Consider the following 56,789-nt stretch of genomic DNA (forward strand, 5'->3'; position numbering starts at 1 on the left):
ATCCGCCGCTACATCATCTGGCGAAACCGCCATGCCGACGACCGGCGCCTACGCGCGGTCGTCGACAGGGCCAACGTTGCTTGATGCGGCACTAGCGCACGCGTGCGTGCCGGTGCGTGCCGGTGCCCGAAGTCCTCGTGAATCGTTGGTCGAATGGGTTGGCCACAGGCGACCCACTGCCTAACATCGATCACCGCAAGACTTTGTGCACCGTCGCACAATCTCCTCGGGAGGCTCCCTTGCACCGCCGCCGTCGCACCGCGCTCGTCCTCACCGCCGTGATCGCCGCCGCGGCCCCCGCCCTGACCGCCTGCGGAAGCGAGGCGCATCCCGGCGCGGCTGCCGTCGTCGGCGGGCAGCGCATCACCGTCGCGCAGTTGCAGAGCCGGGTCGACGAGGTGCGCGTGGCACAGCGGGCGGCCGTCCAGGACCAGGCACAGTACGTGCGGGCCATCGCCACCACCGGCGGCCTCACCCGCGAGACGCTCTACGGCATGGTCTTCGGCCAGGTCGTGCACCGCGCCGCCCAGGACGCCGACGTCACCGTCACCCGCAAGGACATCCAGGACATGCGGGCCGCCCTCGCCCAGCAGGCGGGCGGCTCCAAGGCCCTGGAGGCGACCTGGCTCGCGCAGTACGGCGTCCCGCCGCAGCGTCTCGACGAGAACCTCCGCCTCCAGGTCGAGGGCCGCAAACTCGCCGCGAAGCTCGGCACCGACACCAGCCGGCCCGCCTTCTGGAAGGCCCTCTCGACGGCCTCCAAGGAACTCCACGTAGACCTCAACCCGCGCTACGGCACCTGGGACGTGGAGAAGAGCAGCCGGGTCGACGCCAAGACACCGTGGGTGCGCGAGGTGACGGCGGCGCAGACGCAGGAGTCGGCGTAACGGTACGGCGGACACGGCATCTGCGGGGCTGCCCACTGGCCTGTGGACAACTCGTGGGGCTGTCGGTGACGTGGGTTACGTTCGGTGTGTGAACGAAACCAGCCCCGGTCCCGAGAGCACCCCCGCTCCTGGCCGCATCGTCCTGCTCACCACCAGCCACCGTGTCGCCCCCGGCCTGCTGTCCTGGCCCGCCTGGGAGGCGCTGCGCGCCGCCGACCGCGTGCTGTGCGCGGACGCTGCGCATCCGCAGCTGCCGTATCTGAGCGAGGCCGGCATAACGGTCGTCGAGGCGTCCCCGACCGCCGAGGAACTGGTCGCCGCCTGCGCGGGCGGCCACACCGTCGTCATCGTGGCCACGGGCGAGGGCGAACCGGCGCTGACGGACGGCCTGGCCCGCCTCGCCGGCTCCGGCCGTGTCCAGATGCCCGAGCTGGAACTCCTCCCCGCCTCCTACGACCTCCCGGGCGCCCGCCTCCTCGACCTCGTCCAGGTCATGGACCGCATCCGCGTCGAGTGCCCGTGGTCCTCCCAGCAGACCCACAAGGGCCTGGCGAAGTACGGCATCGAGGAGGCGTACGAACTCGTCGAGGCGATCGAGGAGGGCGACCGCGACGAACTGCGCGAGGAACTGGGCGACGTCCTCCTCCAGGTCGTCTTCCACGCCCGCATCGCCGAGGAGGACCCCGACACCCCCTTCTCGATCGACGACGTGGCCGGCGGCATCGTCACCAAGCTGATCCACCGCCACCCGCACGTCTTCGGCGACGAGACCGCGTCGACTCCCGAGGAGGTCAAGGCACATTGGCTGCGCACGAAGGCGGAGGAGAAGCGCCGTACCTCTATTACTGAGGGCATCCCGATGGGCCAGCCCGGTCTGGCGCTCGCGGCGAAGCTGGCATCGCGCGTGCGTACGGCGGGACTTGAGGTGCGGTTGCCTCTGCCGGAGGGGGGCGACGGCATCGGTTACGAGTTGCTCGCGTTGGCGGTGCGTGCGGAGGCGGAGGGTGTGGATCCGGAGGCTGCGTTGCGGGCGGCGGGGCGGGCTTATCGGGATGCGATCAGGGGGGTTGAGGAGAGCGGCGGCGGGGCGTGATGTAGCGGGTTGGGCGGGGGAGGGGGCTTGGGCTCAGTACCGTTGGCTCAGGGACGGTTTCGGGTGTGGGGGAGCGCGTGGACGACGGGGAGTTGGAGCGGCTGGCCGATGAGGCGGTCGACGTGTTGGTGTGGGGTCTGGGATCGCCCGACTGGACGGACTGGGTGGCGGTCCGGGCCGAATTCGTCGTCTGGCTCGGACGGCGTGGGCTGGATGCGTATGCGCAGGACCTCGGCACCGTCAACGGGGGGAGGGGAACGGCCCCCAGTATGGGGCAGATGGCGCTGTGGCGTCGTCAACTGCTTGAGGGATTCCGGCGGTCGTCCAACCCCATGGCGACCGACGAACTCCGCTCCCTCATCGGTCGGTTCGGCCCGAACGCGCTGCGCCCACCCAAGGACGGAGCGCTACTCGACAAAGGCCAACCGACGAGCCCGCCTCCACTTCCTGAGCCCACCGACCGAGACCACATCGACTTCCGCAGTGCCACCTTCAACGGACAGGTCATCGGCGTCCAGCACGTGCGCAACGCGTACACCGGCCCGCCCCCGGACGACGCCCAACACGTTCCACTGGACTGGCCGTTGGCGAAAGACATCGAGCCGCGCACACACGGGGTCCGGCCGACCCGCCGAGTGAAGGGGCTGCCCGCGCTGCCGCCGTATGTGCGCAGGGACCAGGACGGGACGGTCGACTCGGCGTTGGAACAGGCGAGTTCGGAGGGCGGGTTGGTGGTCGTCCTCGGGCCCGCGTACGCGGGCAAGTCGCGCACCGCGCTGGCCGCGATGGCTCAAGTGCTCCCTGACCGCCCGGTGTTCGTGCCCACCCAGCACGAGGAACTGCGGAAGCTGCCCGCGCTGCTGCGGGGCCGGGCGGAGCGGTGTGTCGTCTGGCTCGACGACCTCGATGACCATCTGGGGCCTGGTGGTCTGGAGCCGCGGTTGTTGGCCCAACTGACCGACCTGGAGGCGGTCGTACTGGCGACGATGCGGGAGGAGGCGTACGAGAAGTATGTCGGGACGTCCGCGAAGGGGCGGTTGCTGAGCCTGGCGCAGCTTGTTGAACTTCCCCGTGCTTGGGGGACCGCCGACCTGGAGCGCGCGGTGGCTGAGGATGATCCCCGGCTCACCGAGGCGGCTCGCGAGTGCGGCACGGTGGGCGTCGCCACCTACCTCGCCGTCGGGCCTCGCCTCTGGAACGACTGGCAACTCGCCCCGAATCGCGAGCGGCACCCTCGCGGGTACGCACTGGTGCGCGCGGCCGTTGATCTGGCCCGGTGCGGGCTGAAGGGGCCTTTGTCGCAGGACCTATTGGTGACCGTGCATGAGGGGTACGGCACTGCGGGGCTGGACCGGGAGTCTTTGGACGACGCCTGGGAGTGGGCCGCGCGGAAACGGTACGGGGTGCTGCGCACGCTGAGATGCGGTGAAGGGGAGGAGGGACCGTTCGCGGACGTGCTGCCGTATTTCGTGCACACGGCGGAACAGGACGAGACGTTCCCGCCCGTCGCCGAATGGGTGTGGGGCTGCGCGCTGGAGGCGGCACGGGCGAACCCGGCGGCGTACGACGTCGAGCGCGTTGGCGCCGGGGCACGGGAGGCGTATCTGCGCCAGGCCGAGGCGGGGGACGCGTCGGCGATGCATGCCCTCGGCCTGCTTGAAGAGAGCCTTGGGGAGGGGGAGAAGGCCGAGTCCTGGCTCCGGCGGGCCGCGAAAGTGGGACGGGCCGAGGCTGCGGGGCACCTTGGGAGGCTGCTGGCGGAGCGCGGCGAGCCCAGGGAGGCGGAAGCCTTCCTGGAATCGGCCGCCGGCGCCGGGGACGGTGACGCGGCGACGCTGCTCGGCAAACTCTTGTTGGAGCGGGCGGAACGGTGGCTGAGGGCCGGAGCTGAGCAGGGCAACCCGGAGGCCGCGCACCGCTTGGGCGGTGTGCTGCTTGGAAAGGGGGAGGTCGAAGCCGCGGGTGATTACTGTGGCGCGGCGGCGAGCGTGGGATACACCGAGGTTGCTCTGAGCATGGCGTTGTGCCATCTCGTGGAGAATGAGCGCGAGGAAGCCGAAGCATGGCTGGGGCGCGCGGCGAGCGACGGCAACGAGTGGGTGGGTTACCTGCAACGACAGTTGGAGCGGGACCGGAGCCAGCCGTTGGAGAGCGCTGCGACGTATTTCGCGGACACTGACGACTGGCCTCTCGACATCGCCCACTACGGCGTCGTACTGGAAAAGCAAGGTCACCCCGACAAGGCCCGCGAACAGTACGAGAAGGCCCACGAATCCGGCGACTCCTACGGCGCCTACCGCCTGGCCACCCTCCTCGAAAAACAAGGCAGGCCCGACGAGGCGACGACCTGGTACCGCAAAGCCGCCGACATGGGCCACCCCGCCGCCCTGAAGGCCCTCGCGGAGCGCGCCCCCACCCCGGATACCGTCAAGGAGTGACAGACCAGCCAGCCCAGCCGCACCCCCACCTCTCCCACTCCTCCGCCCCCGAACTCTTCACCTGGGAGTTCGCCACCAACCCCTACCCCGCGTACGCCTGGCTCCGTGAGCACGCCCCCGTGCACAGGACACGCCTCCCCAGCGGAGTGGAGGCCTGGTTGGTCACGCGTTACGCCGACGCCAAGCTCGCCCTCGCGGACCCGCGGCTGTCCAAGAACCCCGCGCATCACGACGAACCGGCGCACGCCAAGGGCAAGACCGGTATCCCGGGCGAGCGCAAGGCGGAGTTGATGACGCATCTGCTCAACATCGACCCGCCGGACCACACCCGGCTCCGACGGCTGGTCAGCAAGGCGTTCACACCCCGCCGGGTGGCCGAATTCGCGCCCCGGGTGCAGGAGTTGACGGACGATCTCATCGACCGGTTCGCAGCGGACGGCTCCGCCGACCTCATCCACGACTTCGCCTTCCCGCTCCCCATCTACGCCATCTGCGACCTGCTCGGCGTCCCTCGCGAGGACCAGGACGACTTCCGGGACTGGGCGGGCATGATGATCCGGCACGGGGGCGGACCGAGGGGCGGAGTCGCGCGGTCCGTGAAGAAGATGCGCGGCTATCTCGCCGACCTCATCCACCGCAAGCGCGCGGCCCTTTCCGAGGCCCCTGCCCCGCACCCCGGCGGGACCTCCCCCGGCACCCCGGACCCAGCTCCCACCGAAGACCTGATCTCCGCCCTCATCCGCGCCTCCGACCAGGGCGAGCACCTCACCGAGAACGAGGCCGCGGCGATGGCCTTCATCCTGCTCTTCGCCGGCTTCGAGACGACCGTCAACCTCATCGGCAACGGCACCTACGCCCTCCTCACCCATCCCGAGCAGCGCGCCCGTCTGGAGAAGTCCCTCGCCGCGGGCGAACGCGGCCTCCTCGAAACCGGCGTCGAGGAACTCCTGCGCTACGACGGCCCGGTGGAGCTGGCGACCTGGCGCTTCGCCACTCGCCCCCTCACGCTCGGCGGGCAGGACATCGCGGCCGGCGACCCCGTACTCGTCGTACTGGCCGCCGCGGACCGCGATCCGGAACGGTTCGCCGATCCCGACGTGCTGGATCTCGGGCGGCGTGACAATCAACACCTCGGCTACGGCCACGGCGTCCACTACTGCCTCGGCGCCCCGCTCGCCCGTCTGGAGGGGCAGACCGCGCTCGCCACGCTCCTCACCCGCCTGCCCGACCTCCAACTCGCGGCGGATCCCGCCGACTTGCGCTGGCGCGGTGGCCTCATCATGCGCGGACTGCGCACCCTGCCCGTGGAGTTCACGCCACGAGCGGGCACACCAACCCCGCAGACACCCTCGTAAACCTGGACCGAACAGGCGATCCCGCCCCGTAAACCCGAAGATGACAGTTCCTCAACTCTGTGATCTTCACGTGATCTACGTGGCATTAACTTGTGACGGGTGATCGACTGCGGCTACGTTCGAATACCAGCGCGGCGCCCCGCAGCACCCGCCGCGTGCTCCCCCCAGTCGTCACGCGAAAGGCCTCCGCATGCTCTCCGGGAACGGTCGTCACCGTCGCCCCCGTCAGGCTCCGGCAATCCTCGTCGCGGCCGGCGTGACCGGCTCCGCCATCGCCATCCCCCTCCTCGGCGCCGCCGCCGCGAACGCCGCCGACGGCACCACCTGGGACAAGGTGGCCGAGTGCGAGACCGGCGGCTCCTGGAGCGAGAACAGCGGCAACGGCCACTACGGCGGGCTCCAGCTGACCCAGGACGACTGGAGCAAGTACGGCGGCGAGGACTACGCCCCGACCGCCGACCTCGCCAGCCGTTCCCAGCAGATAGCCGTCGCCGAGAAGATCCTCGACGCCAAGGGCACCTCCGAGTGGGTCACCTGCGCGTTGGTCGCCGGCCTCACGACGACCTCGGGCTCGGCGAACGTCGACACCGGCGTCGCGAGTGACTCGCCGTCGACCGGCGTGACGACCTCGTCCGGCTCGTCCAGCTCCTCGGGCTCCTCGGGCTCCTCCGATTCCTCCGACGACTCGTCGGGTGACTCCGGATCGTTCGGGCTGTCCGACTCCGGCAACACGGAACCCACTCCCTCCGATTCGCAGAGCCCGACCCCCTCCGCGACGGACAACCCCACCAAGTCCGACAAGTCCACCACTCCGTCGGCGGGTGACAGCTCGACCACCGCTTCCCCGAAACTCGACGAATCGGACAACTCGGAGCAGGCGGTGGGCAAGTGGAGCCTCGTCGACACCGGCGCGCTCGGTGACTCGGCCGATCAAGGAAGCGACCAGGGTGTCGAGCAGCAGACCACCGGCAAGCACCGCGGAGCGAGTGCCGACGAGAGTTCCGGGGAGAGTGCGGTGCCCCAGGCGTACACCGTCCGCGCCGGCGACTCCCTCGCGTCCATCGCCGACTCCCTTGGCTTCGACGGCGGATGGCGTGCGCTCTACGCCGAGAACAAAAAGGTGATAGGCGCCGATCCGGCCGCGATTGTCGCCGGTCAGACCTTGGACGTCAGTGCTGAAACGGGCGGAAAGTAGCAGCAAAACAGCGGGAGTTCACGTCACACTTCGCGCCGAATGTCCGCTTTGGTGAAAGTGTGGGATGAGTCTCAGAAGCCCTGATCGTCTTTGAAATTCCGCCGATTCCGTGTCTACGGTCAAGGCCGCTCGTCACCACGAGCCCCGGCTGCCGCACACGCCGAGTCCTGCCAGCGGCCTCCGGGAACATTCGTCGCGTCAAGCGCCGTAGGCAGGAGCGGGGGACCCAAGGTAAGTGCCGGGCCCGGGAGTTGAGAGACGACCGGAACCGGCTTGGGGTTAAGCCGCGCACCGAGAGGTGTGCGGCCGGGCAACTCACACGGCCCGAACCCGACAGCTCACCTCGTAGGCGTCGGTGAGGGGATTGGGATTTTCCATGCTGTTTTCCAGCAAGGGCAAGCACCGCCGTCCGTCCAAGGCCACCCGCGTCGCCACGCTCGCCGGCGTGACCGGCGTCGCCATCGCCGCCCCGCTCATGGCGGCCGGCAACGCCTCCGCCGCCACCGCCTCCGAGTGGGACACGGTCGCCAGCTGCGAGTCCGGCGGCAACTGGTCCATCAACACGGGCAACGGCTACTACGGCGGCCTGCAGTTCTCCGCCTCGACGTGGGCCGCGTACGGCGGCACCGCCTACGCCTCCACCGCGAACCAGGCCTCCAAGTCCCAGCAGATCGCCGTGGCGGAGAAGGTTCTCGCCTCCCAGGGCAAGGGTGCCTGGCCCGTCTGCGGCACCGGCCTGTCGGGCGCCACCTACTCCGGCGGCAGCTCCAGCTCGTCGAGCAGCTCGAACAGCTCCTCCAAGAGCACCACCGAGCGCTCCACGTCCAACACGACCGCCTCCCGCTCCGCCGAGCGCCCGGCCGCCAAGAAGACCGTCTCCACCCCGACCGGCAAGAAGGTCAAGAAGGGTGACGGCGAGTACAAGGTCGTCAAGGGCGACACTCTCAGCTCCATCGCCGAGAAGCACAAGGTCAAGGGCGGCTGGCAGCAGCTGTTCAAGCTGAACAAGAGCATCATCGACGACGCCGACTTCATCTACCCGGGTCAGCAGCTCCACCTTAAGTAGCCCTCAGCTGAACCACAGCGCCCTCACATCCGTGGACTCCATCATGGAGGCCTCGTGAGGGTCACCCCCGTCCCCCACGGGCTCCCCGCTCCGGTGCGTGTTCCCCCGTACGCACCGGGGCGGGGCTTTTTTGTGCGCCGCGCTTGTCCCCACTTCTGCAAGTCGCGCGCACTTTTACCGGACTCTTTGTTCCGTTCGGAAACAATTTACTCTCGGTTCTGTCCATCAGGCGGCCGACCGGATGGCCAATCGCCCGGAGCCGGTTAGGCTCGTCTCGCAGAGCCGCTGCGGTGTTGCCGTAGCCGCGTCAGACCCCAAGAAGGAGATGCTCGTGCCGTCCATCGACGTCGTCGTAGCCCGGGAAATCCTGGACTCCCGAGGCAACCCCACGGTCGAGGTCGAGGTCGGCCTCGACGACGGCAGCACGGGTCGTGCCGCCGTTCCGTCCGGCGCCTCCACGGGTGCCTTCGAAGCCATCGAGCTGCGTGACGGCGACCCCAACCGCTACGGCGGCAAGGGTGTCGAGAAGGCCGTCCTCGCCGTCATCGAGCAGATCGGCCCGGAGCTCGTCGGCTACGACGCCACCGAGCAGCGCCTGATCGACCAGGCGATGTTCGACCTGGACGCCACCGACAACAAGGGCTCGCTCGGCGCCAACGCCATCCTCGGCGTCTCCCTCGCCGTCGCGCACGCCGCCTCCGAGGCGTCCGACCTCCCTCTCTTCCGCTACCTGGGCGGCCCGAACGCGCACCTGCTGCCCGTTCCGATGATGAACATCCTGAACGGCGGCTCGCACGCCGACTCGAACGTGGACATCCAGGAGTTCATGATCGCCCCGATCGGTGCGGAGTCCTTCTCCGAGGCGCTGCGCTGGGGCGCCGAGGTCTACCACACCCTCAAGAAGGTGCTGAAGACCAAGGGCCTGTCCACCGGCCTCGGCGACGAGGGCGGCTTCGCCCCGAACCTGGAGTCCAACCGCGCCGCCCTCGACCTCATCCTCGAGGCCATCAAGCAGGCCGGTTACGTCCCCGGCGAGCAGATCGCGCTCGCACTCGACGTCGCCGCGTCCGAGTTCTACAAGGACGGCAAGTACGAGTTCGAGGGCAAGTCCCGCTCGGCCGCCGAGATGACCGAGTACTACGAGGAGCTCGTCTCCGCGTACCCGCTCGTCTCCATCGAGGACCCGCTGTACGAGGACGACTGGGCCGGCTGGAAGGTCATCACCGACCGCCTCGGCGACAAGGTCCAGATCGTCGGCGACGACCTCTTCGTCACCAACCCGGAGCGCCTCGCCCGCGGCATCGAGGAGGGCACCGCCAACGCCCTGCTCGTCAAGGTGAACCAGATCGGCTCGCTGACCGAGACCCTGGACGCCGTCGAGATGGCCCAGCGCAACGGCTTCAAGTGCATGATGTCCCACCGTTCCGGCGAGACCGAGGACGTCACCATCGCCGACCTCGCCGTCGCGGTGAACTGCGGTCAGATCAAGACCGGCGCCCCGGCCCGCTCGGACCGCGTCGCCAAGTACAACCAGCTGCTGCGCATCGAGGAGATCCTCGACGACGCCGCCGAGTACGCGGGCCGCAGCGCCTTCCCGCGCTTCAAGGGCTGACCCCAGGGTTCCACCGGGTCAGTCAATCCATAGCCAGTCGTACGTACGTCCCCGCACCCGGTCCCGTACCGTGTGCGGGGACGTACGCGCGTGTGAAGGGGAGGCGGGACATGGCCGTGAAGGACCGGGACCGGTTCTCCACCGCGACCAGGCTCAAGCTGCTCGGCGAGCAGACGGCGGCCCGTGTCTACCGCTCCCAGACCAAACGGCAGGCCCGCCGCTCCCGGCTCACCGGCCGGGCGGCCCTCCTCGCCCTGGTGCTCTGCTCGCTGATCGTGGCGCTGGCGTACCCGATAAGGCAGTACGTCTCCCAGCGCGCCGAGATCTCCGACCTCCAGCGGCAGCAGGAGCAGGCCCGGCAGCGCGTCGAGCAGCTCCGCGACCTCAAGGCACGCTGGCAGGACGACTCGTACGCGGAACAGCAGATCCGCCAGCGGCTGCACTATGTGATGCCCGGGGAGACCGGCTACATCGTGATCGACCCGGACGCGGCCAAGCAGTCGCGCGCCGAGCTGGGGGCGGCCGACCGTCCCTGGTACTCGAACGTCTGGGACGGCGTCGACAAGTCCGACGCCTCCGACCAGTGAGAACCGCCAGCGAGAACTGACCCAGAGAAAGACGTCCTGAAGACAGTCATGGAAACGCCCCCGCCGTCCACTCCGCGCACCGAGCCCACCGACGCGGATGTCGAGGCATTCAAGCAGCAGCTCGGGCGTCCGCCGCGCGGCCTGCGCGCGATCGCGCACCGCTGCCCGTGCGGACAGCCCGACGTGGTGGAGACGGCCCCCCGCCTCCCCGACGGCACGCCCTTCCCGACGACCTACTACCTGACGTGCCCGAAGGCCGCCTCGGCGATCGGCACGCTGGAGGCGAACGGCGTCATGAAGGAGATGACGGCCCGGCTGCAGACGGACCCCGAACTGGCCGCCGCGTACCGTGCCGCGCACGAGGACTACATCGCCCGCCGCGACGCCATCGAGGTCCTGGAGGGCTTCCCGAGCGCGGGCGGCATGCCGGACCGTGTGAAGTGCCTGCACGTCCTCGTGGGCCACTCCCTGGCCGCGGGCCCGGGCGTCAACCCGCTCGGCGACGAGGCGCTCGCGATGCTGCCGGAGTGGTGGGCGAAGGGCCCGTGCGTACAGCCGCTGGCGGCACCGGACCCGGCCGACGAACTGCCCGCCGGGACCGCCGGGACCTCCGACCCCACCGCGATCCGCAGCACCTACTTCTCCGACGTCCCGCTGCTGGAGGAGGGTTTCAGCCGTGTCGCGGCGATCGACTGCGGTACGAACTCCATCCGGCTGCTCGTCGCGGACGTGGCTGTGTCCGACGGCGCCTCCGGCGCGGGGGCCACGGGTGAACTGCGCGAGCTGGACCGGCGGATGACGATCGTGCGGCTCGGCCAGGGCGTGGACAAGACCGGCAGGCTGGCCCCCGAGGCGCTGGAGCGGACGTTCGCGGCCTGCCGCGAGTACGCGGAGGTGATCCGCGAGAAGGGCGCCGACAAGGTCCGCTTCGTGGCCACGTCGGCCTCCCGCGACGCCTCTAACCGCGAGGACTTCGTCCGGGGCGTCCTGGACATCCTGGGCGTCGAGCCGGAGGTGATCACCGGCGACGAGGAGGCGGAGCTCTCCTTCACCGGCGCGACCAAGGAACTGACGGGCCGCGACGACCTCGCCAAGCCCTACCTGGTCGTCGACATCGGCGGCGGCTCGACGGAGTTCGTGGTCGGCGACGACCAGGTCCGCGCCGCCCGCTCCGTGGACATCGGCTGCGTCCGCATGACCGAGCGCCACCTCGTCCGCGACGGCAAGGTCACGGACCCGCCGACCCCGGACCAGGTGGCGGCGATGCGCGCGGACATCGAGGAGGCCCTCGACCTCGCCGGCAAGACCGTCCCGCTGCGCGAGGCCTGCACCCTGGTCGGCCTGGCCGGCTCGGTCACCACGGTCTCGGCGATCGCCCAGAACCTCCCCGAGTACGACACGGAGGCCATCCACCACTCCCGCATCTCCTACGACCGCGTCCGCGAGATCACGGACTCCTTGCTGAAATCGACCCACGCCGAACGTGCCGCGATCCCCTCCATGCACCCGGGCCGCGTCGACGTCATCGGCGCGGGCGCCCTCGTACTCCTCTCGATCATGGAGCGGACAGGCGCGACGGAGGTCGTGGTGAGCGAGCACGACATCTTGGACGGGATCGCCTGGTCTTTGGCCTGACCGCCTACAGGTTGCGGTACACGTCCCGCCGGTCGCCTACCTTGACGACGAGGATGACGAGCTCACCGTCGTTGATCTGGTAGGCGACCCTGTAGTTGCCGACCCTGAGCCGGTAGAGCCCGGACGGGCCGGTGAGTTTCTTGACGTCGGCGTCCTGGCGATACGGGTCGTCACCGAGTGCGGTCAGCGCGGTCAGGATGCGCATGGCGTCGAATCGGCTGACAGCCCGGAGTTGCCGCTGCGCCGCCGTGGTGAACCGGAAGGCGTACTTCACGCCGCATCGCCGTCCTGCTCGGTGAACAGGTCCGCCAACAGTTCGGCCATCGTCACTGTGGGGCCGCCCTCGGCCAGCACCGCTTCGGCTTCGCGCGCCAGCATGACGTCGGCCGCTTCCTCCAGTGCCTCGAAGTCGGCGATCGGAACCACGGCTGCCACCGGCGCGCCGTTACGCATGATGACGGTCGGAACGCCTTCCTCGGCCCGGTTGATGTGGTCGGCGAGGTGCGCGCGGGCTTCCCGCACGGTCACGGTGTTCTCAGTCATGAGATCAGTGTACACGCACGTGTGTACACGCGACCATGTTCGCGGAGTCGCGTTCGTGCGCGATCCTCGACGGGATCGCGTTCAAGGCGGCGGAGCAGCCCGCAGGCGGTCGACAGGGCGGCTGAGCAGCGGAGTTCCGGGACCGGCGGTGGCATGGCCGCTTCATGATTGGTTCACGGGGAGTTCGCGGACTTCACGAACTCCGCCGATCATGACGTCCCGGAAAGCCTCGCCGAGGCCGGCTCTGCCCAGGGGAATTGCATCCGGGCGATGAGCGCGAGCAGCTGTTCCGTCAACGGCGGCGTGCTCCGGCGCTGGGGCTCGGACCGGCATCGACGCCGCCCGGTTCGTCTGGTACGGCCGCGCGTATTGAAGCGTGCGCACCGCGGCCCCGACAACTCGTTCCGAGGGACTGGGGCCGCGTCCGTGGAGCGGACGGACACCCCGAATTATTACTGACCGGTAGTAAACTCCTGAGCAGCCCATATAACGTATGAGCGGGTGCAGGGGTGCTCGCCACCCTCCTCCGGAACGTGTCCGTAGGAAAGTTCGTGAAGTTCTTCACAAGGAATTCTGTCCAGTTGGGCGACCGGACTGCCCGGGTTGGCCCGTCCGGGGCTCCGGCGGGCCCGGGAGCGTGCTCGGCGGGCCGGTGCGGGAGTGATTCGGGGGAGTTTCGGGAGGGTGTCGCGGAGGTGTGGTCCAGGGGGTCCGGCGGGACAGAGGAGCAGCTCACGCGGCCTTGACAACGGGGCGAACCGCACCGTGGTTCCCCTCGCGCGAGACGACCTGGATCATGGGAGTTGCGGAGGATAACACAGCCCCTGTGGAAGCTTGTGAAGGGGCGCACGAGCGCCCCCCCAGGGGCAGGTGGATACTCGATGGCATGAGCACCACGGAGCGTCCCAGGATCCTCGTAGTAGGCGGTGGGTACGTAGGCCTGTACGCAGCTCGGCGCATTCTCAAGAAGATGCGCTACGGCGAGGCGACCGTCACGGTCGTCGACCCCCGGTCGTACATGACCTACCAGCCCTTCCTCCCCGAAGCCGCCGCCGGCAGCATCTCCCCTCGGCACGTCGTCGTCCCGCTGCGACGCGTACTGCCGAAGGCGGAGGTCCTCACCGGCCGGGTCACCACCATCGACCAGGACCGCAAGGTCGCCACGATCGCCCCCCTCGTGGGCGAGGCGTACGAGCTGCCTTTCGATTACCTCGTCATCGCGATGGGCGCGGTCTCCCGCACCTTCCCGATCCCCGGCCTCGCCGAACAGGGCATCGGCATGAAGGGCATCGAGGAGTCCATCGGCCTGCGCAACCACGTTCTCGAGCAGCTCGACAAGGCCGACTCCACCACCGACGAGGAGATCCGCCGCAAGGCGCTCACCTTCGTCTTCGTCGGCGGCGGTTTCGCCGGTGCGGAGACCATCGGCGAGGTCGAGGACATGGCCCGGGACGCGGCCAAGTACTACAACAACGTCTCCCGCGAGGACATGCGCTTCGTCCTCGTCGACGCCGCCGACAAGATCCTCCCGGAGGTCGGCCCCAAGCTCGGCCTCTACGGCAAGGAGCACCTGGAGAGCCGCGGGATCGAGATCTACCTCTCGACCTCGATGGACTCCTGCGTCGACGGCCGCGTCGTGCTGAAGAACGGCCTGGAGGTCGACTCCAACACGATCGTGTGGACGGCCGGCGTCAAGCCCAACCCGGTCCTGTCCCGCTTCGGTCTGCCGCTCGGCCCGCGCGGTCACGTCGACGCCCAGCCGACCCTCCAGGTCACCGGCACCGACTACATCTGGACCGCCGGCGACAACGCCCAGGTGCCCGACATCGCCGCCCGCAAGGCCGGTGTCGAGAACGCCTGGTGCCCGCCGAACGCCCAGCACGCGCTGCGCCAGGCGAAGGTCCTCGGCGACAACGTGATCTCCGGCCTGCGGGGCTTCCCGCAGAAGGAGTACTCGCACGCCAACAAGGGCGCCGTGGCCGGCCTCGGCCTCCACAAGGGCGTCGCCATGATCGTCATGGGCAAGGTGAAGATCAAGGTCAAGGGCCGTCTCGCCTGGTACATGCATCGTGGCTACCACGGTCTGGCGATGCCGACCTGGAACCGCAAGATCCGCATCTTCGCCGACTGGACGCTCGCGATGTTCCTCAAGCGCGAGGTCGTGTCCCTGGGCGCCATGGAGAACCCCCGCGAGGAGTTCTACGAGGCCGCCAAGCCGGCGCCGGCGCCGGCCGCCGCCGCGAAGACCGAGGAGAAGGCCAAGGCCTCCTGACCTCCGGTCACCGCTGAGAACACGCCCGAAGGGGCCGCCCGCCATCCGTGGTGCGGGCGGCCCCTTCGGGCATTTCCGGTATCCCCGGCGCGCCTCTGTGCATCTGTACACATGTCCGCTACAACTTTTTTGCCTGCCCGTGACGCCCTGGAGGGACTGCGGTCAGGCCGGGCGGATGTTTACCTAATGATGGACATATCACAGGATCCTCGTCACGGAGGTGCGCGCCATGGCTGATGCCGCGCTGCGGCTCAAGACCCTCTTCGAACGGTTGCTGGGCACTCCTCTCCCGGTGCACATCCGTGCCTGGGACGGTTCCGAGGCGGGTCCGCCGGGTGCGTCGACCCTCGTCGTACGCAACCGGCGTGCCCTGCGCCGACTGCTGTGGAAGCCGGGCGAACTGGGTCTCGCGCGCGCCTGGGTGGCCGGGGACCTGGACATCGAGGGCGACCTGTACGCCGGCCTCGGCCAGTTGTCCGCCCTCGTGTGGGAGCGCGGCGGGGACGCCCGCACCCTCGGCCAGTCGCTGCGCGACCCCGAGGTCCGCTCGGCCGTCCGCGGCCTGATAAGACTCGGCGGGCTCCCGCTGCCGCCCGCCCCGCCCCCGGAGGAGGTCCGCCGCAGCCGCGCACACCTCCACACCAAGCGCACCGACAAACGCGCCATCAGCCACCACTACGACGTCGGCAACGACTTCTACGAGATCGTCCTCGGCCACTCGATGGTCTACTCGTGCGCCTACTGGGAGTCCCCGGACGGCACCCTGGAGGACGCACAGCGCGACAAGCTCGAACTCATCTGCCGCAAGCTGGAGTTGACACCCGGTCAGCGGCTCCTCGACGTCGGCTGCGGCTGGGGTTCGATGGCGATGCACGCGGCCCGCGAGTACGGCGTGAGCGTCGTCGGTGTGACCCTCTCGCAGGAACAGGCGGCCTACGCCCGTAAGCGCGTCGCCGAGGAGGGGCTCACCGACAAGGTCGAGATCCGCGTCCAGGACTACCGCGATGTCACCGACGGACCCTACGACGCCATCTCCTCCGTCGGCATGGCCGAACACGTGGGCTCCGCACGGTACCTGGAGTACGCGAGAGTCCTCTACGCACTGCTCGGGCCGGGCGGGCGGCTGCTCAACCACCAGATCGCCCGCCGCCCCTGGCAGGACGAATCGGCGTACGACATCGACGAGTTCATCGACGCGTACGTCTTCCCCGACGGCGAACTCGCCCCGATCGGCACCACCGTGACCCAGCTGGAGAGCGCCGGGTTCGAGGTGCGGGACGTCGAGGCGATCCGCGAGCACTACGCGCTCACCCTGCGCCGCTGGGTCGCCAACCTGGAGGCCGAGTGGCGGCGCGCGGTCGGCCTCGTCGGCGCCGGGCGGGCCCGCGTGTGGCGCCTCTACATGGCGGCCTCCACGCTCGGCTTCGAACGCAACCACATCGGTGTCAACCAGGTGTTGGCCGTCCGTGCCCTCGAACCGGGCGGCTCCGGAATGCCGTTGCGCGCCCGCACCTGGAACTGAACCAACGGCAAGGGGCCCCTTTCCGTATCGGAACGGGGCCCCGACTCATGTGCGGCTACTCGGACTTGATGGCCGACAGCATGTTCAGCTTCGCCGCCCGCCTGGCCGGCCACAGCGCGGCCAGCACACCGACCGTGCCCGCCAGGAGCAGGAACAGCGCCATCCGGGCCCAGGGGACGACCAGTTCGTACGTCGACATCTTCGCGCCGATCAACTCACCGGCCGCCCAGCCGAAGAAGACGCCCAGGCCGATGCCGAGCACCCCGCCGAAGAGCGAGATGACCAGGGACTCAAGACGGACCATCCGCTTGATGCCCTTGCGGTCCAGGCCGATCGCGCGCAGCATCCCGATCTCCTGCGAGCGCTCGAAGACCGACATGGCAAGGGTGTTGATGACCCCGAGGACCGCGACGATCACCGCCATGGCGAGCAGGCCGTAGACCATGTTGAGGATCAGGGTGAAGACCTGCGCGATGCTGTTCGAGAGGTCCTTCTTGTCCTGGACCTTGACGGCCGGGTTGGAGCCGAGGGCCTTCTCCAGCCTGTCCTTCGTCGAACTCGACGCGCCGTCGGCGGTCTTGACCAGGATCTGCATGTCGGCCGGGTCGGTCTGGTGCGGGGAGAGCGTCGCGTTGTCGAGCATGATGCCGCGGATCAGCGCGTTGCCCTCGTAGACCGCGGAGACGGTCAGCTGCTGCGCCTTGCCGTCCTCGTAGTGCGTGGTGAAGGTCGAACCGGCCTTCCAGCCATGGGACTTGGCCGTGTCGTCGTCCACGACGACCTGCGCGCCGGCGACCTTGAAGGTGCCGCTGTCGACCTTGAGGTCGGTGAGCTTTCCGATCGCGGAGCCGTTGACCCCGGTGAGGAACTCGGTCTCGCCGTCGATGCGCGAAGGGGCGTTGCGCAGCGGGCTGCTGGCGGTGATGCCGGAGGTGGTGGTGAGCGTCTTGTCGACGTCGGGGGAGAGCTCGTTGCCGTTGGCCATCGACACGATGTAGTCGGCGCTGATCGCGGACGAGGCCATCCTGTCGATCGCCTGCTGGAGGCTGCCCGCCATCACCGTCATGCCGGTGATGAGGGTGAGGCCGATCATCAGCGCGGAGGCGGTGGCGGCCGTACGGCGCGGGTTGCGCACCGAGTTCTGGCGGGCCAGCTTGCCGGAGATCCCGAAGATCCGCAGGAGCGGGGCCGCGGCCGCGATCAGCGGGCGGGACAGCAGCGGGGTCAGGATGAACACCCCGATGATCAGCAGCACGGCGCCGATCCCCATGGGTGCCTGGCCGTCCGAGCCGTTCATCGACGTGGCCGCGATGACGACCGCGATGCCCGCGCCGGAGAAGAGCGCGCCGAGCGTGTTGCGCAGCACCAGGGACTTGGTGGTGGCCGTCGCGTGCACGCTGCTCATCGCGGCGACCGGCGGGATCTTCGCGGCCCGGCGGCCGGGCAGCCAGGCGGCGAGCATGGTGATGAGGATGCCGACCGCGAGGGCGCTGAGGACCGTGCCCGAGGTGATGATCAGCGGACCGTCCGGGACGGTCGCGCCGATCGTGCCCATCAGCGCGCGCAGCCCGGCGCCGATGCCGATACCGGCGACCAGACCGGCTACCGCGGCGACCGCGCCGACCACGAACGCCTCGACCAGCACCGACCGCGTGACCTGCCGGCGGGAGGCGCCGACCGCGCGCAGCAGCGCCAGTTCCTTGGTGCGCTGGGCGACCAGCATGGTGAAGGTGTTGGCGATGATGAACGTACCGACGAAGAGCGCGATGCCCGCGAAGACCAGCAGCCCCTGCTTGAGGCCGCTCATCGAGGAGGCGATCGTCTCGGCCTGGTCGTCGGCGAGCTTCTGGGCGGTGGTGGTCTCCGTCTGTCCCTTCGGGAGGGCCTGGTCCAGCGCGGACTTCAGCGCCGCCTGGCTCGTCCCGGCCGCCGCCTTCACATCGATCTCGTCGTACGTCCCGGCCTTGCCGAACAGCTTCTGCGCGGTGGCCGTGTCGAAGAGGGCGAGGCTGCCGCCGGCGGCGACATTGCCGTCGTCGGTGGTGAAGATGCCGGTGATCCTCGGCGTCAGCACCGGGCCGTCGACCGAGATGCGGACGGTGTCGCCGACCTTGTACCCGGCGCGCTTCGCGGTCTCGGAGTCGATCGCGACCTCGCCCGAACCGTGCGGTGCCGTACCGGACTTGAGGGGATAGCGGGCGTCCTTGTCCCCCCAGTAGTTGCCGCCCTCGGACTGGAAGCCGCCGCCGATCAGTTTGCCCTTCTTGTCGGCTATGGCGGTGAAGCCGTTGACGACCCCGGTCGCGGACGCGGCGCCGGGCACCTTCGCGCTGGTGTCCAGCATGGCCTGGGTCAGCTCGGGCGTCTTGCCGACCGCGTCGCCCTTGCTGTCCTGGAACTTGGCCCGGACGGCGACGTCGACCTGGTCGAAGCCCTTGGCCGAGCTGTTCTGGAAGGCGTTCGAGATGGTGTTGGTGAAGACCAGGGTCCCCGACACGAACGCGACGCCGAGCATCACGGCGAGCACGGTCATGAGGAGCCGGGCCTTGTGCGCGAGTACGTTGCGCAAGGCGGTTCGGAACATGGGTCTACTCAGTCCAGGTGTACGAGAGGTGAGGGAGCGTCAGGAGACTCGGGCTCGGGCTCAGCTGGTACGGCCCTTGGCGTCGAACCGCTTCATGCGGTCGAGCACCGAGTCCGCCGTCGGCTCGAAGACCTCGTCGACGATGCGTCCGTCCGCGAGGAAGACCACCCGGTCCGCGTAGGCCGCGGCCACCGGGTCGTGGGTCACCATGACCACCGTCTGCCCAAGCTCCCGTACGGAGTTGCGCAGAAAGCCCAGCACCTCCGCGCCGGAGCGCGAGTCGAGGTTTCCGGTCGGCTCGTCGCCGAAGATGATGTCGGGGCGGGAGGCCAACGCCCTTGCCACGGCGACGCGTTGCTGCTGGCCGCCGGAGAGCTGGGAGGGCCGGTGCTTGAGCCGGTCGGAGAGACCGATCATCCGGATCACCGAGTCCAGCCACTCCTTGTCGGGCTTGCGGCCCGCGATGTCCATGGGGAGGGTGATGTTCTCCAGGGCCGTCAGCGTCGGCAGCAGGTTGAACGCCTGGAAGATGAAGCCGATCTTGTCCCGGCGCAACTTCGTGAGCTGCTTGTCCTTCAGGGAGCCCAGCTCCGTGTCACCGATCCGGACGGAACCGGACGAGAACGTGTCCAGGCCGGCCACGCAGTGCATGAGGGTGGACTTGCCGGACCCCGAGGGGCCCATGATCGCCGTGAACTCGGCCTGCCGGAAGGAGATCGAGACCTGGTCGAGGGCGACCACCTGGGTCTCGCCCTGTCCGTAGATCTTGGAAAGATCCGTGGCACGCGCGGCCACTGAGGTGGTCCGGTCGGCGATGGGGGTGGTGGTCACGGAAGGCACTCCTGTCGGGACGACGGTGTTGCTGGGGACGCGTCCCATCCTTCCGGCCGTATGCCGCCGTGTAGTCACCCGCTGTTCCGGTTCGGGGGGCAGCCTCCAGTCGGACTGCACGCGGCGCTGTCATACCTGGGGATGAGGGCCGCCCCCGAGGTGAGCCGCGGGACGAGCGCCGCTACCAGCCCTGAGTCAGGCCCAGGTCAAGAACCGGTGGAGCACCCTCGTTCGGGCGGTGAAATTCCGTCATTCCGCATACGCGCCCCCAGACCGCACGCAAGGCTATTGGCAAGTGCTGATGGCTCTTTCCACGGTCTGATGAACCCTCAGACATCAATAAAATAAGACAACATCGGTACGCCCGCCCGCTGTTGGGGAGACGCGCCCCGATAGGCTCGGGGTCTCGATGTGGAGCCCACGGCCTGCCCGGATGGTGGAATGCAGACACGGCGAGCTTAAACCTCGCTGCCCCTTCGCGGGCGTGCCGGTTCAAGTCCGGCTCCGGGCACTATCGTGGTCACTGACTGTGACCCGCGGGAACGGTGTGTTGCCGACGTAGGCGCGGCAACCCGTCACCGGACGGGCCCTGTCCGAAGCGCGGGAAAACCGGTGGAGTGGCCGGAGGACCGGTCCGTACCGTGCTCGGGGTGACCTATCTGAGCCCCCTGGGATATCTGCTGGGCGTCGAGGGCGCCGCTCTGCTCCGCGGCTTCCGGGAGGGAAGCGCCGACCGGGCGTTCGTCGAGGCCCGGATCGCCGAGATCCGCACCCTGCTGGACACACCCGCCCTCGCGCACGCCGAGGGGGTCACGGCGGAACCGGGTACGGTCGGCACGGCCGAGGTCTACCAGGACTGGGCACCGCACTACGACGCCCCCGGCAACGGCATGATCGACGTCGAACAGCCCGTCGTCCGGCGCGTCCTGGACGGCCTGCCCGTCGGCACGGCACTGGACGCGGCCTGCGGAACCGGCCGCCACACCGCCCACCTGCATGAACTCGGCCACCGGGTCGTCGGCGTCGACGCCTCGCCGGACATGCTCGCCCGGGCCCGCGAGCGCCTGCCGGACGTCGACTTCCATCAGGCCGACCTGCACCGGCTGCCGCTTCCGGACGATGCGGTCGACACCGTCGTGTGCGCGCTCGCCCTGACCCACGTCCCCGAACTGGCGCCGGTGCTAAGGGAGTTCGCGCGCGTCCTGCGCCCCGGCGGACACCTCGTCGTCTCGGACGCCCACCTGCTGGCGTCCTATCTCCGGCCGACCCTGCCCCGCCGCCCCGGCCCGGACGGCCGTCCGTCCCTCCTCGACGAGTACCACCGCCCGCTCAGCGCTTACCTCGCCGCGGCCCTCCCGCTGGGATTCCAGGTCCGCAGCTGTGAGGAACCCCGGCGCCCCCGCCGCTCCCTCACCCCCGCCGTCGCCCCGGACCCGCTCCCGGCCCACCCGTCCTGGGACCTGCATCACTGGTGCCCGGAAGCGTCGGCCGCGGCCCTGGAGGATTCCCCGCTCGCGGTCGTCTGGCACTTCCAGCTCGACACCACCCGAAAGGGCTCGCCCTCCAACCGTTGACAGTCCGGCCCGGCCGGTCGGAGACTGAGACGGCCAGATAGGTGAAGTAAACTTCACTATGCGAACGCGCCATCATGTGGGCACACGTCAGTGAACGACCCGCGCTCGAAGGGACCCCCGATGCGTACCACCGTCGGCATCATCGGAGCCGGCCCCGCCGGACTCCTCCTCGCCCGGCTGCTGCACAACGCCGGAATCGACTCGGTCGTCCTGGAGAGCCGGGACCGGGAGTACGTCGAGCACCGGCAGCGGGCCGGAATCCTGGAGCAGGGGACCGTCGACGTGCTGCGGGCGGCCGGGGCCGGGGAGCGGATGGACCGGGAGGGGCTGCGGCACGACGGGATCGAGCTGCGGTTCGACCGGAAGCGGCACCGGGTGGACTTCCCGGCCCTCACCGGTGGCCGCAGCGTGATGGTCTACGCGCAGACCGAGGTGTGCAAGGACCTGATCGCCCTTCAACTCGCGGGCGGCGGACCGCTGTTGTTCGAGGCCGAGGCGCTCGCGGTGGAGGGCGCGGACAGCGAGAGCCCGCGCGTCCGGTTCCGGCAGCACGGCCGCGAGGACATCCTCGACTGTGACTACGTCGTCGGCTGCGACGGCTTCTGGGGCATCGCCCGCACCGCGATCCCCGCCGAGCTGTCCCGCGTCTTCGAACGGTCGTACCCCTACGCCTGGCTCGGCATCCTCGCCGACGTCGCGCCCTCCCACGACGAGCTCGTCTACGCCCGCCACGACCGCGGCTTCGCCCTCCTCTCCATGCGCTCCCCGTCCGTCTCCCGCCTCTACCTCCAGGTGGAGGAGGGCGCGGACGCCGAGAGCTGGAGCGACGACGTGATCTGGGACGAGCTGGAGCGCCGGTTCGAGACGGAGGACGGCTGGACGCTCGACCGCGGGCCCATCACCCAGAAGTCGGTCACCCCCATGCGCTCCTACGTCCACGAACCCATGCGGCACGGCCGGCTCTTCCTCGCCGGCGACGCCGCGCACATCGTGCCGCCCACCGGAGCCAAGGGCCTCAACCTCGCCGTCGGTGACGTCGTCACCCTCGCGCGGGCACTGACGTACAAGAAGAAGACGGGGAGCGAGGAGCGGCTCGACGCCTACTCCGCGACCTGTCTGCGGAGGGTGTGGCAGGCCGAGCGGTTCTCCTACGACATGACGAGCCTTCTGCACCGCGCGCCCGACGCGACACCCTTCGAGGGGCGGCTCCAGCTGGCCCGCCTGGAGCGGATCGCGTCCTCGCGGGCCGCCGAGACGGATCTCGCGGAGGCGTACACCGGATTCCCTCTGGATGAACCGGTTGAACAGGGATAAGGGCCTTCCAAGCCGGGCGTCACGGGTTGGTACCAGTGTTCACAGGGGGTGCGGTCCACCGCGTACCTTGGCAGGACGAGGGGAAGATCCTCCCCAAGAGGTAGGGTCAAACTTTTGCCTACCTATTACTCTTGAGGCCAAGGCCGCGCGAGGCGGCCATGGAGGAGTGAAATGAGGAGCAGAAACCCGGTCTTCTCGCGACGGGGGTTCAGCCGCGACAACGGCTACGCGGGCTTCAACACCGCGCCGCAGGCCGGGGGCCCCGCCGTGGGCACGCAGGGCAACCCGTACGCGGGGGGCAACCCCTACGCGCAGAACCCTTACGCCCAGCAGGACCTTCAGCAGGGCGCACCGCCCCAGGCCCCGGCCACCACCGGCCGGATGACCATGGACGACGTCGTCCAGCGCACCGGCACCACCCTCGGCACCCTGATCGTCACGGCCGCGCTCGCCTGGGTGCTGCTCCCGGTCGACGACGCCAACATCGGCCGTTCCTACGGCATCGGGATCGGCGCCGCGCTGGTCGCGATGGTGCTGGCGTTCGTCCAGTCCTTCAAGCGCAAGCCCGTCCCCGCGCTGATCCTGTCGTACGCAGCACTGGAAGGCGTCTTCCTCGGCGTCGTCTCCAGCGTCGTCGACAACCGCATCGCGAGCGGCGCGGCCATGCAGGCCGTGATCGGCACGATGGCGGTCTTCGCCGGTGTGCTCATCGCGTACCGCGCGGGCTGGATCCGCGTCAACCGCCGCTTCTACGGCTTCGTGATGGCCGCCGCGCTCGGTTTCGTGCTGCTGATGGCGGTCAACCTGCTGTTCGCGGTGTTCGGCGGCGGTGACGGCCTCGGCTTCCGCAGCGGCCCGCTCGGCATCTTCTTCGGCATCGTCGGCATCATCCTCGGTGCCTGCTTCCTCGCCCTGGACTTCAAGCAGGTCGAGGACGGCATCGCGTACGGCGCCCCGAAGGAAGAGGCGTGGCTCGCGGCCTTCGGCCTCACGCTGACGCTGGTGTGGATCTACATGGAGTTCCTGCGGATCATCGCGATCCTCAACAGCAACGACTAGCCGACGGCAGGCTGATCCGCGAAAGGGCCCCGGGTTCGTTCCCGGGGCCCTTCGTCATGTCCGTGGTGGGTCGGTCTGTGGTGCGCGCCTAGAGCAGTTTGCGCGCGGCCCTCCTCAGGTCGTACTCGTGAATGATCGCCTTGGCGTGGCCGTATGCGAGGTCGTGCTCGGCGCGGAGCCAGCTGACCTTCTCCTCGAAACGGAAGAGGGCGGGGCCTTCGTCGACGGTGCGCAGCCAGTCGGACACTTCACGACCGGTGCAGTGGGGGATGCGGGCGAGCAGGTTGCGGTGGGTCTCCTGGGAGAACACTTGGGACATCGGCGCCTCCGGACGCATGGGGTGTAAGCCGGTCCTTCAAGTCACCGTGCCTGAGCGTTCGCCCGTTGGCAACAGTCCGGGTGCGGCGCGTAGTCTCGCGGCGTGGTGGATACGACGCGGTTGACTCAAGCGGTGGATCACTTCGCGGACCGGCTCAGGGCTGCGCCGCAGAGCCGTCTGCAACGGGGCGCCGCCGCGGAGGCGCTGGCGCTGGCCAGGGAGTTTGCCCTGTGGGCGCAGCGGGTTGAGGATCCCCTGGGGGTGCCTCGGGAGATGCCGGACGCGGGGATGTTCGCGGCCGCCGATCAAATCAGCGTGGCTGTGCACGACTTGGCGGTCGTGTTGGTGAACGACGCCGAAGTCGATGAGGCGCTCGGGTTGGTCGCGGAGGCGCAGAAGAGGGCGGGGGTCTGAGGTGCGCCTGCGGGTGCGTTGTGGCCGGCCGCGCAGTTCCCCGCGCCCGTGGAATGCGTTTGCAGGGGAGCGGGGAACTGCGCGACCAGCCCCCACTCACCCGCAGGCGACAGATCAGAGTGACGCTATGACCCTGTCCGCCAGGATGTACACGTTCTCCTCGCCGCACGCGAACGTCAGCGTGTAGGCGCCGGAGACACCCGAGCCGCCCAGGAGGAACGGGGTCTCGCCGGCGCGGAGGGCCGCTGCGAGGCGTTCGGCGGTTTCGCGGTGGCCCGGGGTCATGCAGAGGGTAGTGCCGTCGACGAAGACGTAGACGTCGAGCGTGCCGAGCGGGCCCGGGCGCACGTCGGCCAGTTCCACGGCGGACTCGGCCAGTTCCTCCAGCGTGGCGACCGTGCGTTCGTGGTCGTTCGCGACCGGTGACTGGGCCGGGACGAAGTCCGGGTGGGACGGGTGGCGGCGGCGCGCGGCGGCCAGTTCGGGGGAGTCACCGGCGAACTCCTCGGGCTCCGTGAACGGCTCGGTCACCGGCTCCAGCGGTTCGAGGCCCGCGAAGTCGCTCTGGCGGGGCATGAACAGCTCGCTGTCGGGCAGACCCAGCAGGGTCGGCACCTCGGTGTCGCGGGCTTCCTGGGCGGCCCAGAAGGCCCGCGCCTCGGCCAGCTCCCGCTCCCGCTCCTCGGCCAGCGCCTCGGCCACGGCGGCGCGTATCTCGTCCGCGTCGGCGTGGTTGCGGGCGGCGGGCACGAGCGCCCGTACGGCGGCGGCCCGGCTCTCGGCCAGTTCGGTGTGCAGGTCCGCCACCTGTCGACGGAGCACCAAGAGGGTGCGCAGGACGGCGACGCCCACGGCGCCTGTGGCGGCCGTGGTGAGCAGCAAAGCGATCGGCATGGCGCTCACTGACGTACTCCCGGTTCAAAGTCGACCCCCGACTTCCTACATCAGCTTGAAGGGCGGACTATCCAGCTGTCAGTGCGTAACGTCACGAAACGGGCAGGACTTTGGACCCGATGTTTGGTGGTGAAACGGCCCTGACCTGGGGAAATGCATCTCCGAAGGGAGATAGGTCACATCCTGGGGGAGATTGGATCACAAATCGGCCCAGAACCCAGGTGGTTACTGGGTTCCGGGCCCGAGGGTGACGCAAAGTTCCCGTACGGCTACGGGGAGTTGGTCAGCTGAGACGCTCGATGACCATCGCCATGCCCTGGCCGCCGCCGACGCACATCGTCTCCAGACCGAACTGCTTGTCGTGGAACTGGAGGGAGTTGATCAGCGTGCCGGTGATGCGGGCGCCGGTCATGCCGAAGGGGTGGCCGACGGCGATGGCGCCGCCGTTCACGTTCAGCTTCTCCAGCGGGATGTTCAGGTCGCGGTAGGACGGGATCACCTGGGCGGCGAACGCCTCGTTGATCTCGAACAGGTCGATGTCGTCGACGGTGAGACCGGCGCGGCCCAGCGCCTGCTTCGACGCCTCGACCGGGCCGAGGCCCATGATCTCGGGGGAGAGGCCGGAGACACCCGTCGACACGATCCGCGCCAGCGGGGTCAGGCCCAGCTCGCGGGCCTTGGTGTCGCTCATGATGACGACCGCGGCGGCGCCGTCGTTCAGCGGGCAGCAGTTGCCGGCCGTGACCAGGCCGTCGGGGCGGAAGACCGGCTTGAGGCCGGAGACGCCCTCCAGGGTGACGCCGGCGCGCGGACCGTCGTCCTTGCTGACGACCGTGCCGTCCGGCAGCGTGACCGGGGTGATCTCGCGCTCCCAGAAGCCGTTCTTGATGGCTTCCTCGGCGAGGTTCTGCGAGCGGACGCCGAACTCGTCCATGTCCTGGCGGGTGACGCCCTTGATCCGGGCGAGGTTCTCGGCGGTCTGGCCCATCGCGATGTACGGGTCGGGGAGCAGGCCGTCCTCGCGCGGGTCGTGCCAGGTGGAGCCCTCGGACGCGGCGGTGGCGGCGGTGCGGGCCTGGGCCTCGGCGAAGATCGGGTTGGTGGTTTCCGGGAGGCCGTCCGAGCTGCCCTTGGCGTAGCGGGAGACCATCTCGACACCGGCCGAGATGAAGACGTCGCCCTCGCCGGCCTTGATGGCGTGCAGGGCCATACGGCTGGTCTGCAGCGACGAGGAACAGTAACGGGTGATCGTGCAGCCGGGCAGGTGGTCCATGCCCATCTGCACGGCGACGATCCGGCCGAGGTTGTAGCCCTGCTCGCCGCCGGGGAGGCCGCAGCCGAGCATCAGGTCCTCGATGAGTGCGGGGTCCAGTTCGGGGATCTTCGCCAGGGCGGCCTGGATGATCGTGGCGGTGAGGTCGTCGGGGCGCAGGTCCTTGAGGGAGCCCTTGACGGCGCGGCCGATGGGGGAGCGGGCGGTCGAGACGATGACGGCTTCGGGCATCACGGCTCCATTGGCGTATCTACGGTGTGATGTGCAGGGCTCCCTGGGAAGTTACCCGTACGTATGGCGCAGGTCACGGGGATCGCTGTGTGACCCTGACCGCAGTTTTCTAAGCGCTTGCTTGGGCCTCCGGCGGCAGAGCGGGCCGGTGGTGCGGGTGGGTCGAGGCGGACGTCCCAAGGGGCTCCGCCTCCTGGACCCCCGACCTCTGCCCACCCACCACCCGACTCGGTGGGTCGAGAAGTGCGCCAACCCCCAGCACGTCCGGCGGACGACTGGCGCGGGCCGGCAGAGGCGGGCGTCCCTGGGGGCTGTGTCCCCGGACCCCCATCGGCCTGAACGGCCTCGTCCTCAGACGCCGGACGAGCTGGAGGGTGCCGCCTCCGGCTCCGGGACCCGGCGTCGCTTCCGCCGCTTCAGCAATGCCCACGGCCCCCGAGGCCCGGTCGGCATGGCCGCCGTGACCTCCGTGCCCGGCTCCGAAGCCGCCTCCGCCGCCGCTCGTGCCACCGGCAGGAAGCCCTCGCGGCGGGACGCGTCCGGGCGGTCCTCCTCCGCCGGCCAGAGGCCCAGGGCGGCGCAGACGGTCGGCAGGACCGCCATCGCCGCCGTCGCGTACCCCTCCGCCGAGGGGTGGAAGTTGTCCGGGCCGAACAGCTCGCGCGGGTTCGCCGCGAACTCGGGGCCGAGCAGGTCGCCCAGCGACACCGTGCGCCCGCCCTGTTCGACCGTGCCGATCGTCTGGGCCGCCGCCAGCTGCCGGGAGGCCCGGCGGGCCAGCCAGCGCAATGGCTGCTGGACCTGCTCCACCGTGCCGAGGTCGGGACAGGTGCCGACGACCACCTCGGCACCGGCCGTGCGCAGCCGCCGTACCGTCGCCGAGAGGTGCCGGACCGATCTGGTCGGATGCATGCGGTGGGTGACGTCGTTCGCGCCGACCATGATCACGCAGACGTCGGGGACCCGGGAGGTGTCCGCGAGGGCGAGGGCCACCTGGCGGTCCAGGTCGTCGGACTGGGCGCCCGGGAGGGCCACGTTGTGCAGTTCGACCGGGCGTTCGGCGACCGCCGCGAGGCCGGACGCCAGCAGCGCGCCCGGGGTCTGGGCCGCCCGGTGCACGCCCTGGCCGGCGGCCGTGGAGTCGCCGAGCATGGTCAGCCGCAGCGGAGGTTCACCAGGGGTGTCGTAGACATGTCCGTACCGGCCGTCGGCGCTCGGCACATGGTTGCTGCCCGGGCCATGGCCGTTGCCCACATGTCGTTTCACGAAGCGCACCTCGGCCAGCACCAGGCCGACGGCCGCCGCGCCCACCAGTCCGACCCCGCCACCGCCGTACGCCGCACCGGCCGCGATCCGCCGGGCCACCCGCGCCCTCGACATCCTCGTCATACGTCGCCGCCACCTCCTCGTAGCCGTCATCCACTCCTTGCCCCGAACAGCCCGTCGCCCAATCTCAACAGGCGGTGAACGCCATTTGTGGGCCTTAGGCTGGCGGGACCAATCACGACCACTTCTTTTGCAGCAACCGGAGACAACGGTGCAATTCCACGACTCGATGATCAGCCTCGTCGGCAACACCCCGCTGGTGAGGCTCAACAGCGTGACCGCGGGCATCCAGGCGACCGTTCTGGCCAAGGTGGAGTACTTCAACCCCGGCGGGAGCGTGAAGGACCGCATCGCCCTGCGCATGATCGAGGCGGCGGAGCAGAGCGGCGCGCTCAAGCCGGGCGGCACCATCGTCGAGCCGACCAGCGGCAACACCGGCGTCGGCCTGGCCATCGTGGCCCAGCAGAAGGGGTACCACTGCATCTTCGTGTGCCCCGACAAGGTGTCCACCGACAAGATCAACGTGCTGCGCGCGTACGGCGCCGAAGTGGTCGTGTGCCCCACCGCCGTGGACCCCGAGCACCCGGACTCGTACTACAACGTCTCCGACCGCCTGGTCCGCGAGACGCCGGGCGCCTGGAAGCCCGACCAGTACTCCAACCCCAACAACCCGCTCTCCCACTACCACTCGACCGGCCCCGAGCTCTGGGAGCAGACCGAGGGGAAGATCACCCACTTCGTGGCGGGCGTCGGCACCGGCGGCACCATCTCCGGCACCGGGCGCTACCTGAAGGACGTCAGCGACGGCAGGGTCCAGGTCATCGGCGCCGACCCCGAGGGCTCCGTCTACTCCGGCGGCTCCGGGCGGCCGTATCTCGTCGAGGGCGTCGGTGAGGACTTCTGGCCGACCGCCTACGACCGGACCGTCGCGGACGAGATCGTCGCCGTGTCCGACAAGGACTCCTTCCAGATGACCCGCCGGCTCGCCAAGGAGGAGGGGCTGCTCGTCGGCGGCTCCTGCGGGATGGCGGTCGTGGCCGCGCTGCGGGTCGCGGAGCGGCTGGGCCCGGACGACGTGGTCGTGGTCCTGCTGCCCGACAGCGGGCGCGGGTACCTGAGCAAGATCTTCAACGACGAGTGGATGGCCGACTACGGCTTCCTGGAGGACGAGGGCCCCAGCGCCCGCGTCGCCGACGTCCTCAACGACAAGGTGCACGGCGCCATCCCGTCCCTCGTGCACATGCACCCGGACGAGACCGTCGGCCAGGCCATCGAGGTGCTGCGCGAGTACGGCGTCTCGCAGATGCCGATCGTGAAGCCGGGCGCCGGCCACCCGGACGTCATGGCGGCCGAGGTCGTCGGCTCGGTCGTCGAACGGGAGCTGCTGGACGCCCTGTTCACCCAGCGCGCCTCCCTCTCCGACCCGCTGGAGAAGCACATGTCGGCCCCGCTGCCGCAGGTCGGTTCCGGTGAGCCGGTGGGCGACCTGATGACCGTGCTGGGCGCGGCCGACGCCGCGATCGTCCTGGTCGAGGGCAAGCCGACCGGTGTCATCAGCCGGCAGGACCTGCTGTCCTTCCTCGCCAAGAGCGGGAAGCAGTAGCAAAACGTCCGGTGAACGGGTCGTGACGGCGGCGACTTTGCGGTTGCCTACCGAAACGGTGGACTTCTCGGAAGTGGTACGAGCGCGTCACGTCCACGCAGCACCCGCTTAACACGGGTACGGCAGATTAGTGGATGTCGGCAGGCGGGAGCGGCTCCCCGCCTCGCCGGCACAAAAACGGCGTCACGGACCTCCGGAGCGGCTCCCGGACCTCCACCGACGCCTAGGACGCGCACGCCCGGCCCTGACCCGGCACGCGTCCCTCGCGGGGACCGCCGTCGTCCCGCCCTCCCGGCAACGGGGGGTGCGGCGGTCCCCGCGCATAGCTTTTTTCCGCGGGCGCATCGTCTACGACGCCGTCGTCGCCCAACTTCCCAGCAGCGCAAGCCGCTCGTACGTCTCCGAACCCGGCTCCGGCGTGTAGACCACGAGCGTCTGCGTCAACTCTCCCGGTACCGCGAGTGTTTCGTACGGCAGGGTCAGCAGGCCCGCGACCGGGTGCCGGACGCGCTTCACGCCGTAGGCGCACTCCTTGACCTCGTGGTCGGCCCACAGGCGGCGGAAGTCCTCGCTGCGCAGGGAGAGTTCACCGACGAGGGCGTTCAGTTCCGGGTCGTCCCCCTCGCGACCGGAGGTCACCCGCAGATTCGCGACGGCCTGTGCGGCCACCGCGGCCCAGTCCGGGTAGAGGTCGCGCGAGGCCGGGTCGAGGAAGACATGGCGCGGGATGTTGCGGACGGCGGCGGGCATGGCGCTGAAACCGCTGAGCGCGTCGGCGAGGGCGTTCCAGGCGAGCACGTCCATCCGGGGGCCCAGCACGAAGGCGGGCATACGGTCCATGCCGTCGAGCAGGACCTGAACACCGGGGCGGACGCGGGCAGTCGGCGTCCGCTCCTTCTTCCCTCGGTGAGGGCGGGCCACCGTACGCAAGTAGGCGTGTTCCGTCTCGTCCAGGCGCAGGACGCGGGCGATCGCGTCGAGCACCGCGTCCGAGACTCCCCCGGACTTCGTCCGGGAGGGGCCTCCAGTCCCGCGCCCCTGCTCCAGCCTGATGTAGTAGTCGACGCTCACCCCGGCCAGCTGCGCGACCTCCTCGCGGCGCAGCCCGGGGACCCGACGGCGTCCGTACGAGGCCAGCCCCACCTCCTCGGGCTGGATCCGAGCACGGCGTGAGCGCAGGAAGTCTCCGATGTCCCCGTCCATGGGTTCGATGGTAGGCCGGTCGCGGATTTCCAACCTGGTACTGGCAGACCCAGGAAAAACGCATCCCTGGGTAGGGCCCTCGGGGCGGCGCACGGTGGTGGACGTCGCCGGGGAAGTGCCCCGGCGACGTCCACCTACCGAGGAGCACTTCATGTCGTACGAGAATCTGGCCGGCCGTACCGCCGTGGTCACCGGGGCCGCCAGCGGCATCGGGCAGGCGATTGCCGTTCAACTGGCCGCGAACGGGGCGCGGGTGGCGCTGCTGGCCCGGCGCGGGGAGCGGCTGGACGCGATCGCCGGGAAGATCCGGGCCGACGGGGGACAGGCCCTCGCCGTCGTCGCCGACGTCACCGACGACGCGGCCGTGGAGGCCGCCGCCGAGCTGGTCCATGAGACGTTCGGGCCCGTCGACCTGGTCGTCAACGCCGCCGGTGTCATGCTGCCGCACCCTGTCGACGACGGGCGGATCGACGAGTGGCGCCGGATGCTCGACACCAACGTGACCGGAGTGCTGCGTGTCGTCCGCGCCTTCACCGGGGACCTGGTGGCGGCCGCGGGGGAGGGCCGTAGCGCGGACCTGGTCAACATCTCGTCGGTCGGCGCGCACCTCACGTTCCCCACCTACGCCGTGTACGGCGCGACCAAGGCCGCCGTCACCTATCTCTCCCAGTCGCTGCGCACCGAGCTCGGGCCCCGCGACGTACGGGTCACCAACATCGAACCGGGCCTGACCGAAACCGAGTTGGGGACCCACCTCGGCAGTGAGGAGATGGCCCGCCAACTGGACGAGATGTTCGGGGCGTTGGGCGGGCTGTCCGCCGAGGAGGTCGCCGATGTCGTGGCCTACGCGGCGAGCCGTGCCCGGCATGTCAACCTGCGGCAGATCATGGTGCTGCCGACCCGCCAGGCGTGACCGGAGTGGTCAGTCCTCCCACTCGCTGTCCTGGGAGGACTTGTGGCGCCGGCCGCCGAACAGCCCCGGATTGGTGCGTGCGGCCTGGACGGCGTTGACGCCGACGATGCCGGCCCACGCCACCAGGAGGCCGGGGAGGTGGGCGATGCCGCCGCCGATCGCGGAGAGCGGGATCGCCAGGACCATCGAGACGATGCCGAAGCCGAAGCGCTCCCCCCAGGAGTCGGTCGGTTTCGGCCCGCCTCGTGAGCCGCGGGCGACCACCATCTGCTGCTCGGCCATCTGCCGGCGCACCCGGCGCTCCACCGCTCCGTCGATGCGCTGGTCGACCTTCTCCAGGAACGAGTCGACCAGCGCCGACTCGTACTCGTCGCCCAGCTCCCTGCGCGCCTGCAGGGTGGCGTTGAGTTCCTTCTTGAGTTCGGCGTCGTGCGAGTCCATTCCCGTCATGCGACTCAGATTAGGGAGCGGTCGCGCCCGCTGCACTGGGGATAGCCCCCCTGTTCGGATTCGGGTTCACCGGGAGTACCCCGAGCGACTCCAGCACCTTGCGGTGACCGTGCTCCACACCCGTGATCCGGACCTCGATACCCCGGTCGTGCAGCTCGCCCACCGCCTCCTTCAGCGCCAGCGCGCCCGTCGCGTCGACCGCCGTGAGACCTGACAGTCGTAGGTCTACGGTCGTCACGTCCCGCACATCCGCCAGGCTGCGGCGGAAGCGGTGGGCGGCGGCGAAGAGGAGCGGGCCCTCGAAGCGGTACGTCACCGTGCCGGAGGTGTCGGGGAGTTCGGCAGGGGTGAGGCTCGTGCCGCGCATCGCCGCGCGCAGGGCCAGCAGCACCGAGACGCCCAGGCCGATCAGGACCGCGCGCACCAGGTCGAGGGCGAGGGTGCCGACCGCGGTGAGGACCAGGACCAGGGCGTCCCCGTGCGTCGAGCGGGCCATCGCGCGGACCGCGTCCGTCTCCACCATGCGGACCGCCGTCGCCAGCAGCACTCCGGCCAGCGCGGCCAGGGGGATACGGCCCACCAGCGGGGCGGCGACCGCGACGATCCCGGCGAGGATCACGGCGTGCGCGAGGGCGGCCAGCCGGGAGGCGGCGCCGGTGCGGACGTTGACCGCGGTACGCGCGATCGCGCCCGTCGCCGGGACACCGCCGAAGAGCGGGGCCGCGAGGTTGGCGATGCCCTGGCCGAAGAGTTCCTTGCCGGGGTCGTGGCGCTCGCCGGGGCGCATCGCGTCCGCGACGGAGGCGGACAGGAGGGATTCCAGGGCGGCCAGTGCGGCGACCGCCGCGGCGGGGAGGAGGAGGGTCGGGACTCGGGAGACGTCCAGGAAGGCGAGGGAGGGGGCGGGGAGCGAGGACGGGAGGCTGCCGAGGCGGGTGACGTGCAGGTGCAGGGCCTCGGCCACGACGGTCGCCACGCCGACGGCCGCCAGGGAGAAGGGAACCGTCGGTTTCCAGCGCGCCCCGGCCAGCATCAGCGCGGCCGAGCCGAGGGCGAGGAGGAGGGCCGCCCAGTGCGGGGTCGCGTCGAACTCCTCGGCCGCGCGGGCCGCCACCACCGCCACCTGGTCACCGGCCGGAGTGGGCACGCCCAGCGCCGACGGCACCTGCTGGAGCCCGATCACGCACGCGATGCCGATGGTGAAACCGGCGATCACCGGTGCGGGGACGTACGCCATCGCCGTTCCCGCGCGGGCGAAGGCGAGCACGAGGAGCATGACGCCGGAGATCAGCCCGACCGTGAGGACGCCGTTCGCGCCGTACTCGTGGACGATCGGGACGAGCACGACCGTCATCGCGCCGGTCGGCCCGCTGACCTGGCGCGCGGAGCCGCCGAACAGCGCGGCGAACGAGCCCGCGACGATCGCGGTGATCAGGCCGGAGGCCGCGCCGAGACCGGACGTCACCCCGAAACCGAGGGCGAGCGGGAGTGCCACGACGGCGACCGTGAGGCCGCAGAGCAGGTCGCGGCGCGGGGCGCGGGTCATCGTACGGAAATCGGCGGGGGAGGGCAGGACGGAGAGCACGCCGTTCATGGGCATGGGCACGGGTTTCTCTGCAGAGGGGGGAACGTGCTTACGGCAGTGGGGAATTGGGGCTACGGCAGCAGGGTCACGAGCCCCGTGTCGAGGTCGAAGCGCCCCGCCACGACGTGCGCCGGGGCGAAGGCGGGGTCGGCGCGGATCGCGTCCCTGACCCAGGCCGTGTGGGCGGTCATCGTGTGCTCGGCCCAGTCGCCGGGCAGTGCCCGGGTGCGGCGGGCGGCCGGGGCGATCTCGTCGACCAGGAGGGCGAGATGGCCGGGGACGGGGGCGCCGGTCTCCAGGTGCGCGAGGGTTGCCGCCACCGCCCCGCAGCGCTCGTGGCCGAGCACCAGCACCAGCGGGATGCGCAGTTCCTCGACGCCGTACTGGATGGACGCGAGCACCGCCTCGTCCAGGACCTCGCCCGCCGTCCTTATGCACAGCAGGTCGCCGAGGCCCTGGTCGAAGACCAGTTCGGGCGGCACCCGGGAGTCGATGCAGCCGACGATCACCGCGAACGGGTGCTGCGCGGTGGCCAGTTGACGGCGCAGCGCGCGGCTCTCGTCCGGGTGGCGGGGGCGGTCGGTGGCATAGCGGCGGTTGCCGTCGAGGAGTTCGGCCAGGGCTGCGGGGGCGGTGGTCGGACGGGGGCGGATGCCTACGGCTGCGGTGGCGGTCGTGGGGGCGGTGGCCAGCGCGCCGACGGCGGTGGCCGTCAGAAAGGCCCTGCGGTTCGAGGCCATGCGTTTCCTCAGGTGGGGAGCGTGTAGTCACCCTACGCATGTGATCGGTTACCAGGAGTGCCGATTTAACGACACTTGACTGATCCCTCGTCAGATCATCAACGGGTCGTTACTTCGTGATGCCGTGCTGCTTCGCGTACGCGTTCGCCACGTCCTCCGGGTCCTTCTTGTCCTTGTCCACCTGGCGGTTCAGCTCGGTGAGTTGGGCCGTGGTGAGCAGATTGCCGAGGCTCGCGAGGGCCTTGCGGACCGTGGGATCGGCCACCCGGTCGGCGATGAGCGGGACGATGTGCTGGCTGGGGATCAGGGTCTTGGGGTCGGTCAGGACGACCCAGTCGTTGGCCTTGATGTCGGTGTCGGTGGTGAACAGGTTCGCCACGTCCACATCGCCCTTCTTCAGGGCGCCCTTCACCAACGGCCCGTCGGAATCAAGGGACTTGAACTCCTTGAACTCGATGCCGTACACGTCCTTCAGTCCTACGACGCCCACCTGACGTGTCTTCACCTCGGCGGAGGCGCCGAGGGTCAGTTTGCCGTTGTGCTTCGCCAGGTCGGCCAGTGTGACCAGGCCGTACTTCCTGGCGGTCGCGCGGGTGACGACGAAGCAGTCCGCGTCCTCGGCGATGCCGTAGGGCAGGACCTGGAGGCCGGAGGGGAGGGCGAGGGTGAGGGCGTTCTGCATCTCGCCCGCCTCCGCGACCTTGGACTTGGGCTGGAGGTAGGTGAGCAGGGAGCCCTGGTACTCGGGGAGGAGGTCGATGTCCCCGCTCTTGAGAGCGGGGAAGACGATCTCGCGGGTGCCGAGGTTGGGGCGGACCCTGACCTTCACTCCGGCCGCTTCGAGGGCGGCGGCGTAGAGGTAGCCGAGGACCTGGTTCTCGGTGAAGTTGGCGGTGCCGATGGTGACGCCGTTCTTGCTGGAGGCGCTGCCACCGCCGGCGGAGCCCCCGCCGTCGAGGGAGGTGACGCCGCTCGCGCAGGAGGACAGGACGGGGACGGAGGCGACCGCGAAGAGGCCGCCGAGGACGGTACGACGATTCATTTCGGTGATCCCTACGCGGTGCGGTGGCGGAAGAGGAAGCGCTGGAGGGCGGAGAGCCCGAGGTCGAGGACGATGGCGACGACGGCGACGAGCACCGCCCCGCCGAGCACCTGCACGAGGTCGCGCTGGGCGAGTCCGTCGAAGACGTAGCGGCCGAGGCCTCCGAAGGAGACGTAGGCGGCGATCGTGGCCGTGGCCACCACCTGGATGAGGGCGAGCCGCAGGCCGGTCATGATCAGAGGGAGCGCGAGGGGCAACTCGACCTGGAACAGGACCTGGTGGCCGCGCATGCCCTGCCCGCGGGCCGCGTCCTTCACGTCCGGGTCGACGGCGGTCATGCCGGCGTAGGTGTTCGTGACGATCGACGGGACCGCGAGGGCGACCAGCGCGATGTACACCGGCCACATGGACAGGCCGCTGGCCAGGAAGACGAGGACGACCAGGCCCACGGTCGGCAGCGCGCGGCCGAAGGAGGCGAGGTTGATCGCGAGGAACGCGCCCTTGCCGGTGTGCCCGATCAGCAGCCCCAGCGGCAGGCCGATCACGGCCGCGATGAGGGTGGCGAGCAGCGAGTACTGGAGGTGCTCGGCGAGGCGGTGCGCGATGCCGTCCGAACCGGCCCACTGGGAGCCGTTGGTCAGCCACTTGGCGAGGTTCACGAAGAGTTCGTACATCAGGCTCGCCGCCTCTTCCACGGAGTCAGTACGTACTGGAGGCCGACCAGGGCCGCGTCCGCCGCCACGGCGAGCAGCAGGGTGAGGACCACGCCCACGATCACCGGCGTCGGGAAGTCGCGCTGGAAGCCGTCGGTGAAGAGCTGGCCGAGGCCGCCGTCGCCGATGTAGGTCGCGACCGAGACGAGCGAGATCGACATGACGGTGGCGATGCGGACGCCGGCCATGATGACCGGGAGCGCGAGGGGGAGTTCGACGGTGAGGAGCGTGCGCAGGGGGCGCGTGCCCATCGCCTTCGCGGCCTCCTTCGTCTTCGCGGGGACCGAGTCGAGGCCCTCGACCGTGTTCCGCAGCAGCACGACCAGCGTGTAGACCGTCAGGCCGATCACGGTGGTGGTGCGGGTGAGGCCGCTGATCGGGAGCAGGAGCACGAAGATCGCGATCGACGGGATCGTGAAGAGCACGTTCGACAGGCCGAGCAGGAAGCCCCGGAGCGGGCGGACCCGGTGCGCCACGACCGCCAGCGGGAGCGAGATCAGCAGGCCGAAGAAGACGGCGGTCATCGCGGCCTGGAGGTGCGAGAGCGTGAGGCTGGTGAGGTCGTCGGTGTGGTCGCCTATCCACGACCAGTCGACGCTCACGCCGCCACCCGGGCTTCGGCGTGGGCCTGGCCCGCGTGGGTGTGGATGTCGTCGCGGGACGAGACGCCGGTCAGGACGCCGTCGGCGTCGACGCGGGCTATCAGGCCGTTGGGGGCGGCGACGGACTCGTTGAGGGCCGCGAGCAGGGAGTCGTCGTCCTTCAGCGGCCTCACCAGGATCTCGGCGTCCTTGGACGCCCAGTGCAGCGGCCTGCGGGCCTCGTCGAGGGCGAGCGTCCAGGTGCCGCCCTCGGGAGCCGGGGCCTGTGGGACCTCGGCGAGGGTCTTCAGCGAGAGCAGTTTGAGGCCGCGCTCGGCGCCGAGGAAGTCGGCCACGAAGTCGTCGGCCGGGCGGGCGAGGAGTTCGGCGGGGGCCGCGCACTGGACGAGGTGGCCGCCGGTGCGGAAGATCGCGATGCGGTCGCCGAGCCGTACGGCCTCGTCGATGTCGTGCGTGACGAAGACGATGGTCTTGTTCAACTCCTTCTGCAGGCGCAGGAGTTCGTCCTGGAGCTGGGTGCGGACCACCGGGTCGACGGCACCGAAGGGCTCGTCCATCAGCAGCACCGGCGGGTCGGCGGCGAGCGCGCGGGCCACGCCGACGCGCTGCTGCTGGCCGCCGGAGAGCTGGTGCGGGTACCGCTTGCCGGCGTCGGGAGCGAGGCCGACCGTCTCAAGGAGTTCGGCGGCGCGGGCGCGTGCCTTCTTCCGGCCGTGGCCCAGCAGGAGCGGCACGGTGGCGATGTTGTCGAGGACCGTGCGGTGCGGGAAGAGCCCGGACTGCTGGATGACGTATCCGATGGAGCGGCGCAGCTCGGCGGCGTCCTGCTGGGTGACGTCCTTGCCGCCGACCTTGATGACGCCCGAGGTCGGGTCGATCATCCGGTTGATCATCCGAAGGGTGGTCGTCTTGCCGCAACCGGAGGATCCGACCAGTACGGTGACCCCGCCTTCCGGCATCTCCAGGGAGAGGTCGTGAACTGCCGTCGTGCCGTTGGGGAAGCGCTTGTGGACCGCGTCGAACTGGATCATGAATTGTCCCTTGCCCGGCTGTATAACGTCATGCAGAGTTCTTGGTGTCTGAATAGTTTGTCAATGTCTCCGCGTTAATCCGAGGTAACGGATGCCCGGCAGGCAAGATCGAGTGTCTTGATTGAGGGGAGTTTGTGGCCTTATGTCGTCTCGGATCGTGGATGCCGCCGATGCGATGGTGTCCGGGAGCTCCGACCTCGTCGTCCTCGACGGGGTCGGCTTCGGGGTCGCCGACGTCGTCCGGCTCGCCGACGGGGACGCCCGGCCGGTCCCCGGCACCGACGCGATGAAGCGCGCGACCGAGTCCTGGGACGCGGCCCGCCAGATCGCCGCGACCGGCCGCGTCTACGGCCGCTCGACCGGCGTCGGCGCCAACCGGAACGAGGACGTGCCCACCGAGGCGGCCGCCGAACACGGGCTCAGGCTGCTCCGCAGCCACGCGGGCGCGATCGGTGACGAGCTCCCGGCCCGGGAGGTGCGGGCCATGCTCGCCGTCCGCGCCAACCAGCTGCTCGCGGGCGGCGCGGGACTGCGGCCCACGGTCGTCACCGCGCTGTGCGAGGCGCTGGAGAGCGGGGTGCATCCGGTCGTCAACGAGTTCGGCTCGGTGGGGACCGGGGACATCGCCGCGCTGGCCCAGGTGGGGCTGGCACTGGCGGGGGAGCGGCCCTGGCGGGATGCCGGGAACGGTCTTTCCGGTGTTCCCGAGCCCCAACCCCTCGACAACAACGACGCCTTGGCGCTCATCAGCAGCAACGCCCTCACCCTCGGGCAGGCCGCCCTCGCGCTGCACGAGTTGCGCGGGCTCATCGGCGCCACCCAGGTCGTCGGGGCGCTGTCACTGCTCGCCGTCGACGGGTCGCACGAGCCGTTCGCCGCGCCCGTGCACGCCGCCCGCCCGCACCGGGGATCGACCGAAGTCGCCCGCCGGATGCGAGAGTTGATCGGTGCCGCCGACCGGCCCACACCTCCGCTCGGGCGCATCCAGGACCCGTACGGCTTCCGGTGTCTGCCGCAGATCCACGGGCCCGCGCACGACGCGGCGGACGCGCTGGAGGAGGTCCTCGCGATCGAGATCAACGCGGCCGCCGAGAACCCCTTCATCTCCGCCGAGGACATGACCGCCTACCATCACGGCGGCTTCTATCAGGCCCAACTCGCCCTCGCCCTGGACCACTTCAGGCTCGCGCTCACCCAGGTCGCCCGGCTGTCGACGTCCCGGCTCTCCTCCCTCAACGAGCCCGCGTTCACCCGCCTCAAGCCCTTCCTCGCCGACAGCGAACCCGCCTCCTCCGGCGTGATGATCCTGGAGTACGCCGCCGCTGCCGCCCTCGGCGATCTGCGCGCGTTCTCGGCTCCCGCCTCGCTCGGACACGCTGTACTCTCCCGGGGCGTCGAGGAACAGGCCAGCTTCGCCTCGCTCGCCGCCCGTCAGACACTGCGCGCCAGCCGCGCGTACCGTCTCGTCGTCGGCTGCGAACTCGTCGCCGCCGTACGGGCGTTGCGCCAGCGCGACCTGCGGCCCGATCCGGAACTCCCGGTCGGCCGCGCGCTGGAGCTCGCCGAGTCGGTGCTCGACGACGACCCGGCGGACCGGCCGCTGACGGACGACGTGACGGCGGCGGCCGGACTGCTGGACCGGTTCACCGAGATCTGGAGGGGGAACACGTGATGACCGTGGATGGGAGCCTGGACGAGACGGTGGACGGGAGCCTGGAGGGAACCTTGGACAGGAGTACGGGTGTGACCGACAGCCCGGCCGCACGGCTGCAGACGCTCTTCGAGGGGCACCGGCTCACGCCGACCCAGCGGCGCATCGCGCACAGCATGGTGCGGCGCGCCGCCGAGGTGCCGTTCCTGTCCAGCGTGGAACTCGCCGAACTCGCCGGAGTCAGCCAGCCCTCCGTGACCCGCTTCGCGGTCGCCCTCGGCTTCGACGGCTACCCGGCGCTGCGCAAACACCTCCGCGAGGTCGCGCCCGCCGAGTCCGTCACCGACACGGCGTCGTACAACGAGTACCAGCAGGCCGTGGAGGCCGAGATCGAGAACCTCAAGCACCTCGCCGAGATACTGGCCGACCCCCGCCCGGTCGCCAAGGCCGGCCGCCTCCTCGCCGCCTCCCGCCCGCTGCCCGTGCTCGGCCTGCGCGCGGCGGCCTCCCAGGCGTACGGCTTCGCGTACTTCGCCGCCAAGGTCCATCCGGACGTACGGCTGCTCAACGAGGGCGGCACGATGGTCCACGACCGGATCGACGCGGCCGTCCGGGCCGGGGCCACCGCCCTGCTGTGCTTCGCGCTGCCCCGGCATCCGCGCGAGGTCGTGGACACGCTGGCGTACGCGCGGGAGGCGGGCCTGACCGTCGTCACTGTCGCGGACTCGGCGTTCGCGCCGGTCGCCAAGGTGTCCGACCTGCTGATCCCGGCCGCCGTCGGCACCGGCCTCGCCTTCGACACCGCGTGCGCGCCGATGCTCCTGGGCCGGGTGCTCCTGGAGGCGATGTGCGACGACCTGCCGGACGCGCAGGCCCGCTTGGAGGAGTTCGACGCGCGGGCGGCGGCGCGGGGGCTGTTCGTGGAATGAGACGCCGTGTCCCATCTGGCGCGTTCTCAGACTCGTCTCACGTTCGCTCACTAGTCTCGCGGCCCGACGGAACTGTGCCGGGACGACCAGGAGGCAGGACGTGGCACGCGGAGATCGCAGAGTCCAGGGGCTGGCCCGAGTGGCCGTCGTCGTACGGGCCGGAGCCGCCCCGCTGTGGTGGTTCGGGGTGCTGGCGGCAGGTGTCGGAGTGCTGCCGTCGGGCATCACCGGGCGCCGGATCGGGGTGATGGCGGGCGCCGCCCTGTTCATCATCACGGTGGCCGTCGTGACGTACGCGCGCCGCAGGCGCTACACCGCCCTCGCCCGTGGCGCCGCCCGGGCGTGCAAGCACGATGTGCTCCAGGACCGCGCGGTGTCCGTACGCAACTGGCGTCGCGCCCACCGCTGGTGGATCGTGCTCGCCTTCGCGCTCGCGCTGGGCAGCGGGTTCGCGGTGCCGGCGGCGGGCGGCATGCTGCTCGCCGGGGCCGGCACGGGTCTGCGGCTGAAGGCCGCCTGGCTGGGACGCCGGGAACGGGCCGACGACGTACTGCTGTGGATCCGCGTGGACTGGCTGGACAAGCGCGGCGGCGCCCCTGCCGGGAAATCCGTCAAGGGCTACCGCTCCACCGGCATCGCCGCGGGCGACGCCACCCCGGGCGGGGCGCGCCGCCGCGGCGACGTGTACGCGTAGCCGGGCCGCTCCTACACCTCCAGATCGGCCTCGATCTTCTTCAGCTGGTGGCGGGCCATCGCCAGGTTGCTGCGGCTGGCGTCCAGCACCAGGTAGATGAAGAGGCCGTTGCCGCCGCGGCCCTTGAGCAGCCGGATCAGGTGGTACTGGCTCGACAGGGTGATCAGGATGTCCTCGATGTCGCCCTTCAGGCCGAGGTGCTCCATGGTGCGCATCTTGGCGCGCACCACGTCGGTGTTGCCGGCCGCGGCGACGCCGAGGTCGAAGGTCTTGCTGCCGCCCATCGTGCCGAGCGCCATACCGCTGGTGTAGTCGACGAGCGCGACTCCGGTCGCGCCCTCGATGGAGGTCAGCGCCTCTTTGAGCGAGGTTTCGGTGTTGGCCATGACAGTGCTCCCTTGGGTCCGTTCAACTTTCCGTGGTGGTGCGCGCGTTGGTCGTTGCGGTGGTGCGTGGTGCGCGCGCCGTTCTCGTTCGTGCGGTGGTGGTCTTGGTGGGCGCCTTGACGGGCGCCGAGTCGGCCCGCTCCGCGACCTCGGCCGTCGCCGCCGCCTCGGCGTCGACCAGTTCCCCGATCCGGGCCCCCGTGCGGCGGCCCTCCAGCAGCAGCCGGCCGACGTTGACGCGGTCCTGGGCGAGCACGGTCAGCACGGCGCCCCGGCCCGCCGCGTAGGTCGCGACATAGCCGTAGACCCCGCGAACCAGCAGCTCCCGGAAGTCGCCCTGCCCGGTCGCGTCCGCCATCCGCATGGCCACGCCCAGCGCCGTCACGGTGAGCGCCGCGACCCGTTCGGGCTCGATGCCCGGGGTGTCCTGCGCCAGCACGAGACCGTCGACGCCCGCCGCCAGCGCCCCCGTCAGCTGCGGCACCCGGGCTCTCAACCGGCGCAGCTCGTCCAGGATTTCGGCCTCGGAGGCCATCGGCTCTCTCCTCTCGGCGCGTGCTCGCTGCCACTCAAAGGGCCTCCAGCGCATCCCTGAGCCTCTTCAGCAATGTGATGTCGGGGTCGGTGACGTCGGGCGGGGGCATGACGGCGGGCGGTGCGGGCGGCCGGGGCGAGACGAGCCCCGCCGACACCAGCCGCCGGACGTCCAGCAGCGTGGGATACGCCCGCCGGCCCAGCAGCCGCGCGATGTCCGGTGCCGTCCGCACCCCGTCCACCCGCGCCAGTACGGCGGCCTGCCGGGGTGTGATCGGCGGGGGTGCGACGGGTTCGGCCCGCACCAGTGGCGCGCCGTCCGTGGCCGCGTCCGGCCAGACGCGGTGCAGCAACTCGCGGCGGCGCAGCGTCTCGCGCTCCAGGGCGGCCACCGGAACCGGCCGCACGGAGCCCAGCGGATGCGTGACCCCGTACCGGAAACGCCCCGGGGTGCTGCTCGGCGCGAGTACGAAGTACGCCGCGTCGTACAGCGCCCCGAGCTGGCACAGTTCCAGCGCGCCCGCACTCAGCAGGCCGCCGTCGAGCAGCAGCCGGGTGGTGGCGTGCCGGTCGTCGGTCGCGTTCGCGGCGGCCTCCCAGGCCTCCGCGCGCAGGGTGCCGTGCGCGGTGAGGAGCAGACCGAGACCGGGGGCGGACGGGCTCTCGGCGTGCACCACATGGCCCGCGACGAGATGCAGACTGCCGCGCTCGCGGACGAGGACACCGGTGGCCTCCTCCGCCGCGAGCCTGGTCAGCATCGGCGACACCCCGCCCCAGGCCCGGTCGACGGCGGCGGCCTTGTCCCGCACCGGCAGCCGGGGCGGCGGGGTGGTCGGCGTGGTCCTGAGCGCGGTCATCCCAGCACCAGCCGTCCCGCCATCTCGCCGAGCCGGATCCGGGCCAGCGCGAGATTGCCCTCCGCGCGGGCCAGCCACAGATGCAGGAACACGCTGCTGTCGAACGACGTCCGTACGAACCGCAGCACGTGATAGCTGTCCCGGTTGCTGACGATCAGATCCTCCAGCGGAGGATCGTCGGCCTCCTCTCCGTCCTCCGCGTCGGACGCGAACGCCCGGTGCTCGGCCGCCAGCCGCGCCAGCTCCGCGGCCTCGGCCGCACTGGCCTCCTGGTCACCCCCGGGCGACTCTCCTACGACGCCCAGGGCCAGCCCGCTGGTCCAGTCGACCAGCGCGGCGCCCCGGGCACCGGGCAGTCGCATGGCCTCCAGTAAGCACTCGTCGATTCCGGGCACCGTGGCTCCCCTCCCGCCTGCGGTTCGGCTGAGTGACGACGAAGCTACGCACCGTGTGGCCGAGGGGTGAGGGATCTGGCATTTTCCAGTGGGACATGCCTGGAGTGACTAAGGTGGGTCAACTGACCCCGTTTTCACACCAGTTGCGTGAGCCAGTTGAACCGTGCGCCCACCGGCGTGCGTCAACGGAGCCTGGATTCGCGCAGGGTGGTGAGCGCGGCGGCGTGCGCCCCTCCGGATTCGGCCACGATCTCCGCCATCGTCTGCGGCCTCCGCACGGTCGCGAACGCCACACCCCCGGAACCGTCCGGCACGAAGCCGTAAATGCCCGGCCTGGCAAGGGAGTTGTAGGCGTAGTGGGCCGCGAAGTAGTACGCCCCGGTGTCCAGCGCCGCCGCGTGGTCGCCCTGCTCGAGCAACGGCAGCGCCTGCCCCTCCGCCAGCAGATCACCCGCGAAGCAGGCCGGACCGGCGATGTCCTGCACCACCGCGGGACCGGACTTGGGCCGCCCCTTCCCGTCGTAGGCGGCGATCCGCAGCGGCCACGACTGCGGCGCGTACACCGTCCGCGTCGCCACCTGCACCCCCGCGTGCGTGACCGCGATCGGCCGTCCGCCGGAACTCTTCGCGTACTCGACCCGGGCCACCACCGTCCCCTGCTTGGCCAGCATCGACCGCCCGAACTCGGTCACCAGCCCGTACCGCCCGTCGAACAGCCCCGGCACCGTCTCCCGCAGCAGCCGCGCGTACTGCGCGTACGTCGGAATCGTCGCGTCCGAACCGAAGTCGACCCCCAGCCCGCCGCCGATGTCGAGCGTGTCGATCTGCCGCCGCCCGAGCCGCGCGTTGATCTCCTCCGCCAGCGCGTACGTCTCCGCGACGCCCCGCGCCAGCAGCTCCAGCGGGATGCCCTGCGACCCGGTGTGCGCGTGCAGCCGGCTCAGCCAGGGTCGCTCGGCGAACGCCCGCACCACCCACTCGCGCGCCCCCTCGTCCCGCAGCGCCACCCCGAACTTCGAGGTCGCCGTCGCCGTGGAGAGCGCGGCGATCGACCCGGCGCCGATCTGCGGATTGACCCGGATCCCGAGCGGCGAACGACTGTTCGCCGACCGCATCAGCCCGTCGACGCGCTCCAGCTCCTGAGGGTTGTCTACGTTCACCGCGATTCCCAGCGCAAGCGCCTCCCGCAGCTCGGCCGGCGTCTTCGCGGGCGCGTCGAGCACGGTCCGCTCCGGCCGGACACCGGCCGCCCGCGCGAGGGCCAGCTCACCGGGGCTCGCCACCTCCGCGCCGATGCCCTCCTCACGCAGCAGCCGCAGCACCGGCACGAGGGGGCTCGCCTTGACGGCGAACGCGTGCAGCACCGGTGTCCCGGGCGCCGTCACCTCGTCGAACGCCGCCCGCAGCGCCGCCGCCGACTCGCGGATCCCGGTGACGTCCAGCAGCGCCACGACGGGGGAGTCCGGCCCCAGCAGCCCCTGTTCGACGGCGGCCCGCACGGCGTCGTCGCGGCGGGCGGTGCGTCCAGTGCCGTCCGTGTGACCCTGGTGTACGTCGTTCACTGCGTCCCCCGTCGTCTCGCTGCCGTGGTCGTTGCATCCAGCCAAACACTCAGAGCCTGCCCACAGAGACGCCCCCATGTATTGACTAGTTCTATTCACGAAGTCAGGATGTGAATAGCTGCAGTTAAGAATCCGCTGAGAGCAGTCCGCTAGGAGGCAGACCGTGTCAGGACCCCGCCCCGTACGAGCACCCCGCGGTACGGAACTGAGCGCCCTGGGATGGCAGCAGGAAGCCGCCCTGCGGATGCTGCAGAACAACCTGGACCCCGAGGTCGCCGAACACCCCGACAAGCTCGTCGTCTACGGCGGCACCGGCAAGGCCGCCCGCGACTGGCGCTCCTTCGACGCCATGGTCCGCACCCTGCGCACCCTCAAGCAGGACGAGACGATGCTCGTCCAGTCCGGCCGCCCCGTCGGCGTGATGCAGACCCACGAGTGGGCGCCGCGCGTCCTCATCGCCAACTCCAACCTCGTCGGCGACTGGGCCAACTGGGAGGAGTTCCGCCGCCTGGAGGCCCTCGGCCTCACCATGTACGGCCAGATGACCGCCGGTTCCTGGATCTACATCGGCACCCAGGGCATCCTCCAGGGCACCTACGAGACCTTCGCCGCCGTCGCCGCGAAGAAGTTCAACGGCACCCTCGCCGGGACCATCACCCTCACCGCGGGACTCGGCGGCATGGGCGGCGCCCAGCCGCTGGCCGTGACCATGAACGACGGCGTCGCGATCTGCATCGACGTCGACCCGCGCGCCATCGAACGCCGCATCGAGCACCGCTATCTCGACGTCCGCGCCGACTCGCTGCAGCACGCCCTGCAGCTGGCGGTGGAGGCCCGGGACGCCCGCCGGCCTTTGTCGATCGGCCTGCTCGGCAACGCGGCCGAACTGCTTCCGCAGATGCTCGCCGAGGGCGCCCCCGTCGACATCGTGACCGACCAGACCTCGGCCCACGACCCCCTCGCCTACCTGCCGGTCGGCATCGCCTTCGAGGACATGGCCGACGCCGCCGCCAAGGACCCGGCGGGCTTCACCGTCCGCGCCCGTGAGTCCATGGCCAAGCACGTCGAGGCGATGGTCGGCTTCATGGACGCAGGCGCCGAGGTCTTCGACTACGGCAACTCCATCCGCGGCGAGGCCCAACTCGCCGGGTACGAGCGGGCGTTCGCCTTCCCCGGCTTCGTCCCCGCCTACATCCGTCCCCTGTTCTCCGAGGGCAAGGGCCCCTTCCGCTGGGCCGCCCTGTCCGGCGAGGCCTCCGACATCCACAAGACCGACAAGGCGATCCTCGACCTCTTCCCGGAGAACGAGTCCCTGCACCGCTGGATCAAGCTGGCGGGAGAGCGGGTCCACTTCCAGGGCCTGCCCGCCCGCATCTGCTGGCTCGGCTACGGCGAGCGCGACAAGGCCGGCGAGCGCTTCAACGACATGGTCGCGAGCGGCGAGCTGGCGGCGCCCCTGGCCATCGGCCGCGACCACCTCGACTGCGGCTCCGTCGCCTCCCCGTACCGCGAGACCGAGGCCATGCTCGACGGCTCCGACGCGATCGCGGACTGGCCGCTGCTGAACGCGATGGTCAACGTCGCCTCCGGTGCGTCCTGGGTCTCCATCCACCACGGCGGCGGCGTCGGCATGGGCCGCTCCATCCACGCCGGCCAGGTCTCCGTGGCCGACGGCACGAAGCTCGCCGGTGAGAAGATCCGCCGCGTACTGACCAACGACCCCGGAATGGGCGTCATCCGGCACGTCGACGCCGGCTACGACATCGCGGAGCGGGTCGCCGACGAGCGCGGTGTGCGGGTGCCGATGCGCGAGGGTGGAGAGGCGTGACCTTCCACAGCATGTGGGCGGAGTTGCTGCCGATCGGCCGTAACTCCGCCTCCGGCGGCTACCGCCGCTACGCCTGGACCGCCGTCGACACCGAATGCCGGGACTGGTTCAAGGCACAGGCCGAGTCCCGTGGGCTGACCTACGAACTCGACCGCAACGGCAACCAGTGGGCCTGGCTGGGCGATCCGGCCGCCGGGGACGCCGTCGTCACCGGGTCGCACCTCGACTCGGTACCGGACGGCGGGGCCTTCGACGGACCCCTCGGCGTCGTGTCGTCCTTCGCCGCGCTCGACGAACTGCGGGGCAGGGGAGCGGAGTTCAGCAAGCCGCTCGCCATCGTCAACTTCGGGGACGAGGAGGGCGCCCGCTTCGGGCTCGCCTGTGTCGGGTCCCGGCTGACCGCCGGACAGCTCACCGTCGAGCAGGCGCACCGGCTGACCGACGGCGACGGGGTCACCCTGCCGCAGGCCATGACGGCGGCGGGCTACGACGCCGACGCCATCGGTCCCGACCCCGAACGGCTCGCCCGTATCGGCGCGTTCGTCGAACTCCACGTCGAACAGGGCCGCGCGCTGGACCTGTCCGGCGACCGGGTCGGCATCGCCAGCGCCATCTGGCCGCACGGACGCTGGCGGTTCGACTTCCGGGGCGAGGCCAACCACGCCGGTACGACGCGGCTGGTGGACCGGCGGGACCCCATGCTGTCGTACGCCGAGACCGTGCTCGCCGCCCGCCGCGAGGCCCAACTCGCCGGTGCCGTCGCCACGTTCGGGAAGATCGCCGTCGAGCCGAACGGCGTCAACGCGATCCCCTCCCTGGTGCGCGGCTGGCTCGACTCCCGCGCCGCCGACCAGGACACCCTGGACACGGTGGTCACCGGCGTCGAGAAGGCCGCCCGCGAGTACGCGGAGGCACACGGCGTCGACCTCGACGTCGTCCGCGAGTCCTTCACCCCCGTCGTCGAGTTCGACCACGCCCTGCGCGACGAACTCGCCCGAGTCCTGGGGAAGACCAACGGCGAGGACACGCACCTCAAGGTCCCCGTCCTGGGCACCGGCGCCGGACACGACGCCGGGATCCTCTCGGGGAGCATCCCGACCGCCATGCTGTTCGTGCGCAACCCCACGGGCGTCTCGCACTCCCCGGCCGAGTTCGCGGCCGAGGACGACTGCGCGGCCGGGGTGACCGCACTCGCCGACGTACTGGAAGGGCTGGCCCGCAGGTGACGCACCCCACCACGCACCCCACCACGCGGACGTACTGGCTGGAACACGCCTGGCTCGACACCCACGTCGAGCCGGGCGTCGCCCTGGAGGTGGGCGGCGGACTGATCACGGCCGTCCGCACCGGGGTCGACACCCCGCCCCCCGGCGCCGAGATCCTGCGCGGACTCACCCTCCCCGGGCTCGCCAACGCCCACAGCCACGCCTTCCACCGCGCCCTGCGCGGCACCGTCCAGGTCGGCTCCGGGACCTTCTGGACCTGGCGCGAGGTCATGTACTCCTTCGCCGACCAGCTGACCCCGGACACCTACCACGCACTGGCCCGCGCGGTGTACGCCGAGATGGCGCTGGCCGGGATCACGGCCGTCGGCGAGTTCCACTACGTGCACCACGGCCACGGCGGTACCCCGTACGCCGACCCCAACGCCATGGGCGAGGCGCTCATCGCCGCCGCCTCCGAAGCCGGTATCCGCATCACCCTCCTCGACACCGCCTACTTCTCCTCCGGCTTCGGACAGCCCCCAGACCACCACCAGCTCCGCTTCTCCGACGGAAGCGCGGACGCCTGGGCGGAACGCTGTTCACTTCTCAAGGAACGGGATCACGCGCGGATCGGTGCCGCCGTCCACTCCGTACGGGCCGTGCCCGCACGGGAGTTGGCGACCGTGGCCCGCTGGGCCGAGGAGCGGCGGGCCCCGCTCCATGTGCACCTGTCCGAGCAGACCGCCGAGAACGACGCCTGCCGCACCGCGCACGACTGCACGCCGACCCAACTGCTCGCCGACCACGGGGTGTTGGGCCCGCGCACCACGGGCGTGCACAACACGCACCTCACGGACGAGGACATCGCGCTGCTCGGCTCGACCGGCACGGGCACCTGCATGTGCCCGACGACCGAACGCGACCTCGCCGACGGCATCGGCCCCGCCGTGGCCCTCCAGCGGGCCGGCTCACCGCTCTGTCTCGGCTCCGACAGCCATGCCGTCATCGACCTGCTCGAAGAGGCCCGCGCGATGGAGCTGAACGAGCGCCTGCGTACCCGCACCCGGGGTCACTGGACGGCGGCGGCCCTGCTCCGCGCGGCCTCCTCCGACGGCCACGCGGCCCTCGGCTGGGACGAGGCGGGCAGCATCACGGCGGGCGCCCTCGCCGACTTCACGACGATCGCACTCGACTCGGTCAGGACGGCGGGGACGGTGCCCAGGCTCGGCGCCGAGACGGCCGTATTCGCGGCGACGGCAGCGGACGTGCGGCACACCGTCGTGGGCGGCCGGCACGTCGTACGCGACGGAGCGCACGCGCTCGTACCGGATGTGCCGCAGGCCCTCGCGCAGGCAGTCGAAGCCCTGCGCGCATAGACACGAACGCCGAACTCCGTACCCACGAGGACACGATGAGCAGCAGCACCGTCATCACCAACATCGCCACGCTGGTCACCAACGACCCCTCCCACTCCCTCGGTGACGGCTCTCCCCTCGGTCTGATCCAGGACGCGGCCGTCGTCATCGACGGCGACCACGTCGCGTGGACCGGTGAATCAAGCAAAGCACCCGCCACTGACAATCGGGTCGACGCCGGCGGGAGGGCCGTCCTGCCGGGCTTCGTGGACTCCCACTCGCACCTGGTCTTCGCGGGCGACCGCACCCAGGAGTTCAACGCCCGGATGTCCGGGCGGGCCTACAGCGCGGGCGGCATCCGTACGACGGTCGCGGCGACGCGCGCCGCGAGCGACGCGGAACTGGAGGCGAACCTCACCCGCTACCTCGACGAGGCCCTCCGTCAGGGCACCACCACCTTCGAGACGAAGTCCGGCTACGGCCTGACGGTCGCCGACGAGTCCCGCGCCCTGCGCATCGCCGCCGCCCACACCGACGAGGTGACGTATCTCGGCGCGCACATCGTCTCCCCGGACCACGCCGACGACCCCGCCGCGTACGTGGCACTGGTGACCGGCGAGATGCTCGACGCCTGTGCCCCGTACGCCCGTTGGATCGACGTCTTCTGCGAGAAGGGCGCCTTCGACGGAGACCAGGCACGCGCGATCCTGAGCGCCGGCAGGGCGAAGGGCCTGCACCCGCGCATCCACGCCAACCAGCTCTCCTACGGCCCCGGCGTTCAGCTCGCCGTCGAACTGGACGCGGCGAGCGCGGACCACTGCACGCATCTGACCGACGCGGACGTGGACGCGCTGGCGAGCGGCCGTACCGTCGCGACCCTGCTGCCCGGCGCCGAGTTCTCGACGCGGGCCCAGTGGCCGGACGCGCGCCGGCTCCTGGACGCCGGGGTCACCGTCGCGCTGTCCACCGACTGCAACCCGGGCTCGTCCTTCACGTCCTCCGTGCCCTTCTGCGTCGCGCTGGCGGTGCGGGACATGGGGATGACTCCGGACGAGGCGGTGTGGTCGGCCACGGCGGGCGGGGCGGCGGCGCTGCGCCGGGACGACGTGGGGCGGATCGCGCCGGGAGCCCGCGCCGACCTGATCCTGCTGGACGCGCCCAGCCATGTGCACCTGGCCTACCGGCCGGGCGTGCCGCTGGTCAGCGGGGTGTGGCGACGGGGAACGCGGACCGTCTGACGGCGGCTGCGGCAGGACTCGCCGCACCGCTCACCGCTCCGTCACGTCGGCCTTGTCGAGACGGCGGTGGAGGAACCCGGTGATGACGCCCATCGTGGTGGCCGAGGTCCAGGGCAGCCCGGTGCTCGGGCCTCCGAGGAACGCGACGTCTCCGTGGTCGGCGCCCTTCAGGACGTAGCGGGTGCTGTCGGCCCCGGCGGCGCGCAGCGCCTGGTGCACATGCTGCGTCTGGGACGGGGAGACGAGCATGTCCTCGCTGCCGTGCAGGAACAGGAACGGCGGGGCCGAGGCGGTCGCGTGGGTTGCCGGGTCCGCGGCCCGCACCGCGTCGGGGATCTCCGGGAAGGGTGCACCGGGCCCGCCGAGGTACGCCGAGAAGTGCGTGTCCTCCCGCCGGTAGTGCAGCCGGGCCGCCTCGTCGAAGTCGTCGGCGATGGCGGAGAGTTCGGAGCTGCCGTAGGCGTCGACCGCGGCCTGTACCTGTACCGGCGGGGTCGGGTCCGAGGCGTCGGAGAACCCGGGCAGACCGTCCGTGACACCCGTCAGCGCCGCCAGGTGACCGCCCGCGGACTCGCCCCACAGGGCGACCGCGCCGGGCTCGATGCCGAAGTCGTCGGCGTGCGACCGCAGATACGCGAGCGCGGCGCGCACATCGCGGACGGAGTCGTGGAAGGTCGCGCCGTCGGGGGCGACGCGGTACTCGACACTGGTGACGACGAAACCGGACTCGGCGGCATGGCGGCGCGCGTCGAACGCCATGGCCTTGTTGCAGCGGAGAAACGCGCCACCGGGAAGGTGGACGACCGGCGGAAGCCGTTCGTCGCCGGCCGGCCGCAGGACGTCGACCTTCAGCTCGCGCCGTGCCCCGCCGGGCAGTTCGACGGTCGCGTACATGATGTCGCCACGACCGTCCACGGCGACGGCGCCGAGGGACATCTGCGCGTCCGGATCGACGTCCAGCAGCGTGCTGTCGGCGAGATCGGGCGGCGCGATGCCGGTGGCGACGGGCACAGGCAAGGAAGAAGAAGCGGACACGGTCTCCCCGATCGTCGTGGAACGTGCGGTGAGCGAGAGGTGCCAAGACCGTGCCGACAGGCGTCCGACACCGGACCGACAGCCCCGACAGACACCCGACGCCGGGGTTGAAAGCGTGCTGAGGCCGCGGTGAAACCGGCTGGGCGCAGGCTCTGCTCCAGAAGGAAGGCCCACCGATTCCGGCGACTCCGAGGAGCACACCATGGCCATCGAACTCACCCTCACCGACCAGGACAAGGACACCCTGCGGACCGCCGCGTACGGCGCCGTCTCGCTGCTGGTCTCCGCCGGTGCCACCGGCTCCCCGCACCGGATCGCCACCCGGGGCAGCATCGCGTTGTCCTCCGCGACCGGGCAGGTCGGCCACGTCCTCGCCGAGAAGTCGAGGATCGAGGGCCTGGACGGCAGGTCCGCGGCCGAACTCGCCGACCGGGTGCTGCCGGCCCTGGCGGCGACCATGGCGCTGCTCCGGCAGCAGGACCCGGCCGAGGCCGACAACTTCCGCGCCACCGTGCTCGTCGCCGCGGAAGAGGCCGTTCGGGGCCTCAAGGGCGGACCCGGGCCCGTCATGAACGAGATGATCCGCAAGATCACCGCGGCCCTCGACGCCGTCTGACCCGTCCGGTCGCTCGCCCGGTCGCTCGTCTAGTCGCTGTTGTCGATGCTCCACGCCCGGAACGCGCCCTTGGTGATGCGCCCCAGAAGGGTGTTGAAGTCGGCCTTGACGGCTTCCGGGGTCTTCTCCGGGGGGAACAGGGGCTTGATGGGGTGCCGTTGCTCCGAGAGGTCGTCGGCGAGGCGGGACTTGTAGGCGTTGTACACGGACGCGATGTCCTGGCGGATCGCCGGGCCCTCGCTGTTGCCCAGGACGGGCATTCCGCGCAGGCGGTTGTCGTTCGTCGCGGCGATCGAGGCCACGTCCATGAGGAAGCAGTCGATGAGGTCGGTGACGTCCTGTTCCCGGGCGCCCGGCGCCTTGTTGCGCGCGTCCCGCAGCAGCAGGTCGGCCATCTCCAGGGTGAGGTCGCGGTAGATGGTGTACCGCGGGCTCCCGGGGATGGCGCCGAGCACATGGTCGGCCTGCTTGGCGGCGTCGGTGTTCATCGAGGCGAATCCGTCGGGATGCGGCTTGTCCTCAAGGCCCGGCACCGGGAAGGGCACGCTTCGGAAGGCATCCTCCTCGTCGCGCATGTTGGGGGCGGCGGCCGCCATCGGATGGATGCCGAACTCGTGGCAGAGCATGCCCACGATGTAGCCGATGTCGTAGTTCTCCAGGTAGTAGGCCGCCATCGTCACGAAGACGCCGTCGGCCCCCTTGTCGACGACGTCCGCCGGGGCCTGTGACGTCCGCTTCTCCAGCGTGATCCGGCAGGTCCGGCCGTTGAGGAAGGACTTGATCGCCGTGTTGGCGGACAGGAGTTCCAGCACCCGGGTGGCCTTGCCCTGCGATTCCGGGAACTTGAGGGACACGTTGGTGAACGAGATGTTCCCGTTCAGCAGCTTGTTCCGCTGGACCACCGGCGCCCGCTGCACGGCCGGTGCGGGGCGCCCCTCCTGGCCGAGCATCCGTGCGACGTTGGCGTTGCCCGCCCTCGACTGGAGCGACAGCAACTCGTGGGCGGGCCGGGTGGCGGTGTCGGCTGTGGGTCCGCTCAGCGGGGCACGCCGGGATACGGCGTCCCGCGCGCGGGCTTCGTCTCGGGCGTGCACGTCCTCACCTCTGGCCTGGAGTCGCGATCTTCGTTGTCTACAGGCTGACCGGGCGCCCCCGCGAGGTACTCAGGGGCAACGAACCCGCGCCGGAAAACCGCTTCGCCTGCCCGCAAGGGCAGGACCGGTGCCGCCGTAGGGTGCTCGGCATGAGCATCATCGGGGTTGGTATCGACGTGGCCGAGATCGACCGGTTCGCGGCGTCGCTGGCGCGTACGCCCGGGATGGCCCGACGCCTCTTCCTGGACAGCGAGTTGCTGCTGCCGAGCGGGGAGCGCCGGGGGGCCGCCTCCCTCGCCGCCCGCTTCGCCGCGAAGGAGGCCCTGGCGAAGGCGCTGGGCGCGCCGGCCGGGCTGCACTGGACGGACGCCGAGGTCTACGTCGAGGACAGCGGGCGGCCCCGGCTGCGGGTGACGGGCACGGTCGCCGCGCGGGCGGCCGAACTGGGCGTCCGCTCCTGGCACGTGTCGTTGAGCCATGACGCGGGGGTGGCTTCGGCGGTGGTGATCGCGGAGGGGTGACGGGGAACCCGGTCCGCCCGGGTGCGTGCCACACCCCTCCCGGGGCAGACTCGACCGCATGCGTACTGCGTACAGCGTGGAGACGGTAAGGGCGGCCGAACGGCGGCTGATGGCACGGCTTCCCGAGGGCGCCCTGATGCAGCGTGCCGCGGCCGGACTGGCCGTCGCCTGCGCCCAGTTGACGGGCCGGGTCTACGGCAGCCGGGTGGCGCTGCTGGTCGGCAGCGGGGACAACGGCGGTGACGCGCTCTACGCGGGGGCACGGCTGGCCCGGCGCGGGGCGGCCGTCACGGCGGTCCTGCTCGCGCCCGACCGCACCCACGCGCGCGGGCTCGCGGCACTGCTCCGCGCGGGTGGTCGTACCGTGTCGCCGGACGCAGCCGAGGAACCGGTCCTGCGCGCCGATCTCGTCCTCGACGGCATCGTCGGGATCGGCGGCCGGGGCGGGCTGCGGCCGGACGCCGCGCGGCTCGCGACCCTCGCCCGGGACTCCCGGGGTGTCGTCGTCGCCGTCGATCTGCCGAGCGGCGTCGAGGCGGACACCGGCGAGGTGCGGGGCGCCGCGGTCCGGGCCGACCTCACCGTCACCTTCGGCACCCACAAGCCGGGGCTGCTGATCGACCCCGCGCGCGAGTACGCCGGTTCCCTACGGTTCGTCGACATCGGACTCGGCGCCGAACTGCCCGCCGAACCCGAGCTGGAGGCCCTGCAGCACGCGGACGTGGCGGCGCTGCTGCCCGTGCCGGACGCCGAGAGCGACAAGTACCGGCGCGGAGTCGTGGGCATCGCCGCCGGGTCCGGGCGCTACCCGGGCGCGGCCGTGCTCGCCGTCGCCGGGGCGCTGCGGGGCGGCGCGGGGGCCGTACGGTACGTCGGTCCGGCCGCGGACGCGGTGATCGCGAGGTTCCCGGAGACCCTGGTGTCGGACCGGGGGCCGTCCAAGGCGGGGCGGGTGCAGGCGTGGGTCGTCGGGCCGGGGGCGGGCGACGACGCGGCGACCGTGGCGGAGGTGGTGACGGCCGACGTGCCGGTGCTCATCGACGCGGACGGGCTGCGGCTGGCGGACCCGGATGCCGTACGGGCGCGTACGGCGCCGACGCTGATGACCCCCCACGCGGGGGAGGCCGCCGCGCTCCTCGGGGTCCCGCGCGCGGAGGTCGAGGCGGCCCGGCTCTCGTCGGTGCGGGAGCTGGCGCGGCGGTACGGGGCGATCGTGCTGCTCAAGGGCTCGACGACGTTGGTCGCCGACTCCGGGGGCGGTGCGGTGCGGGTCAATCCGACGGGCACCGGCTGGCTGGCCACGGCGGGCAGCGGGGACGTGCTGTCGGGGCTCGCGGGCTCGTTGCTGGCGGCGGGGCTGCCGGCGTTCGACGCGGGCAGCGTGGGGGCGTATCTGCACGGTCTCGCGGGGCGGCTGGCGGCGGACGGGGCGCCGGTGGGGGCGCACGACGTGGCGGAGGCGGTGCGGACGGCGTGGCGGGACGTGCGTGACTGAGAACGCCGGCCGGGCCGGTACACCGAACGCTCGCCAATAAGGGTGACCCCTCCGCGCGGCACCCGCTCACCGCCGGGGTACCGCGTTTCTCTGATCGCATGATCAGTACACGAATCGCGCACAGAAGCATCGCGGTGCTGCTCACCGCGGTGATCGTCCTCCCTGTCGGGACCGGGACCGCCTGGGCCGACGGGCCCGGGCCGGCACCCGGGCCCGGCGAGACCGAACTCGTGCCGGGCGTGCCCCCGGGGCCGTATCAGCCCTGGCAGATCGACACACCCGACCAGGCCCTCGTACCGAAGGTGTACACGCCGACCGCCGAGGAGGACCGGGTCGAGCCGAGGGACGCGGCGCCTGGGACGTACGCGCTCGTCGAGTACGTACCGATCGGGGACGCCGTGGCGAAGGTCTCCTGCAGCAAGCAGACCGGGCCCTACCAGCGGGGCGTGGAGCGGTGGCTGAAGCTGAAGGTGGACGGTCGGCAGTCGGCCGCCGACTGCAGGGCGATCAGGGCCTTCCAGAAGAAGCAGGGCATCAAGCCCGCGATCGGCTTCGCCGGACCCGTGACCTGGGCGCGGATGCAGCTCCTCGCCGCGAAGAAGAACCCGAACGCGGCCCGGAAGTGCCCCGTCCGCTCGTACCGCGTCGCCTGTGTCGATCTCGACCGGCAGCTCACCTGGGTGCAGAAGGGCAAGAAGGTCGTCTTCGGACCGGTGCCGATGCGCAGCGGGCGCACCGGACACGTCACCCGGGGCGGCTGGCACAAGATCTACTGGAAGCACAAGAACCACTGGTCGACGCTCTACAACAGCCCGATGCCGTATGCCCAGTTCTTCGACGGCGGCATCGCCTTCCACGCCGTCTACGGCAGCATCTACACCACCACCGGCTCCTGGGGCTGCGTCAACCTCCGGCTGGCCGACGCCCGCAAGCTGTGGGGTGTGCTCAAGAAGGGCGACCGCGTCTACGTGTGGGGACATCGCCCCGGAAACTAGGCGGGCCTACGGGCTTGTCAGTCCCCTCTGAGAGACTGGGGGCGTCATGAACGAGACAGCACCTGCGCCGACCGCGCCCCTGCGTGCCCGCGCCGAGATCGACCTCGGTGCCCTGCGGGCCAATGTGCGGACCCTGCGCGCCCTCGCGCCGGGCGCCGCCCTCATGGCCGTCGTGAAGTCCGACGCGTACGGCCACGGCGCCGTGCCCTGCGCCCGCGCGGCCGTCGGGGCGGGGGCGTCCTGGCTGGGCACGGCCACCCCCGAGGAGGCACTCGACCTGCGGGCCCGCGCCGGACTGCCGGCCGGGGTACGGATCATGTGCTGGCTCTGGACACCCGGCGGACCGTGGCGCGAGGCCATCGAGGCCGACCTCGACATGTCGCTCAGCGACATGTGGGCGCTGCGGGAGGTCGTGGCAGCAGCCCGCGAAGCCGGTCTCCCCGCGCGCGTGCAGCTCAAGGCCGACACCGGACTCGGGCGCAACGGCTGCCAG

The 56,789-nt window shown here is 70.8% G+C and carries 52 protein-coding genes, 1 tRNA gene, 2 pseudogenes and 1 riboswitch (1 of these 56 running past the window's edge); of the genes and pseudogenes, 32 read left to right on the forward strand and 23 right to left on the reverse strand.

The features are described 5' to 3' along the window. The 11 genes and pseudogenes from AB0I51_RS13995 to AB0I51_RS14045 all read left to right on the forward strand — a co-directional run. Nucleotides 1-84: pseudogene (locus AB0I51_RS13995) on the forward strand (transposase); the annotation flags it as partial. A gap of 155 nt (nt 85-239) precedes the next feature. Further along, nucleotides 240-887 carry a SurA N-terminal domain-containing protein gene (locus AB0I51_RS14000; protein WP_362974698.1) on the forward strand — a complete coding sequence of 216 codons (648 nt, stop codon included), beginning with the start codon at nt 240-242 and terminating at the stop codon, nt 885-887. Nucleotides 888-975: 88 nt separating this feature from the next. Further along, the gene (locus AB0I51_RS14005; RefSeq protein WP_362974700.1) at nt 976-1,980 is read left to right on the forward strand and encodes a nucleoside triphosphate pyrophosphohydrolase; all 1,005 of its coding nucleotides are present in this window, start codon (nt 976-978) and stop codon (nt 1,978-1,980) included. 65 nt (nt 1,981-2,045) lie between these two features. After that, complete coding sequence (locus tag AB0I51_RS14010) at nt 2,046-4,418, forward strand: hypothetical protein (protein ID WP_362974702.1); 2,373 nt, start codon at nt 2,046-2,048, stop codon at nt 4,416-4,418. Beyond that, the gene (locus tag AB0I51_RS14015; protein WP_362974704.1) at nt 4,415-5,773 is read left to right on the forward strand and encodes a cytochrome P450; all 1,359 of its coding nucleotides are present in this window, start codon (nt 4,415-4,417) and stop codon (nt 5,771-5,773) included. Before AB0I51_RS14010 ends, AB0I51_RS14015 begins: the two co-directional genes overlap by 4 nt. Nucleotides 5,774-5,963: 190 nt before the next feature. Beyond that, a complete protein-coding gene (locus AB0I51_RS14020; protein WP_362974706.1) occupies nt 5,964-6,968 on the forward strand; it encodes a transglycosylase family protein in 1,005 nt (334 codons plus the stop codon). 193 nt (nt 6,969-7,161) lie between these two features. Then, nucleotides 7,162-7,335: riboswitch (cyclic di-AMP (ydaO/yuaA leader) on the forward strand. A gap of 9 nt (nt 7,336-7,344) precedes the next feature. Further along, on the forward strand, nt 7,345-8,034 hold the full coding sequence (locus AB0I51_RS14025) for a transglycosylase family protein (RefSeq protein WP_362974708.1): 690 nt from the start codon (nt 7,345-7,347) through the stop codon (nt 8,032-8,034). A gap of 325 nt (nt 8,035-8,359) precedes the next feature. Further along, nucleotides 8,360-9,646 (forward strand): phosphopyruvate hydratase, encoded by a 1,287-nt coding sequence (gene eno, locus AB0I51_RS14030; protein WP_362974710.1) that lies wholly within the window; start codon nt 8,360-8,362, stop codon nt 9,644-9,646. Between the two features lie 110 nt (nt 9,647-9,756). Further along, nucleotides 9,757-10,233, forward strand: coding sequence for a septum formation initiator family protein (locus tag AB0I51_RS14035; RefSeq protein WP_019064035.1), 477 nt, complete (start codon nt 9,757-9,759; stop codon nt 10,231-10,233). A 48-nt stretch (nt 10,234-10,281) separates the two neighbouring features. Then, nucleotides 10,282-10,734, forward strand: a pseudogene (locus tag AB0I51_RS14040) (DUF501 domain-containing protein); the annotation flags it as partial. Between the two features lie 156 nt (nt 10,735-10,890). Then, nucleotides 10,891-11,868 (forward strand): Ppx/GppA phosphatase family protein, encoded by a 978-nt coding sequence (locus tag AB0I51_RS14045; RefSeq protein ID WP_362975149.1) that lies wholly within the window; start codon nt 10,891-10,893, stop codon nt 11,866-11,868. Between the two features lie 4 nt (nt 11,869-11,872). Here the strand turns inward: AB0I51_RS14045 and AB0I51_RS14050 are convergent, their stop codons facing one another. Together AB0I51_RS14050 and AB0I51_RS14055 are read right to left on the reverse strand one after the other, a co-directional pair. Beyond that, nucleotides 11,873-12,142, reverse strand: coding sequence for a type II toxin-antitoxin system RelE/ParE family toxin (locus AB0I51_RS14050; RefSeq protein ID WP_362974713.1), 270 nt, complete (start codon nt 12,140-12,142; stop codon nt 11,873-11,875). Further along, nucleotides 12,139-12,411 (reverse strand): type II toxin-antitoxin system Phd/YefM family antitoxin, encoded by a 273-nt coding sequence (locus tag AB0I51_RS14055; RefSeq protein ID WP_266681171.1) that lies wholly within the window; start codon nt 12,409-12,411, stop codon nt 12,139-12,141. Before AB0I51_RS14055 ends, AB0I51_RS14050 begins: the two co-directional genes overlap by 4 nt. Nucleotides 12,412-13,297: 886 nt before the next feature. Here AB0I51_RS14055 and AB0I51_RS14060 point away from each other — a divergent pair. Further along, nucleotides 13,298-14,683 (forward strand): NAD(P)/FAD-dependent oxidoreductase, encoded by a 1,386-nt coding sequence (locus AB0I51_RS14060; protein WP_362974715.1) that lies wholly within the window; start codon nt 13,298-13,300, stop codon nt 14,681-14,683. A 229-nt stretch (nt 14,684-14,912) separates the two neighbouring features. After that, nucleotides 14,913-16,205 carry a cyclopropane-fatty-acyl-phospholipid synthase family protein gene (locus AB0I51_RS14065; RefSeq protein ID WP_362974716.1) on the forward strand — a complete coding sequence of 431 codons (1,293 nt, stop codon included), beginning with the start codon at nt 14,913-14,915 and terminating at the stop codon, nt 16,203-16,205. A gap of 55 nt (nt 16,206-16,260) precedes the next feature. Here the strand turns inward: AB0I51_RS14065 and AB0I51_RS14070 are convergent, their stop codons facing one another. Both AB0I51_RS14070 and AB0I51_RS14075 read right to left on the reverse strand, forming a co-directional pair. Further along, nucleotides 16,261-18,789, reverse strand: coding sequence for an FtsX-like permease family protein (locus AB0I51_RS14070; protein ID WP_362974718.1), 2,529 nt, complete (start codon nt 18,787-18,789; stop codon nt 16,261-16,263). Between the two features lie 60 nt (nt 18,790-18,849). Beyond that, nucleotides 18,850-19,620: an ABC transporter ATP-binding protein gene (locus AB0I51_RS14075; RefSeq protein ID WP_019066687.1), complete on the reverse strand. Its 771-nt coding sequence runs from the start codon at nt 19,618-19,620 to the stop codon at nt 18,850-18,852. A gap of 427 nt (nt 19,621-20,047) precedes the next feature. Between AB0I51_RS14075 and AB0I51_RS14080 the strand changes: the two genes are divergently transcribed. From AB0I51_RS14080 to AB0I51_RS14095, 4 genes are all read left to right on the forward strand, one after another. Next, nucleotides 20,048-20,131: transfer RNA gene (locus tag AB0I51_RS14080), tRNA-Leu, on the forward strand. 139 nt (nt 20,132-20,270) lie between these two features. Continuing rightward, complete coding sequence (locus AB0I51_RS14085; protein ID WP_362974720.1) at nt 20,271-21,194, forward strand: class I SAM-dependent methyltransferase; 924 nt, start codon at nt 20,271-20,273, stop codon at nt 21,192-21,194. Between the two features lie 120 nt (nt 21,195-21,314). Next, nucleotides 21,315-22,508, forward strand: coding sequence for a 4-hydroxybenzoate 3-monooxygenase (locus AB0I51_RS14090; RefSeq protein ID WP_362974722.1), 1,194 nt, complete (start codon nt 21,315-21,317; stop codon nt 22,506-22,508). Nucleotides 22,509-22,679: 171 nt separating this feature from the next. Further along, on the forward strand, nt 22,680-23,567 hold the full coding sequence (locus AB0I51_RS14095) for a Bax inhibitor-1/YccA family protein (RefSeq protein ID WP_362974724.1): 888 nt from the start codon (nt 22,680-22,682) through the stop codon (nt 23,565-23,567). An 88-nt stretch (nt 23,568-23,655) separates the two neighbouring features. On the opposite strand, the gene AB0I51_RS14100 is transcribed toward AB0I51_RS14095, so the two are convergent. Beyond that, nucleotides 23,656-23,886 carry a DUF4287 domain-containing protein gene (locus tag AB0I51_RS14100; protein ID WP_026178224.1) on the reverse strand — a complete coding sequence of 77 codons (231 nt, stop codon included), beginning with the start codon at nt 23,884-23,886 and terminating at the stop codon, nt 23,656-23,658. 102 nt (nt 23,887-23,988) lie between these two features. On the opposite strand from AB0I51_RS14100, the gene AB0I51_RS14105 reads away from it, so the two are divergent. Further along, nucleotides 23,989-24,300, forward strand: a complete 312-nt coding sequence (locus AB0I51_RS14105) for a hypothetical protein (RefSeq protein WP_362974726.1) — start codon at nt 23,989-23,991, stop codon at nt 24,298-24,300. A gap of 114 nt (nt 24,301-24,414) precedes the next feature. Here the strand turns inward: AB0I51_RS14105 and AB0I51_RS14110 are convergent, their stop codons facing one another. The 3 genes from AB0I51_RS14110 to AB0I51_RS14120 all read right to left on the reverse strand — a co-directional run bounded on the left by AB0I51_RS14110 (nt 24,415) and on the right by AB0I51_RS14120 (nt 28,087). Further along, a complete protein-coding gene (locus tag AB0I51_RS14110) occupies nt 24,415-25,194 on the reverse strand; it encodes a hypothetical protein (protein WP_362975151.1) in 780 nt (259 codons plus the stop codon). 283 nt (nt 25,195-25,477) lie between these two features. Beyond that, entirely contained in the window at nt 25,478-26,698 is a 1,221-nt protein-coding gene (locus AB0I51_RS14115) for an acetyl-CoA C-acetyltransferase (RefSeq protein WP_362974728.1), read from the reverse strand. A gap of 351 nt (nt 26,699-27,049) precedes the next feature. Continuing rightward, a complete protein-coding gene (locus AB0I51_RS14120) occupies nt 27,050-28,087 on the reverse strand; it encodes an SGNH/GDSL hydrolase family protein (protein WP_362974730.1) in 1,038 nt (345 codons plus the stop codon). 148 nt (nt 28,088-28,235) lie between these two features. Between AB0I51_RS14120 and AB0I51_RS14125 the strand changes: the two genes are divergently transcribed. Continuing rightward, on the forward strand, nt 28,236-29,627 hold the full coding sequence (locus AB0I51_RS14125; protein ID WP_362974732.1) for a cystathionine beta-synthase: 1,392 nt from the start codon (nt 28,236-28,238) through the stop codon (nt 29,625-29,627). 348 nt (nt 29,628-29,975) lie between these two features. Here AB0I51_RS14125 and AB0I51_RS14130 read toward each other — a convergent pair whose 3' ends face one another. Beyond that, nucleotides 29,976-30,830 (reverse strand): helix-turn-helix transcriptional regulator, encoded by an 855-nt coding sequence (locus AB0I51_RS14130; protein WP_362974734.1) that lies wholly within the window; start codon nt 30,828-30,830, stop codon nt 29,976-29,978. A gap of 151 nt (nt 30,831-30,981) precedes the next feature. On the opposite strand from AB0I51_RS14130, the gene AB0I51_RS14135 reads away from it, so the two are divergent. After that, entirely contained in the window at nt 30,982-31,743 is a 762-nt protein-coding gene (locus AB0I51_RS14135; RefSeq protein WP_362974736.1) for an SDR family oxidoreductase, read from the forward strand. Between the two features lie 9 nt (nt 31,744-31,752). Here AB0I51_RS14135 and AB0I51_RS14140 read toward each other — a convergent pair whose 3' ends face one another. The 7 genes from AB0I51_RS14140 to AB0I51_RS14170 form a co-directional block, all read right to left on the reverse strand. Further along, nucleotides 31,753-32,184 carry a hypothetical protein gene (locus AB0I51_RS14140; RefSeq protein ID WP_362975153.1) on the reverse strand — a complete coding sequence of 144 codons (432 nt, stop codon included), beginning with the start codon at nt 32,182-32,184 and terminating at the stop codon, nt 31,753-31,755. Nucleotides 32,185-32,203: 19 nt separating this feature from the next. Next, a complete protein-coding gene (locus AB0I51_RS14145; RefSeq protein WP_362974738.1) occupies nt 32,204-33,793 on the reverse strand; it encodes a SulP family inorganic anion transporter in 1,590 nt (529 codons plus the stop codon). A gap of 56 nt (nt 33,794-33,849) precedes the next feature. Continuing rightward, complete coding sequence (locus AB0I51_RS14150) at nt 33,850-34,518, reverse strand: carbonic anhydrase (RefSeq protein WP_362974740.1); 669 nt, start codon at nt 34,516-34,518, stop codon at nt 33,850-33,852. A 109-nt stretch (nt 34,519-34,627) separates the two neighbouring features. Beyond that, nucleotides 34,628-35,560 carry an ABC transporter substrate-binding protein gene (locus AB0I51_RS14155; RefSeq protein ID WP_362974742.1) on the reverse strand — a complete coding sequence of 311 codons (933 nt, stop codon included), beginning with the start codon at nt 35,558-35,560 and terminating at the stop codon, nt 34,628-34,630. Between the two features lie 11 nt (nt 35,561-35,571). Then, on the reverse strand, nt 35,572-36,234 hold the full coding sequence (locus tag AB0I51_RS14160) for an ABC transporter permease (protein WP_362975155.1): 663 nt from the start codon (nt 36,232-36,234) through the stop codon (nt 35,572-35,574). After that, nucleotides 36,234-36,875, reverse strand: coding sequence for an ABC transporter permease (locus AB0I51_RS14165; RefSeq protein ID WP_362974744.1), 642 nt, complete (start codon nt 36,873-36,875; stop codon nt 36,234-36,236). The genes AB0I51_RS14160 and AB0I51_RS14165 overlap by 1 nt, the downstream gene beginning before the upstream one ends. Next, on the reverse strand, nt 36,872-37,906 hold the full coding sequence (locus AB0I51_RS14170; RefSeq protein ID WP_362974746.1) for an ATP-binding cassette domain-containing protein: 1,035 nt from the start codon (nt 37,904-37,906) through the stop codon (nt 36,872-36,874). Before AB0I51_RS14170 ends, AB0I51_RS14165 begins: the two co-directional genes overlap by 4 nt. Before the next feature lie 142 nt (nt 37,907-38,048). Here AB0I51_RS14170 and AB0I51_RS14175 point away from each other — a divergent pair, with 142 nt between their 5' ends. From AB0I51_RS14175 to AB0I51_RS14185, 3 genes are all read left to right on the forward strand, one after another. After that, a complete protein-coding gene (locus AB0I51_RS14175) occupies nt 38,049-39,578 on the forward strand; it encodes an aromatic amino acid ammonia-lyase (RefSeq protein ID WP_362974748.1) in 1,530 nt (509 codons plus the stop codon). Then, entirely contained in the window at nt 39,578-40,486 is a 909-nt protein-coding gene (locus AB0I51_RS14180; protein WP_362974750.1) for a MurR/RpiR family transcriptional regulator, read from the forward strand. The genes AB0I51_RS14175 and AB0I51_RS14180 overlap by 1 nt, the downstream gene beginning before the upstream one ends. A gap of 100 nt (nt 40,487-40,586) precedes the next feature. Further along, nucleotides 40,587-41,180, forward strand: a complete 594-nt coding sequence (locus tag AB0I51_RS14185; RefSeq protein ID WP_362974752.1) for a hypothetical protein — start codon at nt 40,587-40,589, stop codon at nt 41,178-41,180. 11 nt (nt 41,181-41,191) lie between these two features. On the opposite strand, the gene AB0I51_RS14190 is transcribed toward AB0I51_RS14185, so the two are convergent. The 5 genes from AB0I51_RS14190 to AB0I51_RS14210 form a co-directional block, all read right to left on the reverse strand. After that, a complete protein-coding gene (locus AB0I51_RS14190) occupies nt 41,192-41,566 on the reverse strand; it encodes a hypothetical protein (protein ID WP_362974754.1) in 375 nt (124 codons plus the stop codon). A 22-nt stretch (nt 41,567-41,588) separates the two neighbouring features. Further along, nucleotides 41,589-42,101 carry a roadblock/LC7 domain-containing protein gene (locus AB0I51_RS14195; protein WP_362974756.1) on the reverse strand — a complete coding sequence of 171 codons (513 nt, stop codon included), beginning with the start codon at nt 42,099-42,101 and terminating at the stop codon, nt 41,589-41,591. Nucleotides 42,102-42,135: 34 nt separating this feature from the next. Further along, entirely contained in the window at nt 42,136-42,957 is an 822-nt protein-coding gene (locus AB0I51_RS14200) for a transcriptional regulator (RefSeq protein WP_362974758.1), read from the reverse strand. Then, a complete protein-coding gene (locus AB0I51_RS14205; protein ID WP_362974760.1) occupies nt 42,954-43,352 on the reverse strand; it encodes a hypothetical protein in 399 nt (132 codons plus the stop codon). The genes AB0I51_RS14200 and AB0I51_RS14205 overlap by 4 nt, the downstream gene beginning before the upstream one ends. 182 nt (nt 43,353-43,534) lie before the next feature. After that, entirely contained in the window at nt 43,535-44,914 is a 1,380-nt protein-coding gene (locus AB0I51_RS14210; protein ID WP_362974762.1) for a diaminopimelate decarboxylase, read from the reverse strand. Nucleotides 44,915-45,077: 163 nt separating this feature from the next. Here AB0I51_RS14210 and hutU point away from each other — a divergent pair, with 163 nt between their 5' ends. The 4 genes from hutU to hutI are packed head-to-tail and all read left to right on the forward strand — an operon-like array spanning nt 45,078 to nt 50,540. Beyond that, a complete protein-coding gene (gene hutU, locus AB0I51_RS14215; protein WP_362974764.1) occupies nt 45,078-46,742 on the forward strand; it encodes a urocanate hydratase in 1,665 nt (554 codons plus the stop codon). Then, nucleotides 46,739-47,968 carry an allantoate amidohydrolase gene (locus AB0I51_RS14220; RefSeq protein ID WP_362974766.1) on the forward strand — a complete coding sequence of 410 codons (1,230 nt, stop codon included), beginning with the start codon at nt 46,739-46,741 and terminating at the stop codon, nt 47,966-47,968. The genes hutU and AB0I51_RS14220 overlap by 4 nt, the downstream gene beginning before the upstream one ends. Further along, on the forward strand, nt 47,965-49,323 hold the full coding sequence (locus tag AB0I51_RS14225) for a formimidoylglutamate deiminase (RefSeq protein WP_362974768.1): 1,359 nt from the start codon (nt 47,965-47,967) through the stop codon (nt 49,321-49,323). The genes AB0I51_RS14220 and AB0I51_RS14225 overlap by 4 nt, the downstream gene beginning before the upstream one ends. Nucleotides 49,324-49,358: 35 nt before the next feature. Then, the gene (hutI, locus tag AB0I51_RS14230; protein WP_362974770.1) at nt 49,359-50,540 is read left to right on the forward strand and encodes an imidazolonepropionase; all 1,182 of its coding nucleotides are present in this window, start codon (nt 49,359-49,361) and stop codon (nt 50,538-50,540) included. 30 nt (nt 50,541-50,570) lie between these two features. On the opposite strand, the gene AB0I51_RS14235 is transcribed toward hutI, so the two are convergent. Continuing rightward, on the reverse strand, nt 50,571-51,575 hold the full coding sequence (locus tag AB0I51_RS14235; RefSeq protein WP_362974772.1) for an alpha/beta hydrolase: 1,005 nt from the start codon (nt 51,573-51,575) through the stop codon (nt 50,571-50,573). Between the two features lie 202 nt (nt 51,576-51,777). On the opposite strand from AB0I51_RS14235, the gene AB0I51_RS14240 reads away from it, so the two are divergent. Beyond that, nucleotides 51,778-52,191 carry a hypothetical protein gene (locus tag AB0I51_RS14240; protein WP_362974774.1) on the forward strand — a complete coding sequence of 138 codons (414 nt, stop codon included), beginning with the start codon at nt 51,778-51,780 and terminating at the stop codon, nt 52,189-52,191. Between the two features lie 29 nt (nt 52,192-52,220). Here AB0I51_RS14240 and AB0I51_RS14245 read toward each other — a convergent pair whose 3' ends face one another. Further along, complete coding sequence (locus tag AB0I51_RS14245) at nt 52,221-53,285, reverse strand: hypothetical protein (RefSeq protein ID WP_362974776.1); 1,065 nt, start codon at nt 53,283-53,285, stop codon at nt 52,221-52,223. 149 nt (nt 53,286-53,434) lie between these two features. On the opposite strand from AB0I51_RS14245, the gene AB0I51_RS14250 reads away from it, so the two are divergent. The 4 genes from AB0I51_RS14250 to alr all read left to right on the forward strand — a co-directional run. Then, complete coding sequence (locus AB0I51_RS14250; protein ID WP_362974778.1) at nt 53,435-53,806, forward strand: holo-ACP synthase; 372 nt, start codon at nt 53,435-53,437, stop codon at nt 53,804-53,806. Between the two features lie 58 nt (nt 53,807-53,864). Further along, entirely contained in the window at nt 53,865-55,301 is a 1,437-nt protein-coding gene (locus AB0I51_RS14255; protein ID WP_362974780.1) for an NAD(P)H-hydrate dehydratase, read from the forward strand. A 98-nt stretch (nt 55,302-55,399) separates the two neighbouring features. Then, nucleotides 55,400-56,296, forward strand: coding sequence for a L,D-transpeptidase family protein (locus AB0I51_RS14260; protein WP_362974782.1), 897 nt, complete (start codon nt 55,400-55,402; stop codon nt 56,294-56,296). Nucleotides 56,297-56,342: 46 nt separating this feature from the next. Continuing rightward, nucleotides 56,343-56,789 carry the 5' portion of an alanine racemase gene (gene alr / locus AB0I51_RS14265; protein WP_362974784.1) on the forward strand. Its footprint extends 801 nt past the window's final position, so 447 of the gene's 1,248 nt are visible here — the first part of the coding sequence; the start codon lies at nt 56,343-56,345; the stop codon falls past the right edge of the window.

Source organism: Streptomyces sp. NPDC050549 (assembly GCF_040655035.1).
Lineage (GTDB): Bacteria > Actinomycetota > Actinomycetes > Streptomycetales > Streptomycetaceae > Streptomyces.

Coding starts and splice junctions, on each gene's coding strand:
- AB0I51_RS14140 (WP_362975153.1), bottom strand. CDS start 32,184: ATGGACTCGCACGACGCCGAACTCAAGAAGGAACTCAACGCCACCCTG.
- AB0I51_RS14120 (WP_362974730.1), bottom strand. CDS start 28,087: ATGACGAGGATGTCGAGGGCGCGGGTGGCCCGGCGGATCGCGGCCGGT.
- AB0I51_RS14160 (WP_362975155.1), bottom strand. CDS start 36,234: ATGTACGAACTCTTCGTGAACCTCGCCAAGTGGCTGACCAACGGCTCC.
- AB0I51_RS14020 (WP_362974706.1), top strand. CDS start 5,964: ATGCTCTCCGGGAACGGTCGTCACCGTCGCCCCCGTCAGGCTCCGGCA.
- AB0I51_RS14025 (WP_362974708.1), top strand. CDS start 7,345: ATGCTGTTTTCCAGCAAGGGCAAGCACCGCCGTCCGTCCAAGGCCACC.
- AB0I51_RS14155 (WP_362974742.1), bottom strand. CDS start 35,560: ATGAATCGTCGTACCGTCCTCGGCGGCCTCTTCGCGGTCGCCTCCGTC.
- AB0I51_RS14070 (WP_362974718.1), bottom strand. CDS start 18,789: ATGTTCCGAACCGCCTTGCGCAACGTACTCGCGCACAAGGCCCGGCTC.
- AB0I51_RS14130 (WP_362974734.1), bottom strand. CDS start 30,830: ATGGACGGGGACATCGGAGACTTCCTGCGCTCACGCCGTGCTCGGATC.
- AB0I51_RS14250 (WP_362974778.1), top strand. CDS start 53,435: ATGAGCATCATCGGGGTTGGTATCGACGTGGCCGAGATCGACCGGTTC.
- eno (WP_362974710.1), top strand. CDS start 8,360: ATGCTCGTGCCGTCCATCGACGTCGTCGTAGCCCGGGAAATCCTGGAC.
- AB0I51_RS14110 (WP_362975151.1), bottom strand. CDS start 25,194: ATGCCGATCGCTTTGCTGCTCACCACGGCCGCCACAGGCGCCGTGGGC.
- AB0I51_RS14175 (WP_362974748.1), top strand. CDS start 38,049: ATGTCGTCTCGGATCGTGGATGCCGCCGATGCGATGGTGTCCGGGAGC.
- AB0I51_RS14060 (WP_362974715.1), top strand. CDS start 13,298: ATGAGCACCACGGAGCGTCCCAGGATCCTCGTAGTAGGCGGTGGGTAC.
- AB0I51_RS14180 (WP_362974750.1), top strand. CDS start 39,578: ATGACCGTGGATGGGAGCCTGGACGAGACGGTGGACGGGAGCCTGGAG.
- AB0I51_RS14145 (WP_362974738.1), bottom strand. CDS start 33,793: ATGCCCATGAACGGCGTGCTCTCCGTCCTGCCCTCCCCCGCCGATTTC.
- AB0I51_RS14170 (WP_362974746.1), bottom strand. CDS start 37,906: ATGATCCAGTTCGACGCGGTCCACAAGCGCTTCCCCAACGGCACGACG.
- AB0I51_RS14065 (WP_362974716.1), top strand. CDS start 14,913: ATGGCTGATGCCGCGCTGCGGCTCAAGACCCTCTTCGAACGGTTGCTG.
- AB0I51_RS14240 (WP_362974774.1), top strand. CDS start 51,778: ATGGCCATCGAACTCACCCTCACCGACCAGGACAAGGACACCCTGCGG.
- AB0I51_RS14195 (WP_362974756.1), bottom strand. CDS start 42,101: ATGGCCTCCGAGGCCGAAATCCTGGACGAGCTGCGCCGGTTGAGAGCC.
- AB0I51_RS14150 (WP_362974740.1), bottom strand. CDS start 34,518: ATGGCCTCGAACCGCAGGGCCTTTCTGACGGCCACCGCCGTCGGCGCG.
- AB0I51_RS14200 (WP_362974758.1), bottom strand. CDS start 42,957: ATGACCGCGCTCAGGACCACGCCGACCACCCCGCCGCCCCGGCTGCCG.
- AB0I51_RS14135 (WP_362974736.1), top strand. CDS start 30,982: ATGTCGTACGAGAATCTGGCCGGCCGTACCGCCGTGGTCACCGGGGCC.
- AB0I51_RS14035 (WP_019064035.1), top strand. CDS start 9,757: ATGGCCGTGAAGGACCGGGACCGGTTCTCCACCGCGACCAGGCTCAAG.
- AB0I51_RS14190 (WP_362974754.1), bottom strand. CDS start 41,566: ATGGCCAACACCGAAACCTCGCTCAAAGAGGCGCTGACCTCCATCGAG.
- AB0I51_RS14095 (WP_362974724.1), top strand. CDS start 22,680: ATGAGGAGCAGAAACCCGGTCTTCTCGCGACGGGGGTTCAGCCGCGAC.
- AB0I51_RS14055 (WP_266681171.1), bottom strand. CDS start 12,411: ATGACTGAGAACACCGTGACCGTGCGGGAAGCCCGCGCGCACCTCGCC.
- AB0I51_RS14255 (WP_362974780.1), top strand. CDS start 53,865: ATGCGTACTGCGTACAGCGTGGAGACGGTAAGGGCGGCCGAACGGCGG.
- AB0I51_RS14115 (WP_362974728.1), bottom strand. CDS start 26,698: ATGCCCGAAGCCGTCATCGTCTCGACCGCCCGCTCCCCCATCGGCCGC.
- AB0I51_RS14090 (WP_362974722.1), top strand. CDS start 21,315: ATGCGTACCACCGTCGGCATCATCGGAGCCGGCCCCGCCGGACTCCTC.
- AB0I51_RS14260 (WP_362974782.1), top strand. CDS start 55,400: ATGATCAGTACACGAATCGCGCACAGAAGCATCGCGGTGCTGCTCACC.
- AB0I51_RS14100 (WP_026178224.1), bottom strand. CDS start 23,886: ATGTCCCAAGTGTTCTCCCAGGAGACCCACCGCAACCTGCTCGCCCGC.
- hutI (WP_362974770.1), top strand. CDS start 49,359: ATGAGCAGCAGCACCGTCATCACCAACATCGCCACGCTGGTCACCAAC.